The 54,171-nt window shown below is 73.3% G+C and carries 55 protein-coding genes and 1 pseudogene (2 of these 56 running past the window's edge); 33 read left to right on the top strand and 23 right to left on the bottom strand.

Going from position 1 to position 54,171, the window contains the following annotated elements; translation table 11 throughout:
* The 3 genes from ACTMSW_RS28170 to ACTMSW_RS28160 all read left to right on the top strand — a co-directional run.
* On the top strand, positions 1–27 hold the end of the coding sequence (locus tag ACTMSW_RS28170) for an SRPBCC family protein (protein ID WP_441183747.1). It extends 411 nt beyond the left edge of the window; only the last 27 of its 438 coding nucleotides appear in the window; its start codon lies off the left edge, out of view; its stop codon occupies positions 25–27.
* On the top strand, positions 24–1,025 hold the full coding sequence (locus ACTMSW_RS28165) for an SDR family oxidoreductase (protein ID WP_441183746.1): 1,002 nt from the start codon (positions 24–26) through the stop codon (positions 1,023–1,025). The genes ACTMSW_RS28170 and ACTMSW_RS28165 overlap by 4 nt, the downstream gene beginning before the upstream one ends.
* A 138-nt stretch (positions 1,026–1,163) precedes the next feature.
* Positions 1,164–1,931, top strand: a complete 768-nt coding sequence (locus tag ACTMSW_RS28160) for a polyprenol monophosphomannose synthase (RefSeq protein ID WP_441183745.1) — start codon at positions 1,164–1,166, stop codon at positions 1,929–1,931.
* Positions 1,932–1,961: 30 nt separating this feature from the next.
* On the opposite strand, the gene ACTMSW_RS28155 is transcribed toward ACTMSW_RS28160, so the two are convergent.
* Positions 1,962–3,569, bottom strand: a complete 1,608-nt coding sequence (locus ACTMSW_RS28155) for a phytoene desaturase family protein (protein ID WP_441183744.1) — start codon at positions 3,567–3,569, stop codon at positions 1,962–1,964.
* A 98-nt stretch (positions 3,570–3,667) separates the two neighbouring features.
* Between ACTMSW_RS28155 and ACTMSW_RS28150 the strand changes: the two genes are divergently transcribed.
* A complete protein-coding gene (locus ACTMSW_RS28150) occupies positions 3,668–5,101 on the top strand; it encodes an aldehyde dehydrogenase family protein (RefSeq protein ID WP_441183743.1) in 1,434 nt (477 codons plus the stop codon).
* Between the two features lie 57 nt (positions 5,102–5,158).
* On the opposite strand, the gene ACTMSW_RS28145 is transcribed toward ACTMSW_RS28150, so the two are convergent.
* Positions 5,159–5,566, bottom strand: a complete 408-nt coding sequence (locus tag ACTMSW_RS28145; RefSeq protein WP_441183741.1) for a ChaB family protein — start codon at positions 5,564–5,566, stop codon at positions 5,159–5,161.
* Positions 5,567–5,744: 178 nt separating this feature from the next.
* Between ACTMSW_RS28145 and ACTMSW_RS28140 the strand changes: the two genes are divergently transcribed.
* The 4 genes from ACTMSW_RS28140 (at position 5,745) to ACTMSW_RS28125 (ending at position 8,073) form a co-directional block, all read left to right on the top strand.
* Positions 5,745–6,725: a YihY/virulence factor BrkB family protein gene (locus tag ACTMSW_RS28140; RefSeq protein ID WP_441183740.1), complete on the top strand. Its 981-nt coding sequence runs from the start codon at positions 5,745–5,747 to the stop codon at positions 6,723–6,725.
* Positions 6,726–6,771: 46 nt separating this feature from the next.
* On the top strand, positions 6,772–7,188 hold the full coding sequence (locus tag ACTMSW_RS28135; RefSeq protein WP_441183739.1) for a DUF2795 domain-containing protein: 417 nt from the start codon (positions 6,772–6,774) through the stop codon (positions 7,186–7,188).
* A 52-nt stretch (positions 7,189–7,240) separates the two neighbouring features.
* Complete coding sequence (locus ACTMSW_RS28130) at positions 7,241–7,702, top strand: SRPBCC family protein (RefSeq protein WP_441183738.1); 462 nt, start codon at positions 7,241–7,243, stop codon at positions 7,700–7,702.
* 110 nt (positions 7,703–7,812) lie between these two features.
* Positions 7,813–8,073 (top strand): hypothetical protein, encoded by a 261-nt coding sequence (locus tag ACTMSW_RS28125; protein ID WP_441183737.1) that lies wholly within the window; start codon positions 7,813–7,815, stop codon positions 8,071–8,073.
* Positions 8,074–8,134: 61 nt separating this feature from the next.
* On the opposite strand, the gene ACTMSW_RS28120 is transcribed toward ACTMSW_RS28125, so the two are convergent.
* Positions 8,135–9,376: an MFS transporter gene (locus ACTMSW_RS28120; protein ID WP_441183736.1), complete on the bottom strand. Its 1,242-nt coding sequence runs from the start codon at positions 9,374–9,376 to the stop codon at positions 8,135–8,137.
* Positions 9,377–9,518: 142 nt separating this feature from the next.
* Here ACTMSW_RS28120 and ACTMSW_RS28115 point away from each other — a divergent pair, with 142 nt between their 5' ends.
* Complete coding sequence (locus ACTMSW_RS28115; RefSeq protein ID WP_441183735.1) at positions 9,519–9,731, top strand: hypothetical protein; 213 nt, start codon at positions 9,519–9,521, stop codon at positions 9,729–9,731.
* Here the strand turns inward: ACTMSW_RS28115 and ACTMSW_RS28110 are convergent.
* Entirely contained in the window at positions 9,728–10,183 is a 456-nt protein-coding gene (locus ACTMSW_RS28110) for a hypothetical protein (RefSeq protein ID WP_441183734.1), read from the bottom strand. The two genes, ACTMSW_RS28115 and ACTMSW_RS28110, sit on opposite strands and share 4 nt — an antisense overlap.
* A 162-nt stretch (positions 10,184–10,345) precedes the next feature.
* Between ACTMSW_RS28110 and ACTMSW_RS28105 the strand changes: the two genes are divergently transcribed.
* The gene (locus ACTMSW_RS28105; RefSeq protein ID WP_441183733.1) at positions 10,346–10,717 is read left to right on the top strand and encodes a DUF6401 family natural product biosynthesis protein; all 372 of its coding nucleotides are present in this window, start codon (positions 10,346–10,348) and stop codon (positions 10,715–10,717) included.
* 72 nt (positions 10,718–10,789) lie between these two features.
* On the opposite strand, the gene ACTMSW_RS28100 is transcribed toward ACTMSW_RS28105, so the two are convergent.
* Positions 10,790–11,644 carry a mechanosensitive ion channel family protein gene (locus ACTMSW_RS28100; RefSeq protein ID WP_441183731.1) on the bottom strand — a complete coding sequence of 285 codons (855 nt, stop codon included), beginning with the start codon at positions 11,642–11,644 and terminating at the stop codon, positions 10,790–10,792.
* A gap of 177 nt (positions 11,645–11,821) precedes the next feature.
* Between ACTMSW_RS28100 and ACTMSW_RS28095 the strand changes: the two genes are divergently transcribed.
* The 3 genes from ACTMSW_RS28095 (at position 11,822) to ACTMSW_RS28085 (ending at position 16,063) form a co-directional block, all read left to right on the top strand.
* Positions 11,822–13,939 carry an ATP-binding SpoIIE family protein phosphatase gene (locus ACTMSW_RS28095; protein ID WP_441183730.1) on the top strand — a complete coding sequence of 706 codons (2,118 nt, stop codon included), beginning with the start codon at positions 11,822–11,824 and terminating at the stop codon, positions 13,937–13,939.
* A 60-nt stretch (positions 13,940–13,999) separates the two neighbouring features.
* Entirely contained in the window at positions 14,000–14,677 is a 678-nt protein-coding gene (locus ACTMSW_RS28090; protein WP_441183729.1) for an HAD family hydrolase, read from the top strand.
* Between the two features lie 105 nt (positions 14,678–14,782).
* Positions 14,783–16,063 carry a cation:proton antiporter gene (locus ACTMSW_RS28085; protein ID WP_441183728.1) on the top strand — a complete coding sequence of 427 codons (1,281 nt, stop codon included), beginning with the start codon at positions 14,783–14,785 and terminating at the stop codon, positions 16,061–16,063.
* A gap of 161 nt (positions 16,064–16,224) precedes the next feature.
* On the opposite strand, the gene ACTMSW_RS28080 is transcribed toward ACTMSW_RS28085, so the two are convergent.
* Positions 16,225–17,160: an NAD(P)/FAD-dependent oxidoreductase gene (locus ACTMSW_RS28080; RefSeq protein WP_441183752.1), complete on the bottom strand. Its 936-nt coding sequence runs from the start codon at positions 17,158–17,160 to the stop codon at positions 16,225–16,227.
* Positions 17,161–17,289: 129 nt separating this feature from the next.
* Here ACTMSW_RS28080 and ACTMSW_RS28075 point away from each other — a divergent pair, with 129 nt between their 5' ends.
* Positions 17,290–17,508, top strand: coding sequence for a DUF3072 domain-containing protein (locus ACTMSW_RS28075; protein WP_357031717.1), 219 nt, complete (start codon positions 17,290–17,292; stop codon positions 17,506–17,508).
* Between the two features lie 73 nt (positions 17,509–17,581).
* Here the strand turns inward: ACTMSW_RS28075 and ACTMSW_RS28070 are convergent, their stop codons facing one another.
* Positions 17,582–18,082, bottom strand: a complete 501-nt coding sequence (locus tag ACTMSW_RS28070; protein WP_441183727.1) for a metallophosphoesterase family protein — start codon at positions 18,080–18,082, stop codon at positions 17,582–17,584.
* A 120-nt stretch (positions 18,083–18,202) separates the two neighbouring features.
* Positions 18,203–21,124 carry a ricin-type beta-trefoil lectin domain protein gene (locus ACTMSW_RS28065; protein WP_441183726.1) on the bottom strand — a complete coding sequence of 974 codons (2,922 nt, stop codon included), beginning with the start codon at positions 21,122–21,124 and terminating at the stop codon, positions 18,203–18,205.
* A gap of 276 nt (positions 21,125–21,400) precedes the next feature.
* Here ACTMSW_RS28065 and ACTMSW_RS28060 point away from each other — a divergent pair, with 276 nt between their 5' ends.
* Positions 21,401–22,774 (top strand): glycoside hydrolase family 6 protein, encoded by a 1,374-nt coding sequence (locus ACTMSW_RS28060; protein WP_441183725.1) that lies wholly within the window; start codon positions 21,401–21,403, stop codon positions 22,772–22,774.
* 61 nt (positions 22,775–22,835) lie between these two features.
* On the opposite strand, the gene ACTMSW_RS28055 is transcribed toward ACTMSW_RS28060, so the two are convergent.
* Positions 22,836–23,615, bottom strand: coding sequence for a glucose 1-dehydrogenase (locus ACTMSW_RS28055; protein ID WP_441183724.1), 780 nt, complete (start codon positions 23,613–23,615; stop codon positions 22,836–22,838).
* Complete coding sequence (locus ACTMSW_RS28050) at positions 23,612–25,462, bottom strand: glycoside hydrolase family 15 protein (protein WP_441183723.1); 1,851 nt, start codon at positions 25,460–25,462, stop codon at positions 23,612–23,614. The genes ACTMSW_RS28055 and ACTMSW_RS28050 overlap by 4 nt, the downstream gene beginning before the upstream one ends.
* A gap of 108 nt (positions 25,463–25,570) precedes the next feature.
* On the opposite strand from ACTMSW_RS28050, the gene ACTMSW_RS28045 reads away from it, so the two are divergent.
* Entirely contained in the window at positions 25,571–26,158 is a 588-nt protein-coding gene (locus tag ACTMSW_RS28045) for a general stress protein (protein WP_441183722.1), read from the top strand.
* Between the two features lie 46 nt (positions 26,159–26,204).
* Here the strand turns inward: ACTMSW_RS28045 and ACTMSW_RS28040 are convergent, their stop codons facing one another.
* Complete coding sequence (locus ACTMSW_RS28040) at positions 26,205–26,792, bottom strand: DUF1684 domain-containing protein (RefSeq protein ID WP_441183720.1); 588 nt, start codon at positions 26,790–26,792, stop codon at positions 26,205–26,207.
* Positions 26,793–26,939: 147 nt separating this feature from the next.
* Between ACTMSW_RS28040 and ACTMSW_RS28035 the strand changes: the two genes are divergently transcribed.
* Positions 26,940–27,431, top strand: a complete 492-nt coding sequence (locus ACTMSW_RS28035) for a MarR family winged helix-turn-helix transcriptional regulator (RefSeq protein WP_441183718.1) — start codon at positions 26,940–26,942, stop codon at positions 27,429–27,431.
* 1 nt (position 27,432) lies between these two features.
* Positions 27,433–28,419 (top strand): pirin family protein, encoded by a 987-nt coding sequence (locus ACTMSW_RS28030; RefSeq protein ID WP_441183717.1) that lies wholly within the window; start codon positions 27,433–27,435, stop codon positions 28,417–28,419.
* 122 nt (positions 28,420–28,541) lie between these two features.
* On the opposite strand, the gene ACTMSW_RS28025 is transcribed toward ACTMSW_RS28030, so the two are convergent.
* Complete coding sequence (locus ACTMSW_RS28025; protein ID WP_357031685.1) at positions 28,542–28,670, bottom strand: hypothetical protein; 129 nt, start codon at positions 28,668–28,670, stop codon at positions 28,542–28,544.
* Positions 28,671–28,816: 146 nt separating this feature from the next.
* Here ACTMSW_RS28025 and ACTMSW_RS28020 point away from each other — a divergent pair, with 146 nt between their 5' ends.
* Positions 28,817–30,406 (top strand): phospholipase D family protein, encoded by a 1,590-nt coding sequence (locus ACTMSW_RS28020; protein ID WP_441183716.1) that lies wholly within the window; start codon positions 28,817–28,819, stop codon positions 30,404–30,406.
* Here ACTMSW_RS28020 and ACTMSW_RS28015 read toward each other — a convergent pair.
* Positions 30,355–31,110, bottom strand: a complete 756-nt coding sequence (locus tag ACTMSW_RS28015; protein ID WP_441183715.1) for a hypothetical protein — start codon at positions 31,108–31,110, stop codon at positions 30,355–30,357. The genes ACTMSW_RS28020 and ACTMSW_RS28015 overlap by 52 nt on opposite strands.
* A 364-nt stretch (positions 31,111–31,474) precedes the next feature.
* Between ACTMSW_RS28015 and ACTMSW_RS28010 the strand changes: the two genes are divergently transcribed.
* Positions 31,475–32,305: a SigB/SigF/SigG family RNA polymerase sigma factor gene (locus tag ACTMSW_RS28010; RefSeq protein ID WP_441183714.1), complete on the top strand. Its 831-nt coding sequence runs from the start codon at positions 31,475–31,477 to the stop codon at positions 32,303–32,305.
* Between the two features lie 125 nt (positions 32,306–32,430).
* Complete coding sequence (gene hrpB / locus ACTMSW_RS28005; RefSeq protein WP_441183751.1) at positions 32,431–34,974, top strand: ATP-dependent helicase HrpB; 2,544 nt, start codon at positions 32,431–32,433, stop codon at positions 34,972–34,974.
* A gap of 12 nt (positions 34,975–34,986) precedes the next feature.
* Here the strand turns inward: hrpB and ACTMSW_RS28000 are convergent, their stop codons facing one another.
* Entirely contained in the window at positions 34,987–35,985 is a 999-nt protein-coding gene (locus ACTMSW_RS28000) for an aldo/keto reductase (RefSeq protein WP_441183713.1), read from the bottom strand.
* A gap of 126 nt (positions 35,986–36,111) precedes the next feature.
* On the opposite strand from ACTMSW_RS28000, the gene ACTMSW_RS27995 reads away from it, so the two are divergent.
* On the top strand, positions 36,112–36,963 hold the full coding sequence (locus tag ACTMSW_RS27995) for a helix-turn-helix domain-containing protein (RefSeq protein WP_441183712.1): 852 nt from the start codon (positions 36,112–36,114) through the stop codon (positions 36,961–36,963).
* A gap of 118 nt (positions 36,964–37,081) precedes the next feature.
* Here the strand turns inward: ACTMSW_RS27995 and ACTMSW_RS27990 are convergent, their stop codons facing one another.
* Positions 37,082–37,807 (bottom strand): PP2C family protein-serine/threonine phosphatase, encoded by a 726-nt coding sequence (locus ACTMSW_RS27990; protein WP_441183711.1) that lies wholly within the window; start codon positions 37,805–37,807, stop codon positions 37,082–37,084.
* 231 nt (positions 37,808–38,038) lie between these two features.
* Between ACTMSW_RS27990 and ACTMSW_RS27985 the strand changes: the two genes are divergently transcribed.
* From ACTMSW_RS27985 to ACTMSW_RS27965, 5 genes are all read left to right on the top strand, one after another.
* Positions 38,039–40,642, top strand: a complete 2,604-nt coding sequence (locus ACTMSW_RS27985; RefSeq protein ID WP_441183710.1) for a glycoside hydrolase family 9 protein — start codon at positions 38,039–38,041, stop codon at positions 40,640–40,642.
* Between the two features lie 325 nt (positions 40,643–40,967).
* Entirely contained in the window at positions 40,968–42,215 is a 1,248-nt protein-coding gene (locus ACTMSW_RS27980; protein WP_441183709.1) for an MFS transporter, read from the top strand.
* Positions 42,212–42,739 carry an N-acetyltransferase family protein gene (locus ACTMSW_RS27975; RefSeq protein ID WP_441183708.1) on the top strand — a complete coding sequence of 176 codons (528 nt, stop codon included), beginning with the start codon at positions 42,212–42,214 and terminating at the stop codon, positions 42,737–42,739. The genes ACTMSW_RS27980 and ACTMSW_RS27975 overlap by 4 nt, the downstream gene beginning before the upstream one ends.
* 143 nt (positions 42,740–42,882) lie before the next feature.
* Positions 42,883–43,329 (top strand): VOC family protein, encoded by a 447-nt coding sequence (locus ACTMSW_RS27970; RefSeq protein WP_441183706.1) that lies wholly within the window; start codon positions 42,883–42,885, stop codon positions 43,327–43,329.
* Positions 43,330–43,362: 33 nt separating this feature from the next.
* Positions 43,363–43,548, top strand: coding sequence for a hypothetical protein (locus ACTMSW_RS27965; protein WP_441183705.1), 186 nt, complete (start codon positions 43,363–43,365; stop codon positions 43,546–43,548).
* A 34-nt stretch (positions 43,549–43,582) separates the two neighbouring features.
* Here the strand turns inward: ACTMSW_RS27965 and ACTMSW_RS27960 are convergent, their stop codons facing one another.
* The 3 genes from ACTMSW_RS27960 to ACTMSW_RS27950 are packed head-to-tail and all read right to left on the bottom strand — an operon-like array spanning position 43,583 to position 46,278.
* A complete protein-coding gene (locus ACTMSW_RS27960; RefSeq protein WP_441183704.1) occupies positions 43,583–44,548 on the bottom strand; it encodes a TIGR03885 family FMN-dependent LLM class oxidoreductase in 966 nt (321 codons plus the stop codon).
* 41 nt (positions 44,549–44,589) lie between these two features.
* Positions 44,590–46,002: an NADP-dependent succinic semialdehyde dehydrogenase gene (locus ACTMSW_RS27955; protein WP_441183703.1), complete on the bottom strand. Its 1,413-nt coding sequence runs from the start codon at positions 46,000–46,002 to the stop codon at positions 44,590–44,592.
* 12 nt (positions 46,003–46,014) lie between these two features.
* Complete coding sequence (locus ACTMSW_RS27950; RefSeq protein ID WP_441183702.1) at positions 46,015–46,278, bottom strand: DUF6343 family protein; 264 nt, start codon at positions 46,276–46,278, stop codon at positions 46,015–46,017.
* A 151-nt stretch (positions 46,279–46,429) separates the two neighbouring features.
* Between ACTMSW_RS27950 and ACTMSW_RS27945 the strand changes: the two genes are divergently transcribed.
* Both ACTMSW_RS27945 and ACTMSW_RS27940 read left to right on the top strand, forming a co-directional pair.
* Positions 46,430–47,032, top strand: coding sequence for an antibiotic biosynthesis monooxygenase (locus tag ACTMSW_RS27945; RefSeq protein ID WP_441183701.1), 603 nt, complete (start codon positions 46,430–46,432; stop codon positions 47,030–47,032).
* Positions 47,033–47,150: 118 nt separating this feature from the next.
* Positions 47,151–48,002, top strand: coding sequence for a GDSL-type esterase/lipase family protein (locus tag ACTMSW_RS27940; protein WP_441183750.1), 852 nt, complete (start codon positions 47,151–47,153; stop codon positions 48,000–48,002).
* Between the two features lie 24 nt (positions 48,003–48,026).
* On the opposite strand, the gene ACTMSW_RS27935 is transcribed toward ACTMSW_RS27940, so the two are convergent.
* The 3 genes from ACTMSW_RS27935 to ACTMSW_RS27925 form a co-directional block, all read right to left on the bottom strand.
* A complete protein-coding gene (locus ACTMSW_RS27935; protein ID WP_441183700.1) occupies positions 48,027–48,782 on the bottom strand; it encodes an EcsC family protein in 756 nt (251 codons plus the stop codon).
* Positions 48,783–48,829: 47 nt separating this feature from the next.
* Positions 48,830–48,973, bottom strand: coding sequence for a hypothetical protein (locus tag ACTMSW_RS27930; RefSeq protein ID WP_441183699.1), 144 nt, complete (start codon positions 48,971–48,973; stop codon positions 48,830–48,832).
* Between the two features lie 104 nt (positions 48,974–49,077).
* Positions 49,078–49,920, bottom strand: a complete 843-nt coding sequence (locus ACTMSW_RS27925; protein ID WP_441183698.1) for a peptidase M23 — start codon at positions 49,918–49,920, stop codon at positions 49,078–49,080.
* A 408-nt stretch (positions 49,921–50,328) separates the two neighbouring features.
* On the opposite strand from ACTMSW_RS27925, the gene ACTMSW_RS27920 reads away from it, so the two are divergent.
* The 3 genes and pseudogenes from ACTMSW_RS27920 to ACTMSW_RS27910 all read left to right on the top strand — a co-directional run bounded on the left by ACTMSW_RS27920 (position 50,329) and on the right by ACTMSW_RS27910 (position 52,565).
* Positions 50,329–51,249, top strand: coding sequence for a proteasome assembly chaperone family protein (locus ACTMSW_RS27920; protein WP_441183697.1), 921 nt, complete (start codon positions 50,329–50,331; stop codon positions 51,247–51,249).
* 36 nt (positions 51,250–51,285) lie between these two features.
* On the top strand, positions 51,286–52,083 hold the full coding sequence (locus ACTMSW_RS27915) for an exodeoxyribonuclease III (RefSeq protein WP_441183696.1): 798 nt from the start codon (positions 51,286–51,288) through the stop codon (positions 52,081–52,083).
* Between the two features lie 161 nt (positions 52,084–52,244).
* A pseudogene (locus tag ACTMSW_RS27910) lies at positions 52,245–52,565 on the top strand (antibiotic biosynthesis monooxygenase family protein).
* 109 nt (positions 52,566–52,674) lie between these two features.
* On the opposite strand, the gene ACTMSW_RS27905 reads toward ACTMSW_RS27910, so the two are convergent.
* Both ACTMSW_RS27905 and ACTMSW_RS27900 read right to left on the bottom strand, forming a co-directional pair.
* Positions 52,675–53,343 carry a class F sortase gene (locus tag ACTMSW_RS27905; RefSeq protein ID WP_441183695.1) on the bottom strand — a complete coding sequence of 223 codons (669 nt, stop codon included), beginning with the start codon at positions 53,341–53,343 and terminating at the stop codon, positions 52,675–52,677.
* A 5-nt stretch (positions 53,344–53,348) separates the two neighbouring features.
* A complete protein-coding gene (locus ACTMSW_RS27900) occupies positions 53,349–53,882 on the bottom strand; it encodes a hypothetical protein (protein WP_441183694.1) in 534 nt (177 codons plus the stop codon).
* 114 nt (positions 53,883–53,996) lie between these two features.
* On the opposite strand from ACTMSW_RS27900, the gene trmB reads away from it, so the two are divergent.
* On the top strand, positions 53,997–54,171 hold the 5' portion of the coding sequence (trmB, locus tag ACTMSW_RS27895) for a tRNA (guanosine(46)-N7)-methyltransferase TrmB (RefSeq protein WP_441183693.1). The gene runs 539 nt beyond the window's last position; the window shows 175 of its 714 coding nt (coding positions 1–175); it begins with the start codon at positions 53,997–53,999; its stop codon lies beyond the right edge, outside the window.

Below are 54,171 nucleotides of genomic sequence, written 5' to 3'. Positions count from 1 at the left end.
GCCCGGCGACAGAAGAGCCCGGAATGACGCCGACCGTGGTGGTGACCGGGGCGAGCGCCGGCGTGGGACGAGCGGTCGCCCGCGCGTACGCCGAACGGGGTGCCCGGCTGGCGCTGCTCGCGCGTGGCGCGGCCGGTCTGGCGGCGGCGGAGCGGGACTGCCGCGAGCGCGGCGCGACGGACGTGCGGACCTACCAGGTCGACGTGGCCGACGCGGGCGCGGTGCAGCAGGCCGCCGACGACGTCGTGCACCGGTACGGCGGCATCGACGTGTGGGTCAACAACGCGATGGTGTCGGTGTTCGCGCCCGCCTGGGAGGTGACCGCGCCGGAGTTCCGCCGGGTCACCGAGGTCAACTACCTGGGCACCGTCCACGGCACGCTGGCCGCGCTGCGGCACATGCGGGTCCACGGGCGGGGCGCGATCGTGCAGGTCGGCTCGGCGCTGGCCTACCGGGGCATCCCCCTCCAGTCGGCGTACTGCGCGAGCAAGCACGCGATCCAGGGCTTCAACGACTCACTGCGGTCGGAGTTGCTGCACGAGTACCCCGGCGTGAAGCTGTCGATGGTCCAACTGCCGGCGATCAACACGCCGCAGTTCTCCTGGGTGCGGACGCGGCTGCCCCGTCACCCGCAGCCGGTGCCGCCGATCTTCGCGCCGGAGGTGGCCGCCCGGGCCATCGTCTGGGCCGCCGACCACGGCCCCCGGGAACTCAACGTGGGCGGACCGACCTGGAAGGCCCGGCTGGGCGATGTCCTGGCGCCCGGCCTGCTGGACCGGAAGCTGGCCCGCGACGGGTACGACAGCCAGCAGACCGGGACCGAGATCGATCCGGCCACCTGGCGGGACAACCTCGACCGGCCCGGCGACGACGACGCGGACCGGGGCGCCGAGGGCGTCTTCACCGACCGCGCCCGGCGCACCTCCGCCGCACTGTGGGTGGGGACGCACAAGCCGGCCGTCTCCGGCGTCGCGTTGACCGTGCTGGCCCTGGCCCTGACCGCTCTCGGCCGGCGTCGGCGCTGAGCGACCGGCCCCCGGGCGAGCCGTCGGACGTGCGCGGAACGCGGCGCGCCGGGCCGGTATCGGAGGCGCACGTCAGCACGGACGGAGCAGGTGGCTACCCTCTCAGGGAGCCCTGTCCGCAGACCGAGGATGTCCGAGATGATTGAAGCCGTGCAGCTGCCCTCGCCGTGGCGGGACGTGCGCGTGACCGTCGTTGTGCCGACCTACAACGAGGCGGGCAACCTTCCGGTCCTCGTCGAGCGGCTCCTTGCCCTGCCCCTGCCGGGCCTGAAGATCCTGGTCGCCGACGACAACTCGCCGGACGGCACCGGTGAGGTGGCCGACAAGCTGGCCATCGAGCACCCGGACCGGATCGAGGTCGTGCACCGCCCCGGCAAGGAGGGGCTCGGGCGCGCGTACGTGGACGGCATCGGGCGTGCCCTCGACGGCGGCGCGGAGTACGTGGCGCAGATGGACGCGGACCTCTCGCACCCGCCGGAGGCGCTGCCGGGCATGCTCGGCGCCCTGCTCTCCACCCGCGCGGGCGTGGTGATCGGCTCCCGGTACGTGCCCGGCGGCGAGCTGGACGAGAACTGGCCGCTGTACCGGCGGGCCCTCAGCGGCTGGGCGAACCTCTACGTGCACACGCTGCTGCGGGTGCGGATCCGCGACCTGACCGCCGGGTTCAAGATCTGGCGGGCGGACGCGCTGCACGACATCGGCCTGGAGCGCGTGCAGTCCAACGGCTACAGCTTCCAGGTGGAGATGCACTACCTGGCCACCAAGCTGGGGCACACGATCCTGGAGGTGCCGATCCGCTTCGAGGAGCGGCGGGACGGCGCGTCGAAGATGACCACCGCCACCAAGATCGAGAGCGCGCTGATGCCGTTCAAGCTGCGCAGCAAGCACCGTCACGTCACCCGCTGACGCCCCGCGTCGTCGCCGGAGCCGGCGACGTCAGGGGCGGTAGACGGTCCGGTGCGCGGCGCCGATCGTCGCCGCGTACAGACCGCCGGTGACGGCCCGGTCGCGGGCCAGGGCGGCGCGGGCGGCGTTCGCGCCGGGCGCGCCGTGCACCCCGCCACCGGGGTGTGCGGAGGCGCTGGCCAGGAACAACCGGTCCACCGGGGTGTCCGCGCGCCCGAGGCCGGGGATCGGCCGCAGGAAGAGCTGCTGGTACGCGGCGGCGGTGCCGCCACCCAGCGCCCCGCCGACCAGGCTCGGGTCGCCGGCCTCCAGGTCGGCCGGCCCGGCGACGTGCCGTCCCACGATGAGGCCGCGGAAGCCGGGCGCGGCCTCCTCCATCACCTGTTCCATCCGCTCGACGTGCGCGGCGATCTCCTCCGCCCGCCAGTTCCGCCGGAACGGCAGGTGGGTGTACGACCACAGCGACTCGGTGCCCGGCGGCGAGTGGCTCGGGTCGGCCACCGTCATCTGCCCGACCAGCAGGAACGGGTCGCGGGGCATCTCGTTCCGGGCCAGTTCGGCGGCGTACGTGGTCAGGCCGTCGACATCGGACCCGAGGTGCACGGTGCCGGCGGGGGCCACGGCGCGGTTGGTCCACGGGACCGGTGCGGAAAGAGCCCAGTCGACCTTCACCGTCGAGCCGTCCCACCGGAAGTGGGCCAGGTCCTCGACCAGGCGGGGCGGCAGCGCTCCCGCGCCCACCAGGTCCAGGTAGAGGGCCGGCGCCGGGACGTCCGCGAGGACCGCCCGCCGGGCACGCCACAGCGCGCCGCCCACGGTGCGTACGCCCATCGCCCGTCCCCGGGCGGTCAGCACCCGGTCGACCCGGGCGCCGTAGAGGATCCGACCACCGCGTTCGGTCAGCCGGGCCACCAGCGCGTCGGTGATCTTCTGCGCCCCGCCGTCCGGCACCGGCCAGCCGACCTGCTGACCCAGCATCGCGAGCAGCCAGCCGTACACGCCGGAGCCGGCCTCGTCCGGGGACAGGTCGGTGTGCAGGGCACAACCGGCCAGCAGGGCCGGGCCGCCCGGCCCGTCGAAGAGTTCGTCGCCGAGCTTGCGCACCGGCACGACGAGGCGCCGGGCCAGCCGCAGCGCCCCGGACACCCGCAGCCGGCGCAGCAGGGCCACGCCGTCCTTTACGGGTGGGAAGGGCCGGGTGATGGCGCCCAGCATCGGCTCGGCGACCTGGCACCAGTCGTCGTACGCGTTGAGCCACCGTTTGCCGTCGCCCGGCGCGAACGCCTCCAGCGACGCCGCGGTCGCCTCCGGGTCGCGATTGAGCACCGCCGCCCGGCCGTCGGGCAGCAGGTGGGCCAGCACGTCCGGCGCGTGCCGCCAGCGCAGCCCGTAGCGGTCCAGCCCGAGGCCGTTCATCACCGGGGAGGCGTAGCCGAGGGGGTAGAAGGAGCTGTACAGGTCACTCAGGTAGCCGGGGGCGGTCACCTCGGCGGAACGGACCGCACCGCCGGCAACGGCGGTGGCCTCCAGCACCACGACGTCCCAGCCCGCGTCGGCCAACAGGTTGGCGGCGACGAGACCGTTGTGGCCGGCCCCGACGACGACGGCATCCGCGCTCTCCGCGCCGGTCGAAGTCATCCGCTGTCCCTACCGCTCCGAGTCATCCGATCCGCCTACCCTGCCTCCAACCGGGCGAAACGCGTTTGCCCTGTGCGGACCGGGGCATCCACTGCCGCATGTACACGGTTGCACAGCTCATTGGTGGAGTGTGGGGTGCCGGGGGCGAGGGCGGCGAACTGGTCGTCCACGATCCGGCGGACGGTTCTCCGGTCAGCTCGGTGCCGGTGGCGACGGCGGACGAGGTCGGCAAGGCGGTGGAGGCGGCGCGCGGCGTCGTGGCGGAGTGGGCGGCGACCGCACCGGCGGAGCGGGCCGCGGCCCTGCACCGGGCGGCGGACGCGGTCGCGGCGGTCGCCGACGAGCTGGCCCGGGCCACGACGGCCGAGATGGGCAAGCCGCTGGACGACGCCCGGGGCGGCGTCGAGGCGGGCATCGGCACGCTGCGCCAGTACGCGGAGCTGGCGCCGGTGCGCGGCGGCCGGACCCTGCTGGGCGGTGCCGACGCGATCGACTTCATGACCCCGCAGCCACGCGGCGTGGTGGCCGCGATCACCCCGTGGAACGACCCGGTGGCCGTCTCGTGCGGGCTGCTCGGCGCCGCCCTGGTCACCGGCAACGTGGTGCTCTACAAGCCGAGCGAGCGGACGCCCGCGACCGGCTGGCTGCTGGCCCGGGCCCTGGACTCGGCGCTGCCGCCGGGGGTGCTGTCGCTGCTGACCGGCGGCCCGGAGGTCGGTGCCGCGCTGTCCGCCCAGGAGGTGGACGTGGTGGCCCACGTGGGGTCCACCGCCACCGGGCGGACCATCGCCGCGGCGGCGGCCCGCACCGGCGCGAAGGTGCTGCTGGAGAACGGCGGCAGTGACCCGTTGATCGTCGACGCCGACGTCGACCCGGTCTGGGCGGCCGGGCAGGCGGCGATCGGCGCGTTCGCCAACGCCGGGCAGATCTGCGTGGCCGTGGAACGGATCTACGTGCACCGGGACGTGGCCGAGGACTTCGTCGAGGCGCTGGCGGAGCGGGCGGCGGCGCTGCGGACCGGTCCGGGCACCGACTCCGGCACCGAGCTGGGGCCGCTGGTGGACCGGCGGCACCGCGACCACGTGCACGGACAGGTGGTCGCGGCGGCGGCGCAGGGGGCGCGTATCCGCGTCGGCGGCACGGTGCCGGACGGGCCGGGGGCCTTCTACCCGGCCACCGTGGTCACCGACTGCCGGCACGACATGCCGCTGGTCCGCGAGGAGACCTTCGGCCCGGTCGCGCCGATCGTGGTAGTGGACTCGTTCTCCGAGGCGCTGCGCTGCGCCGCCGACTCGCCGTACGGACTGGCCGCGACGGTGCTCACCGGCTCGATGAGCCACGCGCAGCGCGCCTGGCGGGAGCTACCGGTGGGCACCGTGAAGATCAACGCGGTCTTCGGCGGCGCGCCGGGCGGTGCCGCGCATCCGCGCCGGGGCAGCGGCCAGGGCTTCGGGTACGGCCCGGAACTGCTGGACGAGTTCAGCGCGACCAAGGCGGTGCACCTCGAGGCGCCGGGCGGCGGGCACTGGTGAGCCGGTGACGCGAAAGGGGCCGTTCCGATCCGGAACGGCCCCGTCGTCGCGTACGCCTCAGCGCTTCTTCTCGCGGGCCTTGGCGGTCTGGCGGTTGTTCGCCTTCTCGATCGCCGTGACCAGCTCCGGCTTGGTCATGCTGGACCGGCCGGGGACGTCGAGCTTGCGCGCGACCTCCATGAGGTGGTCCTTGGTCGCGTTGGCGTCCACACCGCCGGCCGTCGCCGCGCGCCGCTGCGGCCCGCCGCCGGCGGCCTGGCGGTCGCTCGGGCCCTTGCGGCCCTTCGGCTCCCAGTGGTCGCCGACCTTCTCGAACTGGTGCTTGACCGCGGCGAACGCGGTGCGGTGGGACCGCTCGCCCTCGCCGTAGGTCTCCACCGCCGAGTCGTGGGTCTTCTCCCACGTGCGCTGCGCCTTCTCCGGGGAGCGCCGCAGGGTGCTGGGCATGTCCTCGCGCCCGGGCATCTCGTCCTCCTCCGCGTCGATGGGTCTGACTTGTCCGTTCCCCGTGGGTGCGGAGGCAAACGCCACGGTCGCCGCGACGGGCAGCCGGGTTTGTCGATTTCCGGCGCCGGGTACCGGCGGAGCCAGGCGAATCCGGGTGTACCCCGACATCCGGTGGCCCCGGCACAGGGAGCGGGCCATGACGACGACGGAGCCCGGGACGGCGCTCGACGAGGCACAGCGGTCACACCTCCCCCGCCGGGTACGCCAGCTCAGCTGGTCGACCTGGCGCGGGGTGCTGGTGCGCAGCGTGCAGAGCTTCCTCAAGGACAACTGCGCGGACTGGGCGGCGGCGCTGACCTACTACGGCGTGCTGGCGCTGTTCCCCTCCACGATCGTGGTGGTCGCCCTGGTCGGGCTGGTCTCCAACGGCGAGGAGACCGTGGACACGGTGCTGGACCTGGCGCGCGACGTGGGCGCCGGAGCGGTGGTGGGCAACGAGGGCTTCGTGAACGTCGTCCGGGGCGTGGTGGAGCAACAGAACGGCTCGGGTGTGCTGCTCAGCTTCGGTCTGCTCGGCGCCCTGTGGTCGGCCTCGGGCTTCATCGGCGCGTTCACCCGTGCGTCCAACGCCATCTACGGCGTCGAGGAGGGGCGGCCGGTGTGGAAGCTGCGCCCGATGCAGATCGGCCTGGCGGCGGTCTCGATGGTGCTGCTGGCGGTCGTCGCGGTGGGCCTGATCGTCAGCGGGCCGGTGACCGACGCGGTCGGGAACCTGATCAACGCGGGCGGTCTGGCCCGCACCGTGTGGAGCATCGTGAAGTGGCCGGTGCTCGCCATGATCATGATGGTGCTGCTCAGCCTGCTGTTCTGGATCGCCCCGAACGTCAAGCAGCCCCGCTTCCGCTGGCTCACCCCGGGGGGCGCGGTCGCCCTGGTGTCCTGGGTCCTGGCCTCCTTCGGGTTCGGCCTGTACGTCGCGAACTTCGGCTCGTACGACGCCACGTACGGCAGCCTCGGCGCCGTCATCGCCTTCCTCGTCTGGCTCTACCTGTCGAACTCGGCGCTCATGCTCGGCGTGCAGATCAACGCCGAGTTGCAGCGCGGACGGGTGCTCCAGGCCGGCGTCCCGGACGCGGACGAGCCGGTCCTGGAACCCAAGAGCCCGGCCGGTACGTGACCGTGTGCCGGGTTTATCCGTGCGGCCACCGGGTAGCGCACAAGGCATGGAACGTGGCAGCAGCAAGCACGGACCGAGGCTCGACGAGCAGATGAGCCAGGAGGTCAGCGGCCTCCTGCAGGGGCCGGGGACCGGCGGCTCACGCGTCGACGAGGCCCGCGTGCCGGAGCCGGCGGGCGAGGACCAGCCGGAGGTGACGACGGCGCCGGCCGGCGAGACGCGTACCGGCGCACCGAAGGGCATGAGCTCGGAGGACGTCGAAGAGCGCAGCCGGCTCGGGCGGTTCATCACGATGAGCGCCCTGCCCGGCGACCGCGAGGGTCTGATCGCCAACGCGCGGGACAACGACGCCCCGGACGACATCGTCGCCGAGCTGGAGCGACTGCCCGAGGGGACCCGGTACCAGACGGTCTCCGAGGTGTGGGCGGCGCTCGGCCACAAGAACGAGACGACCCGCTGGTGATCGGATCGCACGATCCGGGCACGTCATCGGCGGACATAGGGAGGAAGTCCTGATGAGTGGCGTAATCGAACACGTGGACGTCTCCGTCCCGGTGCGCACCGCGTACGACCAGTGGACCCAGTTCGAGGAGTTCCCGCACTTCATGGAGGGTGTGCAGGAGGTTCGGCAGCTCTCCGACACGATGACCCACTGGACCGTCGAGATCGCCGGGGTGAAGCGCGAGTTCGACGCCGAGATCACCGAGCAGCTCCCCGACGAGCGCGTCGCGTGGCGGTCCACCGGCGGCACCCAGCACGCCGGTGTGGTCACCTTCCACCGCCTCGACGAGAGCACCAGCCGGGTCACCCTGCAGCTGGAGTTCGAGCCGCACGGCGTGGTGGAGAAGGCCGGCGACAAGCTCGGCATCGTCGACCGCCGCGCCAAGGGCGACCTGGAGCGGTTCAAGCAGTTCATCGAACGGCGTGGCCAGGAGACCGGCGCGTGGCGCGGCCACGTGGACCGTCCGACGCCGTGACCTGACACCCCCGCTACACGACTCCCGATGGCCGCCGGTCCCCCGGCGGCCATCGGCGTACCCGGGGCGTGTGCTGTTTGGCGGTGGGCCGGTCGGGTACCGCGAGGGGTATGACGGACGACAACAGGGTGTGGCGCGACGAGGAGAAGACTCCGCTGCGGGAGTTGGAACGGGCGGTCGCCCGGTCGACCCTGGACGGCCAGACCGACGACGTGACCGGCAACGACGCCGGTGAGGAGGCCGCGTTCGGGCACGGCCCGGAGGCGGTGGACCGCGGTGGCGACGCCGCCGGCGCCGGGCGGGAGCCGACCGATCCGGAGCGGGCGTACCGTCCCTCGACCACCGGCCGCACCGGCCCTGACACCATCTGATCGGGTACGCCCGGTTCCGCCGCCTCCCGGCGGGGCCGGGCGTCCTCGTGTCCTCATCGGGTCAGGCCGCCGGCCGAGGGCGGCGGGTTCCGGTGGCGTGGACGGTCAGCAGGACCACGGCGAGCACCAGCAGCGTCGGCCCGAGCACCTCGACCGAGGTCCGGCTGATCAGCACCCCGATCCCGGCCGGGACCAGCGCCGCACCCAGCCCGGCCGCCCCGATCTGCAACCCGATGACCCGATCGGCGTGCGCCGCGCCGACCCGCTCGGCGGTGGTGAGGGTGAGCAGCGGGAACACCGGCGCCGCGGCGAAGCCGACCACGACGAGCCCGGCCACGGCGAGCCAGGCCGGCCCGGGTACGGCCACCAGGCCCGCCCCGACCGCCATCCCCAGCAGGCTGCCCCGCAGGATCCTGGCCGTTCCCAGCCGCTCGGCCACCACGCCCTGCACCACCCGCCCGACGAACAGGCTCCCCCAGTACGCCGAGACGGCACCACCGGCCACCGCCGCGCTCATCCCTCGCCCCTCGGTGAGCAGCAGGAACGCCCAGAGTCCGGCGGCCACCTCGATCGCGACGTACACCGCGAAGGCCAGCGCGCCGAGCCACGCCGCCGGCAGGCGGAGGGTGTCGCGTACGCGTACCGGCGCCAGGGTCGGCGCCACGGCGGGTGCCGGCGCGGCCGTGTCCAGCTCCCCTCCCGCCGGGTCGGGTGCGGACCCCGCGGCCGGTCCCCGGTCCCGCCAGGCGCGGACGGTGAGGGCGAACGCGAGGGCGAGGGCGAGTTGCGCGGCGGCGACGCTGCCGTAGCCCCAGCGCCAGGCCAGCCCCGCGCTCAGCACACCGGTCATGATGAGCGGCCCGATGGCCACGCCGAGGCCGAAGAAGGCGTGCATCCAGTTCATGTGCCGGGGTCCGAAGGCTCCCGCCGCGTACGCGTTCAGTCCGCTGTCGATCGCGCCGGAGCCGAGACCGAGCACCAGCGCGCATCCGATCAGCAGCGTGAGGTGGGGCGCGGACGCGTAGCCGGTGAGCGCCAGGCTGGCCAGCAGCGTGCTGACGGCCAGCAGCCGGCCCACGCCGAGCCGGGCCAGGGTGAAGCCGGCGAGGACGCTGGAGGTGAGGTAGCCGGCGGTGCCGGCGAAGAGGAGCAGGCCGACGGCCTCGGTCGGTACGCCCAGGTCCGTCCGCATCGACGGCCAGGCGACCCCGATCAGTCCGTCGGGAAGGCCGAGGCTGACGAACGCGAGGTAGGCGAGCAGGAGCAGGGAGGCGCGGGGCCGGGTGGCGGGCACGGAGGCCATCCTGCCCGCAGGGTTTCCCGCAGACCCAGCCTCCCCCGCCAAGACAAAAAGCACGGTCCGTGCGGTCGTGAAAGCGGACAGCTCATCCAGAATCGGCCGTTCGGCTGACGGCAAGCACCGCCTCGCGCGTAAGACTTTCGGAATGCATCAGGGCAAGGGCATCCTCACGACCCGTCAGCGTCGCCTCGCATGGCTCGGCTTCCTGCTCGCCGCCATCCAGGCGCCCGTCTCCGCGAAGCTGGTCTCCGACAGCTCCTGGCTGTTCAGCCTCTGCGTCGCGCTGATGGTGGCGACCGTGATCATCGCCGACGACGCGGCCCGTCGCCAGCCGGCCGAGGCCCGCTCCCGGGACTAGTCCGAGGTGCCGACCCCGGGCCGCGCCTCGTGTCCGGGGCGACCGCGGGTCCGGCGCTGTTCCTTCATCTCCGCCTCGTACAGGTGGCGGCGCCCCGCGACCAGCTCCTCACGGGCCTCCCGGTCGAGCTCCCGGAACAGCGCGTAGTAGCCGTCGTCGAAGTCCTCGACGATCTGGAACGTCCAGCGCCCGGCGATCACGTTCCGGCCGAGCAGGTCGGTGTCGATCCGATCGGCGATGTGCCCGTGTCCGGCCTTCCGGAACATCTCCACCGCCTCGTCGAGCATCAGGTCGGCGTGCCCGACGAGCTGGTGCAGCGAGTAGAGGTGACCGCGCACCCGTTCCACGCACTCCAGCGCCTCGCTCAGCTTGCCGAGTGCCGCGACCGTCTCGTCGCTGACGCCGGCGGGACGCCGGTGCCGCTCGTCCGGTCCGTCCTGGTGTGCCGTCATTCGGTCCTCCGTGGTCTCGACGCACCCTCACCGGGCGGTTCTCCTCTGCCCGATCCCCGCCGACTCAATCCCTCGGACGTCGCCCGACCGCCCGGTGGAGGACCCGGTACCCGCCGTGCGGCCGAGGTCGAACCCCCGATCCACCGGATAGCCTCAGTCCCCATGCGCGTGCCGTCGAACCAGGTCAGCTCCCGTGCCGTCGTCGACGCGGCGCGGTCCACCCTGGCCGCCCTGGAAGAGTCCGTGGCCGACGGGACGGCGGCCGCCGCCGCCCGGCCCGGCCTGCTCGCCCTGATCGACCAGCACGCCGCCGCGGTGCGCGAGAGCCTGGACGGCGACCGCCGGCCGCTGAGCGCCGCCGCGCTCGCCGGCTACGCCGAAGGGGTACGCGAGGCCGCGCTCCAGCACGACTGGCGTCCCCCGGCCGGCCCGGTCGACTGGTCGGCGCCGGACTGGCCGCTCGCCCGGCTGCTCGCGGTGTGCGCGCTGGCCCGCACGCTGGGCGTGAAGCCCGCCCCGCTCCCCCGGCTCTGACCCGTCCCGGACATGCGGGAAGGGCGCCCGCGTGGTCGCGGACACCCTTCCCCTCCAGCCCTGACGTGTGCGTCAGCGGCGGCGGAACTGCTGCGTCTCGTCGCTCACCGTGCCGGGGCCGGCCGCCACGCCGGACTCCTGCCCCCGCGCGATGACCTGGGTCCGCTCGGCACCGGTCCGGTCGGCCATCTGGCGCTCCGTGTCGCCCCGACCCGCCGCCTGTGCGCGCCGGTGCTCCTGCACCGCCCGCGACTCCTCGGCCATCCGGTTCAGCCAGCCGTCCCAGCGGCTCTGCATCGGCTTCACCAGACCACCGCCGACGCCGACGATCAGGATGCCGGCGACCGTGGCCAGCACCGTGATCAGCACCGGGGTCGTCACCGACGTGGCGATACCCACCTGGTTCAGCGCCGCGATCACACCGAGCGCGAGGATGAAGACGGCCACCAGGTCGGCCAGGATCTTCCCGTACGCGAGCCCGCCCAGCGCCCCGGTCACCAGATCGCGGACGGCGTTGGCGATCGCGGCGGCCACGACCACGATGATGATCGCGACGAACGCGCGCGGCAGCCAGGCCACCACACCGCTGATCAGGTCACTGATCGCGTTGGGCCCCCAGACGCCGAAGGCGAACTGCAGGGTGAACAGCAGAACGGTGTAGTACGCCAGTTTCGCCAGGATGTCGCTGGCGTCGTACTTCGTCCGTTCCAGTGCGCGCTTGATGCCGCCCCGCTCGACGGCCCGGTCGAAGTTGACCCGTTCCAGTGCCGCGTCCACGATCTTGAGGACGGCTCTCGCGATGAGCCATCCGACCACGAGGATCGCGATGAACGCGATGGCCCTCGGTATGAACAACAGCACCGATCTCCACATGTCGGCCACGGCGTCACCGATGTCGACCTGCCTGACCGCCAGGGTTTCCGGCATGATGTCCCTCCTGTCGCATGGACTGCGCCGCGCGCTTACCCCGTCGCGGCAAAGGCACGCCCGCACCGGTCCCCCCGTTTTGGCCGAGAGGGCTCTGACCGGCCCGGACGGCCGTTCCCGCGAGGTCCGCAGGCCCATGATCGGAGACGTCGCGGACGGTCGGACTAGGCTGCGGGCATGCCAGGAACGGTCGGACGGGTCCCGATGCCCCCAGCCCCGGTCTCCGGTCAGCCCGCCGCCACGGACCTCGTGCTCCACCACGACTGGTCCCGTACCCCGCTCGGCCCCCGCGCGGACTGGGACCATCCGGTACGCGTGGCGGCCGAGCTGATCCTCGCCTCGCCGGTGCCCATGGCCCTCGCCCTCGGCGACGACCTCCTCCTGCTCTACAACGACGCGTACGCCGAGCTGATCGGCGACAAGCACCCGGCCGCGGTGGGCCGACCCGCCGCGGAGGTGTTCCCGGAGATCTGGCACCTGCCCGGCGTGGGTGAGGTCGTCGAGCACACCTACCGCACGGGCGAGCCCTTCCTGGAGAAGGAGACCACCCTCCCGCTGCTGCGGCGCGGCTCCGGCGTGATGGAGCAGGCCGTCTTCACCCGCGGCTACTCGGCGGTGCGGGACAGCACCGGCGCGGTCGTCGGCGTGCTGACCGTGGCGGCGGAGACCACCCAGGTCGCACAGCAGTTGCAGAGCCTCAGCGACCTCGCCGCCGCGCTGGCCGGCACGCTCACCCTCGACGACGTCGCCCGGGTGGCGCTGCGCTGGGCGATCAGCTCGTTCGACGCCGACCGGGTCGCCTTCGCCGTGGACGAGGGCGGCGGCTGGCGCTCGGTCCGGCGGCTGCGCGGCGAGCTGATGGACGAGGCCGACGAGCGGCTGCCCCCGCTGTGGCGCCGCACCCCGACCGAGTGGGGCGCCCCGGTGACCGTCGCCGCCCGCAGCGGGACACCCATGTTCGTCGAGGACGACCAACCGCTCGCCCGGACCGCGGTGGACCGGCACGACCAGAAGATCCGCTCGCTGGCCACGGTGCCGCTGCGCGCCTCGGTGGTGCGGGGCGCTCTCACCGTCGGATACCAGCGACCGCACGGTTGGTCGGCGGCCGAGCGGGCGTTGCTGGCCGCCTCGGCGGAGCTGGTCGGTCAGGCCGCCGAACGGGCCCGCCGGTTCGAGACCCAGCACGGCACCGCGCAGCTCCTCCAGCGCAGCATGCTCCCGGAGCACCTGCCCGACCTGCCCCTGCTGCGGATCGCCGCCCGGTACGACCCGGGCGTCGACGGCAACGCCGCCGGCGGCGACTTCTACGACGCCTTCCTGCTGCCCGGCGGTGGGCTGGGCATCGTGCTCGGCGACGTGGCGGGCCACGACGTCCAGGCCGCCGCGCGGATGGGTCAGGTGCGCGCCGCGCTGCGCGCGCTGGCGCTGAGCGACCCACGCCCGGACGCCGTGCTCGCCGGCCTCGACCGGCTGGTCACCAGCCTCGGCGCCGAGGGCGGTACGCACGAACTGTTCGTCACGGTGGTGTTCGGTGTCGTCGACGCCGACCGGCACCGGCTGACCCTGGCCAGCGCCGGCCACCCCGCCCCGCTGATCCGCCGGTGCGCGCCGGACGGCGAGCCGACCGCCGAGTACCTCGACGTGCCCACCGGCGCTCCGCTGGGCCTCGGCTGCCGACCGGCCACCACCACCGTCCGTTTCGTCCCCGGCGACACGCTGCTGCTGTTCAGCGACGGCGTGGTGGAGCGGCGACGGCAGGGCCTGACGGTCGGCCTGGACGCCTTGGCCGAGGCGGTGGCCACCGCGGGTAGCGGAGACCCGCGGGCGCTCTGCGCGGTCGCCACCGCCGCCGTCGGCGGCACCACCGAGGACGACGTGGCGGTGCTCGCGGTGGAGCACGCGCTGCGACCGAGCCGGTCCGCGGGCATGGAGGTCCCGGCCGAGCCGACCGCGCCGAGCCGGGTCCGGCACTGGATGACCGGCCAGCTCACCGACTGGCGGGTACCGGAGTCGGTGATCGGCGCGGCGGTGCTGTGCACCAGCGAACTGACCACCAACGCGCTCCTGCACGCCGGCACCGCCGCCCGAGTGGAGATCGACCTCAGCCCGGAGCGACTGCTGGTCTCGGTGGCCGACTCGGGCACCCGGGGCACCGTCACCCGGGCGCAGACCGACACGTTGAGCAGCCGGGGCCGCGGGCTGGGCCTGATCGAGGAGCTGAGCGACGCGTGGGGGACCGACCCGACCGTCCGCGGTTCGACGGTCTGGTTCGAGATCCTCATCCCGGCGGAGTGATCGTGTCCGGCGGTCCCGCCGGTGGCATCGCCGCCGCATGAACGGGGTAGGAGGACGGCCATGGCTCACGAGACTCCCGCCGGCGTGCTCTTCGACGTGGACGGCACCCTGGTCGATACCACCTACCTGCACACGGTGAGCTGGTGGGAGGCGCTCCGCCAGTCCGAACAGCCGGTGCCGATGGCGACGATCCACCGCTCCATCGGGATGGGCTCGGACAAGCTGCTCGACCACCTTCTCGGCCCGGAACGCGACCGCGACGGCGACCAGAAGCTGCTCGATGCCCACTCCACCCTCTACGGGGAGTACTGGGAGCGGCTGGAGCCACTGCCTCGCGCGGCCGACCTGCTGCGGGCCTGCGCCGAGCGGGGCCTGCGGGTGGTGCTGGCCACCTCGGCGGCCGAACACGAGGTGGGCGCGCTGCGCCGCGCGCTCGCCGCCGACGACGTCATCGACACGGTCACCTCCTCGGCGGACGCAAAGGAGAGCAAACCGGCGCCGGACATCCTGGAGGCGGCGCTGGAGCAGTCCGGGCTGGACGCCGCCCGGGTGGTCTTCGTCGGCGACTCGGTGTGGGACGTCGCGGCCGCCGGCAAGCTGCACATCCCCTGTGTGGGGCTTACCTGCGGCGGCACCAGCCGGGGCGAACTGGCCGGTGCGGGCGCGGTGGCCGTGTACGACGATCCCGCCGCGCTGCTCGCCGCCCTCGCCGACTCCCCGATCGCCACCCGGAGGTGAGGGTCACGCCGATCCGGCGATTCGGACAGGCATACGGAAAGGCTTCCATGGGCATGATCTGAGACCACCTGCCCGTACGCGACGGGCGGCAGGAGAGGTGGTTTCGTGGAGCCGGTAGACGTCGCGTTGGCGGTGTTCGGTGTCGGTGCGTTGTTGGCAGGGATCCTGCCGCGGTTGTTGGATCGTCGGCCACTGTCCATGCCGATAGCGTTCCTCGGCCTGGGCATGCTGATCTTCCTGCTCCCGACCGGTCTGCCGATGCCCGATCCACTCGTGCACAAGGAGATCGCCACCCATCTCACCGAGATCGGGGTGATCGTGGCGCTGATGGGCGCCGGCCTCAAGATCGACCGTCCGTTGAGCTGGAAGCGCTGGTCGTCGACCTGGCGGTTGCTGGCGATCGCGATGCCGCTCTGCATCGCCGCGACGGCGCTGCTCGGCTGGTGGTGGGCAGGCCTCGTGCCGGCCGCCGCGCTGCTGCTCGCCGCGGCCCTCGCCCCCACCGACCCGGTGCTCGCCGCCGACGTGCAGGTCGGCGAGCCGAACGCCGACGAGGACGCCGAGGACGAGGTGCGCTTCGCGCTCACCTCCGAGGCGGGTCTCAACGACGGCCTGGCCTTCCCGTTCGTGTACGCCGCCATCGCGATCGCCACGACCAGCCTGGCGCCGTCGGACTGGCTGGTCGGCTGGCTCACCGTGGACGTGCTCTGGAAGGTCGCCGCCGGCGTCGCGGGCGGCTGGCTCATCGGCTGGCTGCTCGGCAAGCTGTTCTTCCAGGCACCGAGCGAGCTTCGCCTGGCCCGGCACGCCGAGGGCTTCCTCGCGCTGGCCGCGACGTTCCTGGCGTACGGGCTGGTTGAGCTGATCAGCGGGTACGGCTTCCTGGCGGTGTTCGTGGCCGCGCGGGCGATCCGGGCCGCCGAACGCACCTCCGAGTTCCACGGCGTGCTGCACGACTTCGCCGAGCAGGTCGAGCGCCTGCTCACCGTGATGCTGCTGCTGCTCTTCGGCGGTGCCGTGGTCGGCGGTCTGCTGGCCCCGCTCACCTGGCAGGCGGCGGCGGTCGGCCTGGCGCTGATCTTCGTGGTCCGGCCGCTCTTCGGCTGGCTGTCGCTGCGGGGAGCGCCCGGCCGCCCGGCCGAGCACTGGGTGATCGCGCTGTTCGGCATCCGGGGCGTCGGCTCGTTCTACTACCTGGCGTACGCCACGACGAAGACCGACTTCCCGCAGGCGGACCTGATCTGGGCCACCGTCGGCCTGGTGGTCATCGTGTCCGTGGTGGTGCACGGCATCGCGGCCACCCCGGTCATGCAACTGCTCGACCGCGAGGGCGAACGCACCCCTCCCGACGCCGCCCAACGCTCCCCCGAACCCGCCCGAGCCTGACCCCAACCCCGCCCCACGCCCCACCCCCTACCCCTTGCCTCCCGCGATCTTGCACTTTCTGCCCCGGCACAAGCCGCGAAAGCCCCATCTCGGCGACCGAAAGTGCAAGATCGCGGGACCGGGACCGGGACCGGGCGGGGCGGGGCGGGGCGGGGCGGGGGTCAGGAGAGGCGGGTGGTGAGGGCTCGGGCCAGGTCGTGGCCGGAGCGCCAGGCGCTCTGCACCCGGGGCTTGCCGAAGGCGTCCCCGGCGAGCCCCACACCGTCCGCGTCCAGGTGGTACGTCCCGCCCGGGCCGGCCGTCGGCTTCGCGTACGTCCAGCGGTGCACGTGCACGTCGGCCGCCGGTTCCGGGAGCGCGAGCAGGTCCCGCACGGCCTGTTCGATCGCCGGGCCGGCGTCGCTGGCCCGAGCCAAGTAGTCGGCGGCGAACTCCGGCGTCGTGTGTGCGACGAGGACCGGGGCCGCGTCCCCGCGCCGGTCACCGTCGTCACAGACGAGGTTCAGGACCGGGTGGTCGTTGACGAAGGCGCCCCGGAAGTCGGGCCAGCCACGGGCCGGAAAACGCAGCACCGCGGCCAGCGACGGCGACCATTCCTGCGCCTGCGCGGCCCGGGTCGCCTCAGCCAACCCCGGGTCGAGCAGCAGCGCCGCCTGCGGACCGGGCATGGCGAGCACCACGGCCTCGCAGGGCTGCCCGTCCACCCGCGGCCCCGGCTCGACGGTGTGCACCAGCCGGTCCACCGTCACCGGCAGGTCGCGGGCCAGGTCCTCGACCAGTGAACGCAGTCCACGCGGCGCGGACCAGCGGGTCGGGCCGGGCACGTCCCGCCGGCCGTCCGGCCCGTACGCGACGAAGGTGTCGGTCCACTCCCGGGCCAGCCCGGCGGCCCGCCACCGCTCCACCACCTCGGCGAAGTCGGGGTCGCTGACCGTGAAGTACGCCGCCCCGGTGTCGGCGGGCCGGCCGTCGAAGCGCTTGCTGGCCATCCGCCCACCGGTCACCCGTCCGCGTTCCCGCACCGCCACGGGTATGCCGGCACGGGCCAGCTCGACGGCACACGCCACACCGGCGATCCCGGCACCGACCACCACCACGCCCGCCCGCTCCGCAGCCACCCGGTGATCGTATGCGTCAGCCGCGTTCCGGGGGCGAGAGATCCGCCGCCGCCGGCATGGATCGCGACCACCGCGGGTATTGGCACGTCCGTTCGAAGGAAGGTGGAGATGATGACGGACCGCGACAGCAGCCGCGCCAACCCGCAGGGCGCGATCAAGGACCCGGACGAGTGGGTCACCGGCGACGAGCCGCCCACCGCCGCGCAGGAGTCGTATCTGGCGACGCTCGCCCGGGAGGCGGGCGAGGACCTGCCGGAGGACATGACCAAGGCGGAGGCCTCCAAGCGGATCGACGAGCTCCAGGAGGAGACCGGCCGGGGTCAGTGACCGGTTCCGCCGCGCCGCGCCGGGTCGGGCGGCGCGGCGGACCGCGACGGTACGACGGCGGGCGCCGTCGGGCTCAGCGCGGCGGGAGCCGATGCAGCTCCACGTCGTCGAGCCGGCCGTCGACCACCCGTGCGGTGAGGTACGTGGCGTACGGCTGGGACCGCCGGTCGGTCGGCGAGCCGGGGTTGAGCAGGCGTAGGCCGCCCGGGGCGACGGTGTCCCAAGGGATGTGCGAATGACCGAATACCAGCACGTCGACGTCGGGGAACCGCGCGGCGCAGCGCTCCTCCCGCCGCGTCTTCTGCCCGGTCTCGTGGACGACCGCCATCCGCAGCCCGTCCAGCTCCACGCGGGCGATCTCCGGCAGCCGGGCGCGCAGCGCCGGTCCGTCGTTGTTGCCGTACACCCCGACCAGCCGGCCGGCGCGCGCCTCCAGCAGGTCCAGCAGCGACTCGTCCACCCAGTCACCCGCGTGGACGACCACGTCGGCGGCGTCGACCGCCGCCCAGAGCGGCGCGGGCAGGTCCCTGGCCCGCTTCGGCACGTGGGTGTCCGCCGTGATCACCAGACGCATCCCCCCATTGTCGACGGCATCCCCGGCGACCGCCGGCCAGGACGCGCACCGACGACGCTGGGTGTTAAGAAGGGCCCCTTCCTCTGCACTAGGCGTTAAGAAAGGGCCCTTCCTTTCATCTCAGGGGAGCGTCCAGGTTTGCGCTGCGGTGCCGTTGCAGTCGTAGATCTGCAACTGGCGGCCGTCGGTGGTGACCGAGCCGGGGATGTCCAGGCACCGACCGGACTGCGGGTTGCGCAGACTGCCGTTGGGCTGGACGGTCCACTGCTGAGCCCCGGTGCCGTTGCAGTCGTACAGCTGGACCAGGCTGCCGTTGGCGGTGCCGCTGCTCTTGACGTCCAGGCACTTGTTCAGGCCCCGGATCGTGCCGTCACCGGGCAGCGTCCACTGCTGCGCCCCGGTGCCGTTGCAGGTCCAGATCTGCACCTTCGTGCCGTTGGCGGTCTGGCTGGAGGCGATGTCCACGCACTTGCCGAGGGCCTTGATCTCCCCGGTGCGGGACCCGCCGGTGCCGGTGCCGACGCCGGGCCCGGTGAACGTGTAGCTGTCCACGTCGAGGAGCGCCCCGCTGCCGCCGGTGAAGACCAGGTACAGGTCGTGGGTGCCGTCGTCGGGCTTCGTCACCGTGGCGCTGACCTCGGTGTAGGAGTCCCATCCGCCGGTGTTCGGCACGGTCAGCCGGGCGACCTCGGGGCCGGTCGGCGAGTCGTACCGGAAGGAGACCGTGCCGCCGGCACCGCCGGAGGACACCCGCGCCTTGACCCCGGTGATGCCCTTGAGGCTGACCGCGTGGTGGCGGACGTTCTCCCCGTTCTGGATGTCACCGAGCCGCTTGCCGCCCTCGGCGGCGGACTGGTCGATCACCCTCGGGCCGTTGAGCGCCACGTAGTGCTCGGCCTGCCACTGCTTCGGGTAGAGGCTGATCTCCTTCTCGCCGGTCAGCGCCACCGACCCGGTCGCGCCGGAGTCGGTGTAACTGCCGCGCAGCACGAAGAAGAGCACCGAGTCCGGACCGGCGTGCACCGGGCCGGTGTTGAAGGTGGCGCCGCAGCCGGTGCCCTGCCCCTCCTCGTGGGCGTGCTCCTGGTGCCCGAGCGCCGCCCGGACCACCACGGCGGAGCAGGCCGGGGTGCCGTCCTGCGGGTCGCTGGCCGAGGCGGAGACGGTCAGGTCCTGCCCCCAGTCGAAGAGGCCACCCGCCGGCAGCCCGCTCAGGGTCACCGTCGGCCGGTTGTTGCCGACGACGATCGGCACCGTGGTGGTGCCGCTGCGTCCGGTGCCGTCGCTGACGGTCAGCCGGGCGTTGAAGCTGCCGTTCGAGGTGTACGTGAACGACGGGTTGGCCGCCGTAGAGTCGACGCTGCCGTTGTCGGTGAAGTCCCAGGCGTACGAGAGCGGGTCGCTGTCGGGGTCGGAGCTGCCGGCGCTGGAGAAGGTCACCGCGAGTGGCGCCAGGCCGTTGTCCTTGTTCACCGAGGCCTTGGCCACCGGCGACCGGCCACCCTGCACGTAGTTGATTTTGTAGAGTCCGGCGTCGGTGGCGCCGGAGAACCAGCCGCTGCCGTACTCCAGCAGGTAGAGCGAGCCGTCCGGGCCGAACTCCGCGTCGATCGGGTGCACGAAGGACATCCCCGACAGCACCGGCTCGATCACGGTCGGGGCGCCGGTGGCGGGGTTGCCGCTGTCGAACTGGACCTCCTTGATCCAGTTACGGCAGTACTCCGAGATCAGCAACTTGTTGTCGTAGTAGGCGGGCCACTTGACGTCGGAGTTCAGGTTCGCGTCGTAGTGGTAGACCTCGGTGTGGGCCGGCGAGCCGCAGCCGCCCGGGTTGTCCAACGCCGGCCAGTCCTCGCTGCCACCGTGCTGCTCCCACACCAGGGCGGGCTTGGTCGGCGGGAGCTGGTTGAGGCCGGTGTTGCGGGGCGAGTCGTTGACCGGGCCGGTCGACCCGCCGCAGGGGAACCAGCCGCGCGGCGCGTTGGCGGCGAAGTCCCAGTCGTTGTACGCGACGTTCGGCCCGCCGCAGTACGGCCAGCCGTAGTTGCCGGGGCCGGTGGCCCGGTTGAACTCGTCGTACGCGGCCGGCCCCCGGTTGGCGACGTCGGCGCCCGCGTCCGGCCCGACCTCGCCCCAGTAGAGGGTGTTGCCGGCCTTGCGGTCGACCCAGATCCGGTACGGGTTGCGCACCCCCATCACGTAGATCTCCGGGCGGGTCTTCGCGGTGCCCACCGCGAAGAGGTTGCCCGACGGGATGGTGTAGCTGCCGTCGCTCTCCGGGTGGATCCGGTTGATCTTCCCGCGCAGGTCGTTGGTGTTGCCGGAGGTGCGCTGCGCGTCGTACTGCGGGTTGCGGGTGGTCCGCTCGTCGATCGGCGCCATGCCGGCGGAGTCGCCGCCGGAGTTGGTGTTGTCGCCGACGGCGAAGTAGAGGTTGCCGGCGGAGTCCCAGCTCATCGAGCCGGCGGAGTGGCAGCACAGGTCGCGCTCGGTGGGCCACTCGATGAGCATGTCCTCGCTGGCCGGGTCGATCAGCAGCGTCGAGGGGTTGAAGGTGAACCGGGAGATCCGGTTGACCAGCGGGGTCACCTTGGGCGAGTAGAAGAGGTACACCCAGCGGTTGGTGGCGAAGTTCGGGTGCAGGGTGATGCCGATCAGCCCGTCCTCGTAGCGCGCGTCGAGGGCCAGGGTGAGCGCCACGGTGGTGGTCTTCGTCGCCGGGTTGTAGAGGCGGACCTGTCCGCCGCCGTTGGTGGTGCCCCGGTTGATGTAGAAGACCTTGCCGTCGGGGGCGACGGCCAGCTCGATCGGCTCGCCCATGGTGAGCCCGCCGTCGAGGGCGACCTTTTCGAAGCCGCTGGTGGCCGGTGGTGCGAGCGCCACGACGGCGGCCTCCGCGGTGGTACGCGCGGGTGCCTCGGCGGGTGCGGGGTGGCCGCCGGCGTGGCCGGGGTGGGCGGCGGCGGGCGGTGCCCCGACCGGGGCGAGGGCGGTGAGCAGGACGGTGGCGACGACCAGCAGTCGACGCGGGACAGGGGACACGAGACCTCCAGGGGTGGCGATCTCGGTGCCGCTCCCGCCGACTGGAGGAGCACCGGGTGGTGGTGCCCAGACATTAACGCCTTTCACTTGTCACGGACAGAACTTCGCACCGAAAAATCGAAAGTTGTCCACGCGATACGGGAAAGCTCGTCCGGCTCGGGTGGTTTGTCGCCACCGCGGCCGGGAGGTCTTCACAACACCGCGACCGCCCCGTAGTTTGGCCACGGTAATGGGAGCGCTTCCAGCGGCATCCCTCGATGATGGGAAGTGACTGACATGAGACGCAGACCGGCCCTCGCCGCGGCCGCCGCCACGTCGGCGTTGACCGCCGCCACCGCCCTCGCCCTGGTTCACGCGCCGGCGGCCGTCGCGGCCGACTCCACCTTCTACGTCGACCCGGCCACCGCCGCGGCCGGCTGGGTCGCCGCCAACCCCGGTGACCCCCGCGCCGCCGTGATCCGGGACCGGATCGCCACCGTGCCGCAGGGTCGCTGGTTCACCCGCACCAACACCTCGACCGTACGCGCCGAGGTGGACGCCCTGGTCGGAGCGGCCGCCGCGGCCGGGAAGGTGCCGATCCTGGTCGTCTACAACATCCCCAACCGGGACTGCAGCGGCGCGAGCACCGGCGGGGCCCCGGACCACGCCACCTACCGGCAGTGGGTCGACCAGGTGGCAGCCGGCCTGAACGGGCGTCCGGCGACCATCGTGCTGGAGCCGGACGTGCTGCCCCTGATGACCACCTGCCAGAACGCCGCCCAGCAGGCCGAGACGAAGGCCTCCATGGCGTACGCAGGCAAGAAGCTCAAGGCCGCCTCGTCGCAGGCCCGCGTCTACTTCGACGCCGGGCACTCGGCGTGGCTGTCGCCGAGCGAGGCGGCGTCCCGGCTGCTCGGCGCCGACATCGCCAACAGCGCGGACGGCATCTCCTTGAACGTCTCCAACTACCGGCGCACCGCCGACGAGGTCGCGTACGCCAAGGCGATCATCGCGGCGACCGGCGTGTCCCGGCTGAAGGCGGTCGTCGACACCAGCCGCAACGGCAACGGACCGGCCGGCTCGGAATGGTGCGACCCGACCGGCCGGGCCATCGGCACGCCCAGCACCACCGCCACCGGCGATGCCGCCATCGATGCGTTCCTCTGGGTCAAGCTGCCCGGCGAGTCCGACGGCTGCATCGCGCCGGCCGGCCAGTTCGTCCCCCAGCGGGCATACGACCTCGCGATCGCGGCCGGACCGGTGCCGACGACGAGCGCCCCGACGACCGCACCGCCCACCACCGCACCGCCGACGACCGCACCGCCCACCACCGCACCGCCGACCACTCCCCCGCCGGCCGGCGGCTGCGCGGTCCGGTACACCCCGAACGCCTGGACCGGCGGCTTCACCGCCGAACTGCGGGTGACCAACAACGGCGCCGCGCTCAACGGCTGGACGTTGACCTTCGCGCCCGGGGCCGGCGTCCGGCTGACCAACGGGTGGAACGGCGACTGGACCCAGTCCGGTGATCGGATCACCGTCCGCAACGCCACCTGGAACGGCAGCCTGGCCAGCGGCGCCACCACCAGCGTCGGCTTCCAGGGCACCTTCACCGGGAGCACCCTGCCCGCCTTCGGCGGGTGGACGCTCAACGGCACCGCCTGCTCCTGACCGCCAGCAAACCGCCGGGCCCGTCGTCGGACGACGACGGGCCCGGCGCGTCACGACGCGGTCAGGCGCCCTGCCCCTGGTTCTGCATCAGGCCACCGTCCATGAAGTACGTCGAGCCGGTCACGTAGTCGGCGTCGTCGCTGGCCAGGAAGACCGCCAGCTTGGCGATCTCGCCGGGCTCCGCGGCACGCTTCCACGGGATGCTCTGCACCTGCTCCTCCAGGTACTCCGGATTGTCGATCGCCTCCTGGTTGAACGGGGTCAGCACCATCCCCGGCCCGATGTTGTTGACGTTCATGCGCATCGGGGCGACCTCCAACGCGAGGCTCTTGGCCAGCTCCAGCATGCCGCCCTTGCTGGAGTCGTAGTCCGAGCCGCCGGCCCGAGCCACCTCCTGGTGAACGGAGGTGATGTTGATGATCTTCCCCTGGCCGCCCTCGTCGCGGCGGTGCCGCACGAACCGCCGACAGCAGAAGAACATCCCGTACAGGTTGGTGCGGATGCACCGGTCCCAGGTCTCGGTGTCCAGATCGGCCACCGGGATGCCCGAGGCGTCCACGCCGGCGTTGTTCATGAGGATGTCCAGCCGGCCGAACGCGGTCAGCGCCTCGTCGAACATCGCCTCGACCTGGTGCTCGACGCTGATGTCACCCTGCACCACGACGGCCCGCTGGCCGGTCTTCTCGATCTCGGCCTTCGTGTGGTTCGCCCCGGCGTGGTCGTGCAGGTAGTGCACCACCACGTCGGCGCCCTCCCGGCCGAACTCGATGGCCGTGGCCTGTCCGATACCCGAGTCCGAGCCGGTGATCAGGGCGGTCATCCCGGTCAGGCGTCCGGTCATGAGCGTGCTCCTTCCGTCCGTCCCGTACCGGCCGGCACGGGTTGCCGCGGTCGCCCCGCGGCGCGGTGCCGCTCCACGGCCTCGGTGAGGAGGCCGGCGGCGTTGATCAGGCCGATGTGGGAGAACGCCTGCGGGAAGTTCCCCAGGTGCTCCCCGGTGACCTGGTCGATCTGTTCGGCGTACAGGCCCAGGTCGTTGACCCGGCCGGCGAGCTGCGCGAACAGGTCGCCGGCCCGGTCCACCTCACCGGCCAGGGCAAGGCACCCGACCAGCCAGAACGAGCAGATGACGAAACCCGCCGGATCGTCGTCCCAGCGGCGCAGCAGGCCGCCACGGGACAGGCGGCGTTCCACGACGTCCATCGTCGAGCGCATCCGCTCGTCGTCGGCGGGCAGGAAACCCACCAGCGGCATCATCAGGACCGACGCGTCCAGCCTGTCGGATTCGAACGCCCCGGCGTACGCGCCGAGCCGCTCGTTCCAGCCCCGGTCGAGCACCGCCTCCCGGACCTCGTCGCGGGCCGCCGCCCAGCGGGCCACGTCGGACGGCTCACCGAGCCGGGGACCGAAGCGCACCGCCCGGTCCAGCGCCGTCCAGCACTGCACCTTCGACGAGACGTAGTGGCGTTCGGCGTCCCGGGCCTCCCACATGCCGGCGTCCGGCAGCCGCCAGGTGACGGTCGCCTGGTCAGCCAGCGAGCGCAGCAGGTGCCGCACGTCGGGCATCATCGGGTCGAGGTAGTGCCGCATGAGCCAGGCCGCGTCGAGGACCTCGCCCAGCACGTCGCTCTGCCGCTGCTTCCAGGCGTCGTTGCCGACGAAGACCGGCCGGCTGTCGGCGTACCCGGGGAGATGGTCGAGGGTGTGCTCGGTGAGGTCCCGCTCGCCCTGGACGCCGTACATGATGGGCACCGGCTCGTCACCGATCCGGCCCATCGCCCGCCCCACCCAGGAGAACTGCCGATCGGCCTCGTCCGGGCAGGCCGCGCGCCACAGCGCCTGGAGGGTGAGGCTGAAGTCCCGCACCCAGACGAAGCGGTAGTCGTAGTTGCGGTCGCCGCCCAGCTCCTCGGGCAGCGAGGTGGTCGCCGCCGCGACGATTCCACCGCTGGGCCCGTAGGTCATCCCCTGCACGACGAGGGCGCTGCGCCGGACCTCGTCGCGGAACAGCCCACGGTAATGGTCCCGGTGCAGGTCCGCCCAGGAGCGCCAGCCGGCGACCGCGTCGGCGACCACCCGGTCGGCATCGGGAAGGTGTGGCGGCGCCGCGTCGTAGGTCGGCGCGTACCCCAGGGTGAACCGGTACGTCTCACCGGCCCGCACCGTGAACGTCGCCGAGGCGTCCCCTTCGCCGAGGGTCAGCGGCACGTCGCCGCGCAGGCTCAGGTGGCAGGCGCCGGCGGTCGCGCCGATCACCCCGTCGGTCTCCACCAGGTACGCCATGACCCGTCCGTACTCGAACCGGGGCCGGTAGTCCAGCCGCACCGGCACCTCTCCGGACAGGCCCTCCACCATCCGCCCCAGCACGCGCGGTGAGCGCAGGCCGATGTCGTGGCCCCGCGCACCGGGTTCCAGCGCGAGCGCGTCGGTGACCGCCACCGTTCCCTGCCCGGTGGTGAAGACGGTCCGCAGCACGAGCGTGCCGTCCAGGTAGGACCGGTCGGTGGTGAAGGATCCCACCGGCTGGATCGACCAGTGCCCCGCGTCGTCGCCGAGCAGCCGGCCGAAGACCGACGGCCCGTCGAACCGTTCCGGACACCACCAGTTGACCGACCCGGCCCGGTCCACCAGGACGGCGCTGCGTCCGTCGGCCAGGAAGCCGTGCTCGCTGATCCTCCCGCTGTCCACGGCGGTGCCTACCCGGGCCGCAGGGGCGACATTCCCGCAATGACCGGTGACCGGGCGTTACCGCCCGACGAGCGGGGGAACATCCGTGGTCGACGAAGGGGGATGCTCATGACCACACCGTCGAGTCCGACCTCGGCCTGGCGGCCCGGCATGTCGGGCGGCGACACCCTCCCGTCCGGTCCCGCGGGACGCCCGGCCGCGCCGCGCGGCGACGGGCACGGCCCGGAGACCGGTCCACCCACCGTGACCATCGGGTCGTACCCGGACTATCCGTCCGCGCAGCGGGTGGTCGACCACCTCGCCGACAACCGGTTCCCGGTGGAGCACACGGCGATCGTCGGCACGAACCTCACCCTGGTGGAGACCGTCCTCGGCCGGATGACCACGGCTCGCGCGGCCCTCGTGGGTGCCGGCAGCGGCGCCTGGTTCGGTCTCTTCATCGGGCTGCTGTTCGGCATCTTCACCGTCGGCAACTGGATCGCGGTGATCCTGGTCGGCCTGGTCATCGGTGCCATCTGGGGCGCGGTCTTCGGGGCGGTCGCGCACGCGATGACCGGTGGCCGGCGGGACTTCACCTCGGCCAGTTCCCTGCGCGCCGGCCAGTACGCCGTCACGGTGGACGCCCAGTTCGCCGAGCAGGCCCGGCAGTTGCTGGGCCGACTGCACCTGGGCGCCGGCCAGGCGAGCGGCCGCTGACCCGCGCAGCTCACGGCCGCTCCGGCAGCACGCCGGGGCGGCCGTCTCACGCGTGGTACGCCTGCTCCCCCGCCCGCAGGGCGACGTCCACCCGGTTCTCCGGCGGGGCCAGCGGGCAGGCCCAGCGGGAGTCGTACGCGCAGGACGGGTTGTACAGGTAGTTGGCGTCCAGCCGCACCCGGTCGCCGGACAGCACGGTCAGCCCCCGACCGAAGGTGCCCTTGACCGTGTCGGTCAGGTACCGGCCGCCCCCGTACGTGCCGTCGCCGCAGGTCGCGTCGCGTAGGGGCACGAACAGCCCGCCCCCGTACGCCTCGATCCACCACAGGGTCAGCGGACCCCACGGCGTCTCCGCGACCGCGACCCGGCGGTACCGGACGACCCCGTCCGGACCGCCGGTGTCGATGCTCCCGGTGCCCGACGCCGGACGTAGCGGCGCCTCGACCACCGCCTCCGGGTCCGGCGGGTAGTAGGGCAGGCCGGTGAACCCGACCCGCTCGCCGGCCGGCAACGGGCTCTGCGGGTGGGAGCGGAACAACTCGTCCCGGGCCGCCCGGAATCCGGTCAGGTCCGCGTCGGAGAGGTACAGCCGGGCGACCCGCTCCCGCCAGTCGAGCAGTTGGAGATCGTCCACCTGTCGACCCTATCGCCGGCTGCGGTCCGCGCGTCGACGGACATGTACTTCAAAGTCGAAAGTCCGACTTACGCGGTGCGTGGCGCGTGCCGAGCGGCCCACTCGACGGCACTTGTTAAATTTTGAAAGAGTGCTACTCTTGGGCACGTGACCGAGAGCCTGGACCCGGACCGACTGACCGCCTGGCGGGCCTACATCGAGGCCAGCCAGCGACTGTTCACCCAGTTGGAGGAGGACCTGCGCGTCGCGAGCGAGCTGAGCTTCGCCGACTACCACGTGCTGGTGCTGCTCTCCGAGGCGCCGGGCCAGCGGCTGCGGATGGGCGAGCTGGCCAGCCGCCTGGTGTTCTCGCCGAGCCGGCTGACGTACCAGATCTCGTCCATGCAGAAGCGGGGCCTGGTCGCCAAGGAGTCCTGTCCGGCGGACCGCCGGGGCAGCGAGGCGGTGCTGACCGCCACCGGGCTGCTCACCCTGCGCGAGACCGCGCCGCACCACCTCGCGTCGGTCCGTACCCACCTGATGGACGACCTCGACGACACCGAGGTCGCCTACCTCACCCGGATCTTCGAACGGCTCGGCCGGCGCCTGCGCGCCGAGCGGGACGCGTCGACCCTCACCAGCGACAGCCAAGGAGCCTGAGATGCCCGCGATCACCGTCGACAACGTCCTCGTCCTGCCCCGCCTGCCCCGGCTCGACGAGTCCACCACCTTCCGGCCGGTTCGCCGGCTGACCACGGCCCCGAGCGGCTACGAGGGCGAGGGCTTCCCGGTCCGCAAGGCCTTCGCCGGGGTGCCGATGAGCGAACTCGACCCGTTCGTCATGCTCGACCAGATGGGCGAGGTGGACTACGCGCCGGGCGAGCCCAAGGGCACCCCCTGGCACCCGCACCGCGGCTTCGAGACCGTGACCTACATCATCGACGGCATCTTCGACCACCAGGACACCCACGGTGGCGGCGGCACCATCACCGACGGCGACACGCAGTGGATGACGGCCGGCAGCGGCCTCCTGCACATCGAGGCGCCGCCGGAGCACCTGGTGATGAGCGGCGGGCTCTTCCACGGCACGCAGCTCTGGGTCAACCTGCCCCGGGTCGCCAAGATGACCGCCCCGAAGTACCAGGACATCCGCGGCCGGGAGTCGACGCTGCTGACCACCCCGGACGGCGGTGCGCTGATCCGCGTGATCGCGGGTGAGATCGCCGGGCACCAGGGTCCGGGCTCGACCCACACCCCGATCAGCATCACGCACGTCACGGTGCAGCCCGGCGCCCAGGTCGACCTGCCGTGGAACCCGGACTTCAACGCCCTGGTGTACGTCCTGGGCGGTCGGGGCACGGTGGGCACCGAGCGCCGGCCCTTCCACACCGGCCAGCTCGCGGTGCACGGCCCGGGTGACGCGCTGCGGTTCGCCGCCGACGCCCACCAGGACAGCAACACCCCGGCGTTGGACCTCTACATCATGGGTGGACAGCCGATCCGGGAGCCCGTGGCGCACTACGGCCCGTTCGTGATGAACACCCGCGACGAGCTGGTCCAGGCGTTCGAGGACTTCCAGGCCGGCAAGCTCGGCGTCATCCCCGCCGAGCGCCTGCCGCACACCGACGGGCAGGGCTCCCGCCCCTGACCGTGCGAGGCCGAGCAACGGTGGGCGCCCCGATCCGTCGGGGCGCCCACTGACGCGTTAAGAAGGGGCCCTTCCTCTACCGCAGGCGTTAACGGGGGGCCCTTCCTTACCGGCGGGCCCGGTTAGGAGACGGCGAATATGCCGGCCACGCCGAGGATCACCATCACCAGGACGGCTACCACCGCACCCCGCTCCCCCTCCACCGCCTGCTCGCGGTACTCGGTCACGGAGTTCGTCGTCTCGCCGGGCATGGTGTGGCCTCCTCGCGTTTGCGCGTCGTCGTCGGATGGGTATCGCCGGGGGGCAGCCGTCCAGGTCACCGTGGTGCCGACGGCGCACGAACCCTCGGCGAGGGTCGTACCGTGAGGACGTCGTAGACCTCAGGAGGGCTGGACCGTTGGCGCTGCAGGAGTGGTTCCTCTCTGCGGGCGAACGCGCCAACCCACGGTCCGAGTTACCCGTCTGGACCAGCGGAAACCTTGCCGAGCCGTTAATTCACGGTGCCGCGTACTTCGACCGGCTGGTGGACGAGGTGCAGGCGTTGGAGGCCGGCGACCACCTCTTCTTCACCGACTGGCGGGGTGACCCGGACCAGCGGATGCGACCCGACGGGCCCACCGTCGCCCAACTGTTCGCCCAGGCCGCGCAGCGCGGTGTGGTGGTCAAGGGGCTCGTCTGGCGGTCCCACCTCGACGTTCTCGCGTACAGCGAGGATGAGAACCGGAACCTGAGCGAGACGATCTCCGCCGCCGGCGGCGAGGTGCTGCTCGACCAGCGGGTGCGCCGGGGCGGCTCGCACCACCAGAAGCTGGTGGTGCTGCGCCACCCGCGCGCGCCGGAGCGGGATGTCGCCTTCGCCGGCGGTATCGACCTGTGCCACAGCCGCCGCGACGACGCCGACCACGCCGGTGACCCGCAGGCCGTGGTGATGTCCGCCCGGTACGGCGACCACCCGCCCTGGCACGACGTACAGCTCATGGTGCGCGGCCCGGCGGTCGGGGCCCTGGACACCAGCTTCCGGGAGCGGTGGACCGACCCGATGCCGCTGGACTCGGAGAACCCGCTGGCGTACGTGCGGGACCGCCTGCGCGGCGCGGACCTGCGCCCGGACCCGCTGCCCGACCAGCCACCGGCTCCGCCGCCCTGCGGCCCGCACCACATCCAGGTGCTGCGCACCTACCCGGCCGTCCGGCCCCGGTACTCGTTCGCGCCCGACGGCGAGCGGACGGTGGCCCGGGGTTACACCAAGGCGGTCCACCGGGCCCGCCGGCTGATCTACCTGGAGGACCAGTACCTCTGGTCGACCGAGGTGGCGGACCTCTTCGCGCAGTCCCTGCGGGACAACCCGGACCTGCACCTCGTCGCGGTGGTCCCCCGTTACCCGGACGTGGACGGCCGGCTCGCGCTGCCCCCGAACACGGTCGGCCGCGAGCAGGCGCTGTCCCTGTGCGAGAAGGCCGCCCCGGACCGGGTGCACGTCTTCGACGTGGAGAACCCGGCCGGCCAGCCGGTGTACGTGCACGCCAAGGTCTGCGTGGTCGACGACGTCTGGGCGAGCGTGGGCAGTGACAACTTCAACCGCCGGTCCTGGACCCACGACAGCGAGCTGTCCTGTGCGGTGCTCGACGACACCCGTGACGAGCGGGCACCCCTCGACCCGGCCGGGCAGGGCGACGGCGCGCGGGTCTTCGCCCGCGACCTGCGTCTGCGCCTGCTGCGTGAGCACCTGGACCGTGACCCGGCCGGCAGCCAGGACGACGACCTGCTCGACCCGGCCGACGCGGTCGCGGCGGTGGTCGGGGCGGCCGACGAGCTGCAACGGTGGTACGACTCCGGGCAGCGGGGTCCCCGACCACCGGGCCGGCTGCGGCCACACCGGCCGGAGCGGTTGCCCTGGTACACCCGGGCGTGGGCGTTGCCGGTGTACCGGCTGGTCTACGACCCGGACGGCAGGCCGCTGCGGGCCCGGCGCGCCGGCACCTGGTGAGCGGCCGGGCCGACCTGCGCCGGCACCGTCGCGCTCCGGTGCACGCCGAGACCGCCCGGGTAGGCGAACGAGGCCCGTGGGGAGTAGAAGCCGTACGGGATGGTCAGCGGGTTCTCCGGCCGCAGGGCGTAGACGGGGTGCGTCGGGTCGAGGAACTCCACCGACTCGATCACGAACGGGTCGACCGGCTCCGCGACGTACGGGTAGACCGCGCTGAGCAGTTCGCCGTCGCGGGCGGTGAAGTACCGGTGGTGGCCGCTGCTGATCGTCCGGCCGGCCTCGCCGACCTGGCAGCGGGCCCGGATCAGCGGAACGCCGCCGATCTCGGTCTGGGAGACCAGGAATCCCCGCTCCGTCTCGATGGTGGTATGCCCCAGCACGGCCGGGGCGCCACGGGCCGCCGCGTACGCCCGCACCCGCTCGCTGGAGGTCACGTACGTCGTCCACCAGCCTCCGGGGCTGTCCCCGCCGGGAGCGTCCACTCCACTCAACGAGACCCCGATGTACGTCAGGGAGTACGCCCCGAAGCCGGAGGTCTGCGACTCGTCGTCGACGACGTACTGGTTGAGGAAGACCTGGCGGTCCGCTCGGGGAGTCAGCCCCGCCGGCACCAGCGCCGCGACCGCGTCGTGGTCCGCCGGCAGCCAGCTGAAGAAGAGCGTGCGGCTGTTGACGACCAGCTGGGGCAGGGCGGGGTCGAGCACGGGGCCTCCGAATGAGTGGTACCCGCGACGCTACGGCTGGTCCCGTCCACGGGACAACGACGGAAAGTCGACACCCGCGACCTCTTATCCGAGGCCACGGGGGCCACCCGGCCGAGCGTCACCGACCAACCGGAGGGGTCCATCCGTTGTCCGGACGACGCGGGGAAGCCGTTAGCGGGGTCACAATCGAGGGGTAGTTTGTCCTTTTCACGTTCTTGCTGGCCGAAAATCACTTAAGTACATCGTACTTTCGGCTAGATTTTGGCGAGACGATCAGGCTAAGGTGACTCCCGAACGGACATCTGAAGCTAAACCAAAGCGTCACGTCTTTTTATCCGCGGACGAGGTGCAGGGAGGACCACCCATGACCGCGCCAACGATCAGCGAGCAGGCGAGCAAGGCCGTGCAGAGCACCACCACCGAGAAGCTGGACCCGCGCGCGCTCACCGACAGCGCCGCCGACCTGCTGAACGCGATGGCGGCGCTGCCGACCAACCACCCGTCCCGCGCCGCCCTGCGGGACAAGGCGATCGAGGCCTGGCTGCCGCTCGCCAACCACCTGGCCCACCGCTACAGCGGTCGTGGCGAGCCCACGGACGACCTCGCCCAGACCGCCGCCGTCGGCCTCATCAAGGCCATCGACAAGTTCGACCCGTCGCGCGGCGTCGACTTCGCCGGCTACGCGATCCCGACCATCATCGGGGAGCTCAAGCGCCACTTCCGGGACCGCACCTGGGACATCCGGGTGCCGCGCCGCCTGCAGGAGCTGCGGCTGGCCATCTCGGACGCGAACAGCTCGCTGCTGCAGACGCTGGGCCGCTCCCCGACGGTCGCCGACATCGCCGCCCACCTCAAGCTGACCGAGGAAGAGGTCCTGGAGGGCCTGGAGGGCGCCCGCGCCTACAACGCGGTGTCGCTGTCCACCCCGACCGGCGACGGCGACCGGGCCACCGAGCTGGGCGACATGCTCGGCGGCGAGGACGGCGAGTTCGAGCTGGCCGAGCTGCGCGTCGCCCTCGGCCCGGCGCTGGCCACCCTCGACGAGCGTGAGCAGAAGATCCTCACCCTCCGCTTCTACGGCAACCTGACCCAGTCGCAGATCGCCGAGCAGATCGGCGTCTCGCAGATGCACGTCTCCCGGCTGCTGGCCCGTGCGCTGACCAAGCTGCGGGGGCAGCTGGACGGCACGTACTAAGGCTGGACCGCGCGTACCAGGGGTGGTGGAACGATGGCCGGGCCGGCGGGCCCGGCCATCGTCGCGTCCGCGCCCGTGCGGAAGGGGCACCCCGCCGGCGGGTCGGTGCGGTGCGAGACTGGGCCGTGCTCTCCGACGTGTCCCTCGACCTGCCCGTACGGCCCGTGCTGCCGGCGCTGGTCGCGGCGCTGCGGTCGGCCGGCGCCGGGGTCCTGGTGGCACCGCCGGGCACCGGCAAGACCACCCTCGCTCCCCTGGCGGTCGCCGACGAGGTGACCGGTCGGGTGCTGGTCGCCCAACCACGCCGGATCGCCGCCCGCGCCGCCGCGCACCGGATGGCCGCCCTGCTGGGCGAGCGGGTCGGCGAACGGGTCGGGTACGCGGTCCGGGGTGAACGGCGGTCCGGCCCCCGGACCCGAGTCGAGGTGGTCACCACCGGTCTGCTGGTCCGACGGCTGCACCACGACCCGGAGCTGACCGGCACCGGGGCGGTGCTGCTCGACGAGGTCCACGAACGCCAGCTCGACGCCGATCTCGCGCTCGCCTTCGCCGTGGAGGCACGGTCCGCGCTGCGCCCGGACCTGTGGCTGCTGGCGATGTCGGCGACCCCGGAGGCGGACCGGTTCGCCGCCCTGCTCGGCGGGGACGGCCCGCCGGCTCCGGTCGTGCGGGCGTCCTCGGCGCTGCACCCGGTGACCCGCATCTGGGCACCGCCGCCCCGCCCGGTCGCGGCACCGGCCGGCCGGCCGGTCGACCGGGGGCTCCTCGACCACGTCGCGGCCACCGTCCGGCGGGCGCTGCGGGAGCGCGACGGTGACGTCCTGGTCTTCCTGCCCGGCGCCGGGGAGATCGCCGCCGTCGCCGGCCGGCTGGCCGACCTGCGCGCCGAGGTGGCGGTCCTGCCGCTGCACGGCCGTCAGCGCGGCGCCGACCAGGACGCGGCACTGCGCCCGGCCGACCGGCGGCGCGTGGTGCTGGCGACCGCGGTGGCGGAGAGCAGCCTCACCGTGCCGGGTGTGCGGGTGGTGGTCGACGCGGGGCTGTCCCGGGTGGCCCGGATGGACCTGGCCCGGGGCCTGGGCGCGCTGGTCACCGTGCCGGTGTCCCGGGCGGCGGCCACACAGCGTGCCGGCCGGGCCGGCCGGGAGGCGCCCGGGTACGTGTACCGGTGCTGGTCGCCGGCCGTCCACGAGCGGCTGCCCGCCCAGCCGGAACCGGAGATCGCCACCGCCGACCTGACCGGGTTCGCCCTCGAACTGGCCGCCTGGGGCGCACCGGACGGCGCCGGGCTCGCCCTGCCCGACCCGCCGCCTCCGGCGGCGATGACGGTGGCCCGCGAGACGCTGCGCACGATCGGGGCGGTGGACCCCGACGGCCGGATCACCGACCGGGGTCGGGCCGTCGTCGCCGCCGGGGCGCATCCGCGCCTGGCCCGGGCCCTGCTCGACGGTGCCGACCGGGTGGGCCCGGAGCGGGCCGCCGAGGTGGTCGCGCTGCTGGCCGAGGAGGGCGTGACCGGGCCCGGTGACGATCTGACGGCCGCGTGGCGCCGGCTCCGCGCGGGTGTCGACCCGGTGGCCACGGCCCGCTGGCGCGCGGAGGTACGTCGCCTGCGCGCCGCCCTGCCCCCGGCGGCGCACACCTCGCCGCATGGCGCCGGGGGCGCCACCGCCCGGGGTGCCGCCCCGCTGACCGACGACCTGGCGGCCGGGCTGCTGGTCGGTCTGGCGTACCCGGAACGGCTGGCCCGGGTGCGGCGGCCGGGCGGCTCGGCGTACCTGATGAGTGGCGGGACCGCCGCGGAGCTGGCGGCCGGTTCGGGCCTGGCGGGCGCGGACTGGCTGGCCGTCGCGGTGGCGGACCGCTCCCCCGGAGCGCCGACCGCGCGGGTCCGCCTGGCCACGCCGGTGGACGAGGCGACCGCGCGGGAGGCGGGCGGACCACTGCTGCGGGAGGTACGCGAGGTGGCGTGGTCCGGTGCGGACGTGGTGGCCCGGGAGGTGGTCCGGCTCGGCGCGGTCGAGCTGGTCGAGCGCCCCCTGGATCCGGCCCCGGCCGAGGTGTCGGCGGCGCTCCTGGACGGCCTGCGGCGTACCGGCGTGGGGTTGCTCACCTGGACGCCGGCGGCGCGGGCGCTACGGGAGCGGTTGGCCTTCTGCCGGCGCGCCCTCGGCGACGGCTGGCCGGAGGTGGACGACGCGGCGCTCGTCGACGCCGCGCCGGTCTGGCTCGGGCCAGAGCTGGCCACCGCCCGGCGCCGGGCGGACCTGGCCAGGGTCGACGTCGCCGCGGCCCTGCGCCGGCTGCTGCCCTGGTCGGTGGCGGCCCGCCTGGACGAGCTGGCGCCCGAGCGGATCACCGTGCCCAGCGGGTCCCGGGTCCGGGTCGACTACGCCGATCCGGACGCTCCGGTGCTCGCGGTGAAGCTCCAGGAGACCTTCGGCTGGCGCGACGCGCCCCGGGTGGGCGACGGTCGGGTACCGGTGCTGCTGCACCTGCTCTCCCCCGCCGGCCGGCCGGTCGCGGTCACCGCCGACCTGGCGTCGTTCTGGCGCACCGGCTATCCCCAGGTACGCGCGGAGCTGCGCGGTCGCTACCCGCGTCACCCCTGGCCGGAGGACCCGACCGGAGCCACCCCGACCCGGCACGCCACGCCCCGCCGCCGCTAGGTCGCCCCGCCGCTAGTTGCCCACGCCGAGAGTGCGCATCATCGCGCTCGGGTAGCGGTCGCCGCGGGCCGCGCCCGGCGGGACCGCCTTCTCGATCTCCGCGAGATCGTCCGCGGTGAGCGTGAGGTCCACCGCGGGCAGGGCCTCGGCCAGCCGCTCGCGGGTGCGGGCGCCGACCAGCGGGACGATCGCGTCGTCCTGGGCCGCGACCCAGGCGATCGCCAGCTGGGCGACCGAACAGTCCTTCGCGTCCGCCATCCGGCGCAGCGCGTCGACCAGGGCGAGGTTGTGCTCCAGGTTCTCGGCGGAGAAGCGCGGGCTGGAGGCGCGGAAGTCGCCGGGGCCGGGGGCGCGGGAGGCGTTCCAGTGCCCGGAGATCAGGCCGCGGCTCAGGACGCCGTACGCCGTCATGCCGATGCCGAACTCACGCAGGGTCGGCAGGACGTCGTCCTCCACCGCCCGGGAGATCAGCGAGTACTCGATCTGCAGGTCGGCGATCGGGTGCACGGCGTGGGCCCGGCGGACCGTCTCGGCGTCGACCTCGGAGAGGCCGACGTGCCGCACGTACCCGGCGTCGATCATCTCCTTGACGGCACCGACGGTGTCCTCGATCGGCACCGCCGGGTCCAGCCTGGCGGGGCGGTAGATGTCGATGTGGTCGGTGCCCAGCCGGTTCAGCGAGTAGGCCAGGAAGTTCCGGATCGCCTCCGGCCGGGTGTCCACACCGCCGAACGACATGTCCGGCGCCCGCAGGGCGCCGAACTTGACGCTCAGCACGTAGCTGTCCCGGTCGCGGCCGCGCAGTGCCTCGGCGAGCAGCATCTCGTTGTGCCCCATGCCGTAGAAGTCACCCGTGTCGATCAGCGTCACGCCGGCGTCCAGCGCCGCGTGCACGGTGGCGATGCTCTCCGTGCGGTCGGCCGCGCCGTAGACACCGCCCGACATGCCCATCGCGCCGAGGCCCAGCGCCGAGACGGTCGGTCCGGTACGCCCCAGGTTTCGTGTCCGCATCGTGTCTCCATCCTCGTGGCTGTCGACATCCATCCTGTGCCGGCCACGGGAGACGCGGGAGCGGAGCGCTCATCGTGGGAGCGCGGCTCCCTGGTTCGGCATCGCCTTCCGAGGGACCATGACGTCATGCACCGTGCCGACCTCGCCGCTTTTCTGCGCCGCCGCCGGGAGATGGTCCGTCCCGGCGACGTGGGCCTGGCCGACGGCCCGCGCCGGCGCACCACGGGTCTGCGCCGGGAGGAGGTGGCCCTGCTCGCCGGCATGTCGGTGGACTACATCGTTCGCCTGGAGCAGGGCCGAAGCAGTCAGCCGTCCACGCAGTTGCTGGGCGCGCTGGCCCGTGCCCTGCGGCTGTCCGACGACGAGCGCGCCTACCTGTTCCACCTGGCCGGCCATCAGCCGCCGCCCGCCGAGGGCACCGCCCGGCTGGCCCGCGCCGGGCTGCTGCGCATGCTCGACCTGCTCGGGGACACTCCGGCCACCGTCCTGTCCGACCTGGGCGAGACTCTCGCCCAGAACCACAGCTCGATGTTGCTGCTCGGTGATGACACCGGTCACTCCGGCGACCGGCGCTACCACGTGTACCGGTGGTTCACCGACCCCGCGGCCCGCGCCGTCTATCCGCCCGAGGATGCGGAGCACCACGCGCGGGTGATCGTCGCCGACCTGCGCGCCGTCTCCGGACGCCGGCACGGCGACCCCACCGTGGCCCGCCTCTTCCAGCGGTTGCAGGCCGAGAGCGCCGACTTCCGCCGGCTGTGGGCCGAGCACGAGGTGGCGGTCCGACGCGCCGACCGCAAGACCGTCGTGCATCCCCGGGTCGGCCGGGTGCGGGTGGACTGCGAGACGTTGACGACGCCGGACCAGAGGCAGAAGTTGCTGGTCCTGACCCCGACCGACGCCGAGTCCCGCGAACGGCTGGACCTACTGCGGGTCGTCGGCCTGGAGGATTTCCCGGCGGGCACACCCGCTCGGTGAGACCGGGCGGACGCGTCGCGACGGCCCCCGCCACCGGGCCACCGAGGGCCCGGCCGGGATGTCCCCGGCCCGGGCGGACCTGCCACGGGGACGAGGCGGTGCCGACGCCGCGCGGGGACTACTCCTGCACCACGTCGGCGACGACGACGGTGATGTTGTCCGGGCCGCCGGCCCGCAGCGCCAGGTCGATGAGCTTGCGGACGCACTCGCCGGCCTCCGGGTGGGTGGCGAGCACCTCGGTGAGGGTGTCCGGGCGGACGACGTTGGACAGGCCGTCGCTGCACAGCAGCCACCGGTCGCCGGCCCGGGGCACCATCGTGGCGTAGGAGGGGTTGACGTCGTCGCCCTGCAACGCCTGGGTGACCACGGCACGCCGGGGATGGCTGCTCGCCTGGTCGGCGGTGATGACCCCCTGGTCGACGAGCATCTGCACGAACGTGTCGTCGCGGGTGACCTGCTTCAGCACCCCCTCCCGGTACAGGTAGGCCCGGGAGTCCCCGACATGGGCGAGGGCCAGGCAACTGCCGGTGCGGGCGAAGAGCAGGGCGGTCAGCGTGGTGCCCATGCCCTGCCGCTCGGGGTCCTCGGCGACCGCCTGGCGGATGCGCGCGCTGGCCTGGTGGATGGCGCTCTGCAACGCGGCGACGAGAGCGTCCTCGGGGGTCTCCACGTCCAGCGGAGCGATCGTGTCGATCGCGATGGCGCTGGCCAGGTCGCCGGCCGCCATCCCGCCCATGCCGTCGGCGACGGCGACGAGCCAGGCTCCGGCGTGCAGGGCGTCCTGGTTGCCGCTGCGGATCAGCCCACGGTCGCTCGTTCCCACGGAACGCAGCTTCAGGGTCATGGGAGGCAGCCTGCCAGGCGGAGGGTCGAGTTGTCTCTAGGAGATCAGGATCGAGCCCGCCGGGCGCGGCGAATCTCACTGCGGGCCGCCCGCGAATTCATCAGACCTGGTCGATTGACAGGGGCCCCGGGCACTGGGACCATCGGGGCGATACCTGGGAGCGCTCCCAGATATCGCGCCTCCACCGGCAGTGCCACCACCAGCGCTTCACCCGTCCCGGAAGGACTACCCGTGACGTCATCCCGACCCCGCCTCGCGGCGCTCGCCGCGGCGACCGCCGTCGCCCTGACCGGCGCCAGCGCCGGCACGGCGTACGCCGAACCGCCTCCCGACGCCCCCGAGCAGATCGACAACGGCGACTTCAGCGCAGGGGTCGCCCCCTGGTTCTCGTACGGCACCGGCCCACTCGCGGTCACCGACGGGCGGCTCTGCACCACCGTTCCCGGCGGGCTGGCCAACCCGTGGGACGCCGGCATCGGCCAGGACGGCGTGCCGCTGGTCGCCGGCGCCGAGTACACCCTCGGCTTCGACGTCTCCGCCACCCCCGGCACCGCCGTCAAGGCCGTCCTGCAACTGGGCAGCGCGCCCTACACCACCTACGCCAGCGTGGACGCGACCGCCACCGGCACCGCCCAGCGGTTCGCACAGACCTTCACCGTGCCGGCCGACAACCCCAGCGCCCAGCTCATCTTCCAGGTCGGCGGGAACGCCGCCGAGCAGACCCTCTGCCTGGACGACGTGTCCCTGCGCGGCGGCGACCCGCCGGAGCCGTACGTGCCGGACACCGGGCCCCGGGTGCGGGTCAACCAGGTCGGCTACCTGCCCGGCGGACCGAAGAACGCCACGGTCGTCACCGCGGCGACCGAGGCGCTGCCGTGGCAGCTCCGCTCCGCCTCCGGCGACGTGGTGGCCAGCGGCACCAGCACCCCGCGCGGCGAGGACGAGGCCTCCGGACAGACCGTCCACACCATCGACTTCTCGTCGTACCGGACCCCCGGCGCCGGGCTGACTCTGGTCGCCGACGGCGAGACCAGCCACCCGTTCGACATCTCCGGCACCCTCTACGACCAGCTCCGCTCCGACGCCCTGCAGTTCTTCTACGCCCAGCGCAGCGGCATCGCCATCGACGGGGACCTGATCGGCGACGAGTACGCCCGCCCCGCCGGCCACCTCGGCGTGGCCCCCAACCAGGGCGACACGTCGGTGCCCTGCCAGCCCGGCGTCTGCGACTACTCCCTGGACGTGCGCGGCGGCTGGTACGACGCCGGCGACCACGGCAAGTACGTCGTCAACGGCGGCATCGCCACCTACCAGCTGTTGAACACGTTCGAACGCACCAGGACGGCGGCCACCGCGGGCGGCGGCGCCGCGCTGGGTGACAGCACCCTGCGGGTGCCCGAGCGTGGCAACGGCGTGCCCGACATCCTCGACGAGGCGCGCTGGGAACTGGAGTTCCTGCTGCGCATGCAGGTACCCGCCGGCAAGCCGCTCGCCGGGATGGCCCACCACAAGATCCACGACCGGCAGTGGACCGGACTGCCGCTGCAACCCCACGACGACCCGCAGCCGCGCGAGCTGCACCCGCCGTCCACCGCCGCCACCCTCAACCTGGCCGCCGTCGCCGCACAGTGCGCGCGGCTCTTCGCCCCCTACGACGCGACCTTCGCGGGTCGCTGCGCCACGGCGGCGAAGACGGCCTACGCGGCGGCCAAGGCCCACCCCCAGCGGTACGCCAGCCCGACCGACAGCACCGGCGGCGGCGCGTACGACGACACGTTCGTGACCGACGAGTTCTACTGGGCGGCGGTCGAGCTGTACCTGACCACCGGTTCCCGGGCCTACCTGACGGATCTCAGCGCGTCTCCGCACCACACCGGGGACGTGTTCGAGCCGCGTGGCTTCGGCTGGCAGGGCGTCGCGGCGCTGGGCCGCCTCGACCTGGCCACCGTGCCGAACGGACTGCCGGCCGCCGAGCTGGCCCGCGTCCGCGCCTCGGTCACCGCCGCCGCCGACGACCACCTGGCCGAGCTGGCCCGGCAGGCGTACGGGCTGCCGATGCCCGGCGACGCCGCCAGCTACTTCTGGGGCGGCAACAGCAACGTCATCAACAACGCGGTCGTGCTGGCCACCGCGTTCGACCTGACCGGCGACGCGAAGTACCGGGACGGCGCGGTGCAGGCCATGGACTACATCCTCGGCCGCAACGCGCTCAACATCTCGTACGTCACCGGGTGGGGCGAGCACGCGGCGGAGAACCAGCACAGTCGGATCTTCGCCCACCAGCTCGACCCGGCCCTGCCGAAGCCGCCCGCCGGGTCCCTCGCCGGTGGCCCGAACGCGGCCCTCCAGGACCCGTTCGCGCAGCAGCTGCTGGCCGGCTGCGCGCCGATGTTCTGCTACGTCGACGACATCAACTCGTACGCCACGAACGAGGTCGCAATCAACTGGAACTCGGCGCTGGCCTGGATCGCGTCGTTCCTCGCCGACCAGGGCGACTCCGGTGCGGTGCCGGCGCCGACCTGCGCGGTGACGTACACCAACCACGGCAGCTGGCCGGGCGGCTTCACCACCGGCGTGAGCGTCCGCAACACCGGCACCGCCGCGGTCGACGGCTGGACGCTGCGGTTCGCCTTCACCGGCGACCAGAAGGTGACCTCGTCGTGGTCGGCGGCGGTGACCCAGTCCGGCGCGACGGTGTCGGCGACGAACCTGTCGTGGAACGCGAAGATCGCACCCGGTGCCACGGTGACGTTCGGCTTCAACGGAACCACGGGCGGCGGGGCCAACCCCGTGCCGAACCTCGTCACGCTCAACGGCAGGGCCTGCACGTCCTGACCCGACCGGCCGGCCGGTCCCGCGGGCCCGGCCGGCCCTGCGGCCTGATCACGCTCGAACAGGGAAGTAGTGGCCTCGCGCTCGACGGGAGGCCACTACTTCCGCGATCGGGCACGATCATGGTGGCCTGCGCCTCGGAACACCGGGCCGCAGACAGCCAGCGACATCGGTCCGGCGAGCGCCGAAGCGTCCTCCGGCCGGGCCCGCCGCATCTCGGGCATCGCGTCCCTCCACTGTGATCGGCGTCGCCTTCCTCGGGCACCCTACGCCCTGAACTTCACTCCTAGGGTCGACACATGTCCACCGCCGTCGTTCCCGCCCGGGAGTGAGCCGCTGGTCGGCGGTGTCGCCGCTCCCACCGCCCGGCCGGCTGCGCACCCTCGCCCTGGCCACCCTCGCGAACACCGTCGGCTCCGGGTTGTGGATCACCGGCTCGGCGCTCTACCTCACCCGGGTCGTCGGGCTGAGCGCCGCGCAGGTCGGGTTGGCGCTCACCGTCGCCGGGCTGGTCGGGCTCACCGCCAGCGTGCCGTTGGGCCGCCTCGCCGACCGGCACGACCCGCGTACCGTGCGGGCCGTCGTGCAGGTCCTGCAGGCCGGGGTCGCCGCGTCGTACCTGCTGGTGGACTCGTTCCCGGTCCTGGTGGCGGTGGCGATCGCGGACGCGCTGCTGGTGTCGGGCAACCTGGCCGTACGGGCCGCGCTGGTCGCCGCCGTCGGCGGACCGGAGGGGCGGGTGCACGCCTTCGCCACGCTGCGGGCGGTGGCGAACCTGGGCATCGCGGTCGGTGCCGGCCTCGCCGGGATCGCGCTGGCGGTGGACACGCCGACGGCGTACCGGCTGCTGGTCGTCGGGGACGCCGCGACCTATCTGGTGTCGGCGGCGCTGATCCTGCGGCTGCCCGCGTACCGGGCGGGGCGCCCGGCCGGGGACGCGCCGCGACGGGCGGTCCGGCGACCGCTGCGCGACGGGCCGTTCCTCGCGGTGAGCGCGGCCTCGGCGGTGGTGTCCCTGCACCGGGTGGTGCTGACCCTGGTCGTGCCGCTGTGGGTGGTCGACGCCACCGACGCGCCACCGGTCACCGTGTCGGCGGTGCTGCTGGTCAACACGGTGCTCACCGTGCTGCTCGCGGTACGGCTCAGCCGGGGTGCCCGGGACGCCGGGTCGGCGGCGCGGACGATGCGCCGGGCGGGGCTGACCCTGGCCGTCGCGATGCCCCTGTGGGCGGCCACCGCGGGACTGCCCGCCGGGGCGGCGGTGGCGTTGCTGCTGGTCACCACCGTCGGTTACACGCTGGGCGACCTGTGGCACGGCACGGCCGGCGCGGCACTGGCGTACGACCTGGCCGACCCGGCCGCGGTCGGCGCCTACCAGGGCGTCGACGGCCTGCTCGCCGGTCTGGCCCGGGCGGCGGGCCCGGCGGTGCTGACCTGGGCGCTGCTCGGCCTGGGCCCACCCGGCTGGCTGGCGCTGGGTGCGGTCCTCGCGGCCACCGGCCTGGCCGCGCCGGCGCTGGTGAGGTACGCCCTGGCGCACCGGCCGGCGGCGGCTGTAGCAGGATCGGCACCGTGACCGACGAGATGATCGTGCGCCCGGGCGCTCCGGCCGACGCACCGACGATCCTGCGCCTGCTCGACGACGCCGTGGTGTGGCTGGTGGCCCGGGGGCGCACCGGCCAGTGGGGCACCCGGCCCGCGTCGGCGGACCCGCGGCAGGTCGCCCAGGCCGACGAATGGGCGACCGGCGACGGCCTGTGGCTGGCGGTGATCGGCGACCGGCCGGTGGGCGCGCTGGTCGTCGGGTCGGCCAGCGCGTACGTGCCGGCGGCGACCGAGCCCGAGTTGTACGTGAACCTGCTGATCACCGACCGCGCGTACGCGGGACGGCGGATCGGCGGACGGCTGCTCGCGCACGCCGCGGACCTGGCCCGCGCGCAGGGTGTGTCGCTGCTCCGGGTGGACTGCTACGCCGGTGACGACGGGGCGCTGGTCCGCTGGTACGAGCGGCAGGGCTTCACGGCCACCGAGAAGTTCACCGTGGAGCGGCCCGGCCGGGAGCCGTGGCCCGGTCAGGTCCTCGCCCGCCGCCTGACCTGACCGGTCCTCCCGCGAATCTGGTGAATTTGCGGCTTTCGGGGCCTTTCCGGCGGCGGCTGGTCGAGGATAGTCGCAGGGCCGGCCGGGGGCGCCGGCGCCGGAGGCGTTGACAGGTCCCTGCCCTCGCAGGAGGAGCCGCCAGCATGGACATGAAGCTCGAGTTCGTCGTGCTGCCCGTCGCCGACGTGGGCCGGGCCAAGAACTTCTACGCGGCGCTGGGGTGGCGTGAGGACGCCGACATCGGCGAGGGGGACGGCCGGGTGGTGCAGCTGACACCGCCCCGGTCGGGCTGCTCGATCATGTTGGGCCGCAGCCTCACCACGGCCGCGCCCGGCTCGACGCAGGGCCTGTACCTGGTGGTGGACGACGTCGAGGCGGCCCGGGCCGAGCTGGCGGGCCGCGGCGTCGAGGTGAGCGAGGTGTTCCACGACGCCGAGGGTGGGTTGCCCCGCGCGAACGGCGGAGGACGGGTCCCCGGGCTGGCCCCGGAGCGGGCGAGCTACTTCTCGTTCGCCTCGTTCAGCGACCCGGACGGCAACGTCTGGTTCCTGCAGGAGATCACCACACGTCTGCCGGGCCGGCTGTGGTGAGGACCGGACCGACGACGGCGAAGGAGAAGTCACATGCAGGCGTCCTATGACTCGGTGGACGAGCTGGCATCCGCGCTGCGGCGGGCGGAGGCCGCGCACGGCCGCTACGAGGAGGAGACCGGGCGCCCCGACCCGGACTGGCCCGCCTGGTACGCCCGGTACATGGTGGACGAGCAGGCCGAGGGCGCCGCGGCGACCGGGTCGGGTGGGGGCGCCTGATCGGGTGCGCTGACGCGCCGCCGGTGCGGACCGGTCAGCCGGCGGTGCGGAGTTTCGGCAGCACCTCCGCGCCGAACGCGTCGATGAAGGCCCGCTGCTCCTGCCCGACGTGGTGCAGGGCGATCTGGTCGAAGCCCAGCGCCACGTACTCCTCCAGCCATGCGACGTGCCGGCCCAGGTCGGCCGAGACGTTGACGACGTCGGTGACCGTGCTCATGGGGACGTCGGCGGAGACCACGTCGAAGTGCTCGGCCGTCTCCAGGTCCCAGCAGACCGGCGGCGCGAAGACGTTGCTGCGCCACTGGTCGTACGCGACCGCCTCCGCCTCGGCCTGGTCCGGCGCCCAGCTGACGTGCACCTGGAGGTGCAGCGGCCCCCGGCCACCCGCCGACCGGTAGGTGTCGATCATCCGGCGCAGGCGCTCGACCGGGGCGTTGACGGTGATCAGCCCGTCCGCCCACTCGGCGCACCACCGGGCGGTGGCCTCGCTGACGGCCGCGCCGATCAGGGCCGGCGGCTGCTCCGGCCGGGTCCACAGCTTCGCCCGGTCCACCCGGACCAGCCCGTCGTGGCTGACCTCCTCGCCGGCCAGCAGTGCGCGGATCACGTCCACGCACTCGCGCAGCCGGGCGGTGCGGATGTCCTTGCGGGGCCAGCCGTCGCCGGTGATGTGCTCGTTGCTCGCCTCGCCGGTGCCCAGCGCGGCCCAGAACCGGCCCGGGTACATCGCGCCGAGGGTGCCGATGGCCTGGGCGATGATCGCCGGGTGGTAGCGCTGTCCGGGCGCGTTGACCACGCCGAACGGCAGGTTGGTGGCCTGGAGCGCCGCGCCCAGCCACGACCAGGCGAACCCGGACTGGCCCTGCCGCTCGCTCCACGGCGAGAAGTGGTCCGAGGACATGGCCGCCCCGAAGCCGGCCTGTTCGGCGTGGACGACCGCCTCCAGCAGGCGGCTCGGGTGGATCTGCTCGTGGGAGGCGTGGAAGCCGAACACCGTCATGGGCACCCTTCGTACCCACGACGGCGTGCGGCTAAAGCTGCCTACTCGGCGTGCGCACCGGCGCCGGCCGACGCGGCGCCCTCCCCCACCCACACGGTCTTGGTGTTGCAGAACTCGCGCATGCCCACGGCGGACAGCTCCCGGCCGTACCCGGAGTTCTTCACGCCGCCGAACGGCAGCTCCGGGTACGACGTGGTCATCCCGTTGATGAACACGTTGCCGGCGACCAGATCGGTGGCGAACCGCTCCTGCTCCTCCGGGTCCCGCGTCCACGCGTTGGAGCCCAGACCGAAGGCGGTGCCGTTGGCCACCTCGATGGCCTCGTCGTACGACGACACCCGGTAGAGGCCGGCGACCGGCCCGAAGACCTCCTCCGCCCACATCCGCATCTCACGCGTCAGGTCGGTGACCACCGTCGGCGGGTAGTACCAGCCCTGACCGTCCGGCTTCTGGCCCCCGCAGAGCACCGTGGCGCCCTTCTCGACGGCGTCGCGGACCTGGGCGTCGATCTCGTCCCGCCCGCGCTCGCTGGCCAGCGGCCCCACGTCGGTGCCCTCGTCCATCGGATCGCCGACCCGCAGGGCCGCCATGTGCGCCGCGAAGCGCTCGGCGAAGGCGTCGAACACGTCGGTGTGCACGATGAACCGCTTCGCGGCGATGCACGACTGGCCGTTGTTCTGGCAGCGGGCCGTGGTGGCCACCTCGGCGGCCCGGTCCACGTCGGCCGAGGGCATCACCACGAACGGGTCACTGCCGCCGAGTTCCAGCACGGTCTTCTTCAACTCGCGGCCGGCGATCTGCCCGATGGAACGGCCGGCACCCTCGCTGCCGGTCAGCGTCGCCGCCCGCACCCGCGGGTCGGCGAGGATCTTCTCGACGGCCTCGGACCCGACCAGCAGCGTGGTGAAGGCGCCCTCGGGAAAGCCGGCCCGGCGGAACAGGTCCTCCATCAGCAGGGCCGTCTGCGGCACGTTCGAGGCATGCTTGAGCAGCCCGGTGTTGCCCGCCATCAGGGCCGGGGCGGCGAACCGCATCACCTGCCACAGCGGGAAGTTCCACGGCATGACCGCGAGGACGGGGCCGATCGGCTCGTACCGGACGAACGCCCGGGTCGCCTTCACCGCCGTCGCGTCGGCCGGCGAGTCGGCGAGGAACTCCGGCGCCTTCGCCGCGTAGAAGCGGCAGGCCGTGGCGCACTTCGTCACCTCGGCCTTCGCCGACGCGTACGTCTTGCCCATCTCGGTGGTCATGATCCGGGCGATCTCGTCCCGCTCGGCCTCCAGCAGGTCGGCCGCCGCGACGAGCCACGCGCCCCGCTGGGCCACGGTCGTGCCGCGCAACTGCCGGTACGCCAGGTCGGCCCGCCCGATGGCAGCGTCGACCTGCTCGTCCGACATCGCCTCGTACGTCTTGAGCACCGCTGAAGTGGCGGGATTGGTGGTGGCGATGGGCATGGCCTGCTCCTGTCACTCGAACAGTGAGTGCCGCACGCCCGGCTCCTCCCGGCGACGGGCGGCACGACGGCGCTGGATGACGACCAGGTCGACCGCGGCGACCACCGCGAAGAGCGCGCACACGACTCCCAGCCACACCACGTCCGCCGCGAAGGCCAGCACGGCGAAGACCGCCATGGTGACCAGACCGAAGCCGGCGAGCACGAGGCGGAGGTTGAGGGCGCTGTACGCGTGGCCGACCGTGCCACGGGCGCGCCGGGGCTGCGATCTCGTCATCACACCGACCTACCCGTCCTCCGCGCACTTAACCGCGCCGCTCCCGGCCACCGGGCCGGTGTCGGTGTGCGCCGTCACGGCCGTCGTGGGTTGCGTTACACCCGTGCGCCGCGTGCCGTCGATCGCCGTGTCCGACAGGGAGTATGGACGCGTGACCATGACCCACGCGATGCCGGTGACCGTCGCCATCGCCCGGCGCGCCGATCCCGCCCGGACCGACGAGATGGTGGCGTGGATGCGGGCCGGCACCGCCCTGGCCGAGGCGTTCCCCGGTTTCCTCGGCGCCGGGTGGGTCCGCAGCGCCCCCGGCTCGGGCGAGTGGCACATGCTCTACCGGTTCGCCGACGACGAGACGCTGCGCCGGTGGGAGGAGTCGCCGCAGCGGCACTGGTGGCTGACGTCGGCGCAGGGCATCGTCGAGCACACCCGGGTCGAGAAGCGGACCGGCATCGAGGGCTGGTTCGACCCGGTGTCGGCGCCCGTGCCGGAGACGGTGCCGGTCAGCGCCGAGCCCACCGTTCCGCCGCCCTCGCCGCCGCGCTGGAAGCAGGCGGTGACGATCTGGCTGGCCTTCTTCCCGCTCAGCCTCACCGCGACGCTGCTGACCAGTCGTTTCCTCCCGGACGTGCCGCTGGCCCTGCGGGTGCTGATCATGACGCTGACACTGACGCCGCTGATGACGTACCTGGTGCTGCCCCGGATCACCCGGGCCCTGCACTGGTGGCTCCACGGCCAACGGGCCCCCTGGCGCTAACACATCCTCCGCGGCGGGCGGCAGCCTTCTGCCGCAAACCCGACAGCACTTCGCGTCATCCCGGCCACGCGCATAGAGTTACCGCGCTGTCGCTCTCCGCTGCGAGACCGGGGGAATGATGCCTCGACGTTGGGTCGCCGCCCTCGCGTGCCTGGTGGCGCTGGTCGCGCTCGCCTGCGAGGGAGGCGGTGAGGCCGCACCCCGGCCCACCCGCGGGACACCCTCACCCGGCGCCACCGGTGGCATCGCCGCCCTCGGCGACTCCATCAGCACCGGCTTCGGCTCCTGCGTCGTCCTCGCCTCGTGCCAGCGCAACTCCTGGTCGACCGGGGACGGGCTGCGGGTCGACAGCATCTACCGGCGGCTGCTGGACGACGACGCCGCGCTGCGGGGCCGGGCCCACAACCACGCACGTCCGGGCGCGCGGGCCGCGTCGCTGGCCGGTCAGGCCGAGGCGGCCGTACGCGACCGCGCCGACCTCGTCACCGTGCTGATCGGCGCCAACGACGTCTGCCGTGGCGGCATCGAGGCGATGACCCCGGTGACCGATTTCCGCAAGGAGGTCGACCGGGGCCTGCGCGTCCTACGCACCGGCCGGCCCAAAGCCCGGGTGCTGGTGGTGAGCATCCCCGACCTGTACCGGCTCTGGGAGGTCGGGCACACCGACGAACGGGCGGTACGCGTCTGGCGCCGCGGCCTCTGCCCGGCGCTGCTGGCCAACCCCACCTCGGACGACCCACTGGACCAGGCCCGGCGCACCAACGTCCGGGAGCGCATCGACGCGTACAACAAGCAGTTGGCCGCGGCCTGCCGGGCGTACGGGTCCCGGTGCCGCTACGACGGCGGCGCGGTGCACCGGGTGCGGTTCACCCTGGACCTGGTCAACCCGCTGGACTGGTTCCACCCCAACGCCGCCGGCCAGGACCGGCTCGCCGCGGTGACCTGGCGCGCCTGGGGGCTGTCCGGCTGACACCACCCCGGCCGGGGTCGCACCTCAGGGGCGACGCTGCCCCGGAACGGTGCCGCCGTGCTGGCGGTAGAGGGCGCGCGAGCGCTCCGCCAACTCCTTCGTCGCCGACGAGTTGGCCCACGTGCCCAGGATGATCGCCGCGCCCGGCACCACCTTCGCGAAGACCCGCTTGGCGGCCCGCACGCCCGCCATCTGCGCCAGCCGCACACCGAGGCGCACCATCACCTTGCCCAGCGGGTTCTGCCCGCCGGACCCGAAGAGGGCACCGGCGCGTTCCCGGCCGGCGGCCACCCCGAGCGCGAGCCGGGCGCTCTCGGCGACCTTGTGCACCTTCTGCAGCACCAGCAGGTCGGTGGCCCGGTCCGGTTGCGTCGGGTCCACCCCGAACGCGGCGGCGACGTGCAGCACCATCCGCGCCTGGGTCCAGGCCAGCACCCCGACGTCGATCACCGCGCCGGGCAGCCCCGCCGCGCCGGACACCGCGCCGGAGAGGCGGGCGTGGTTGACGAACTTGCGGACCGCCTGGTCGGCGAGGGCCTCCGGCGACGCCGCCGGCTGCTCGGCGCGCACCCGGGCCGCCCACTGCGCCGCCTCGGGTCCGAGCCGGCGCACCGCCTCCAGGGCGAGGTGCTCCGGAGCGTACTGCGGGTCCTCCCGCATCCGGTCCCACAGCCCGGCCGGGGGCGCCTCGGGCACCTCCGGCGGCGAGGTCCGCGCGACCGCGGGCGGCTGCGGCGGCAGGGCTGCGGGCTGGCCGTCGAGGGGCGCGGAATCGGTCACGAGATCTCCCGGAGGGTCACCAGAGGGCGGGGACGGGGCGCGGGGGGTCAGCGGCGCTTCTGGAGCTTGGCCGCCAGGCCCCGCAACTTCTGCTGGTTGGCGGGCTTGGCCATCTCCCGCCGGCCCCGGTCGACCAGCTGCTGGCCCTTGGGCGAGCGTAGGAACGCGGTGAGTCGCTGCATCAGTGACATGTCGTCCTCCTGTCGGTGCTGCCTGCATCATGTGTACATCGCAGCGACAACATCTGTACCCAGGACGCCCGAACCGCAACCGTCCACAATGGTCGGTCGGCAGCCTACCGCCCGGCGTCGAGGACCGCGTCGACGACCTCGGCGGCCCGCCACTCGTGCTGGGCGTAGTGCTCTGGGAATGCCGAGACCTGCACCGCCTGCGCCGCGTCGGTGAGCCGCATCTGCTGCCAGCCGGGCACCTGGTCGAGGGCGGCGAGGAACTGGCGGGTGGCGAACGCGGGGTCCATCAGCTCCCCCACCTCGCCCCAGCCGCTGCTCGGGCGCTGCTGGAACAGCCCCACCGAGTCGTGGTCCCACCCGATCGCCTGATGCGGGTAGTTCTGCGACTCGGGGAGCACCCCGCTGGCGTAGTTGTAGAGGGTGCTCTCCTGCATGGCGGTCGCGACGGCGATCACCAGCGCGCGCCGGGGCATGTCCATCTTCTGGCCGGTCCGCACGATCGCCTGGGCGTTGCGCATCTGGGCACGGTCCAGGCCGGCGACCGGAGCCGCGACGGTCGACCTCGGCCTCGGCTTCGGCCTCGACTTCTTCGTGGGCGCGGGGCGGACGTCCGGGTCGGCAGCGCGCGGCGAGTCCTTCTGGCGAGCCCCGGACCGGTCGTGGTCCCGGGAGGCCGCGCCCGGCTCGGCCCGCTCCAGCGGAGCCGCGACCGTGTCGATCCGGGTCGCTTCGGCGGCGGCCTCGCCGCGGGTCTGGGCGACCGCGGTCAGGCCGAGGCAGCAGACCAGGCCGGCCGCGAGGGCGACCCGGACCCGGCCGGGTCCGCGCAGCAGGTCCCGGGTGTACGCGCTGACGGTGGTCGGCCGAACGGACGAGGGGGTATCGTCCGAACGGTCAGCGGCGTCACCGGGGGTGCGGTGGTCGTCGAGGGAGTGGTTGTCAGGCATCAGCCGAGGCTAGGCAGGCTCCTCCTTCGATCACGCATGGTGACCACGTGGCGCTCGTCACGAAACCACCCCCGGCGGGGGGACGTCCCGGCACGGCGGCGACGCCGAGGGGACGGACCTCGGGATCCCGGCAGACCTCGCCCGCCACCCGGGCCGGCAGCCCCGGGTCCGGAAGGGGACGAACCGGCACCGGCCCCACCGTGATCACCCAGGTCCCCCGTTCGGGGGAGGAGCACGTGGCCGGTCGGCCGGCGGCGGTCTCGTCGCGTCCCGGGCGGTTCGTTTCCGGCCGGGCCGGACCGGCGGATCCGTCGCGGGAGGAATGCAGGAGGATGGCGGGAGCGTTCCCCGAACCGGGCGCCGTCCGCGAACGGTGACCCGTTGGCACATCCAGGGAGGTCCGTACCGGTGCTCGACCCACACGAGCTCTACGAGCTCACCGACGAACTGCCCGACCTCGGGCAGCCGGTCCTGATCCAGGCCCTCACCGGCTTCGTCGACGCCGGCAGCGCCGGCCGGTTGGCCCGCGAGCAGCTGCTCACCTCGCTGGACGCCCGCCCGATCGCCCGGTTCGACCTCGACCAGCTCTACGACTACCGCTCGCGCCGGCCGGTGATGACCTTCGTCGAGGACCACTGGGAGTCGTACGACGAGCCGGCGCTGGAGCTGCACCTGCTCCGGGACGACGACGAGACCCCGTTCCTCCTGCTCAGCGGCCCGGAACCGGACCTGCAGTGGGAGCGTTTCGTGGCCGCCGTCGCCGGGCTCTCCGCCCGACTGGACATCCGGCTCACCGTCGGGCTCAACGCGATCCCGATGGCGGTGCCGCACACCCGGCCCACCGGGGTGACCGCGCACGCCACCCGCCCCGAGCTGATCGCCGGCTACGAGCCGTGGCTGCAGCGGGTCCAGGTGCCCGGCAGCGTCGGCCACCTGCTGGAGTACCGCCTCGGGGAGCAGGGCCGCGACGCGCTCGGCTTCGCCGCGCACGTGCCGCACTACGTCGCCCAGACCGAGTACCCGGCCGCCGCCGAGGTGCTGCTGACCTCGGTGTCCCGCAGCACCGGCCTGCTGCTGCCCGGGGACGGGCTGCGCGCGGCGGCCGAGGTCGTCCGGGTGGAGATCGACCGGCAGGTCGCCCAGACCGAGGACGCCGGCGCGCTGGTCCGGGCCCTCGAGGAGCAGTACGACGCGTTCGCCCGGGGACGAGGCGGAAAGAACCTGCTCGCCCCGGACAGCGGGCCGCTGCCCACCGCCGACGAACTCGGCGCCGAGCTGGAACGGTTCCTGGCCGAGCAGACCCGCCCCAACGACACCCCCGGCACCTGACCGGCGGGACGACCCGGTATGGGGCAGGCTGGAACCATGCGCCTGGCGACGTGGAACGTCAACTCGGTGAAGGCCCGCCTGCCCCGGCTGCTGGACTGGCTGGCCGGGACCGAACCGGACGTGGTGTGCCTCCAGGAGACCAAGTGCCCCGACGGCGCCTTCCCGTCCGACGAGGTCGGCGCGCTGGGCTACACCGTGGCCAGCCACAGCGACGGCCGGTGGAACGGGGTCGCCATCCTGTCCCGGGTCGGCCTCACCGACGTGGTGGTCGGGTTCCCGGACGAACCCGGGTTCCCCGAGCCGGAGGCCCGAGCCATCTCCGCCACCTGCGGCGGGGTCCGGGTCTGGTCGGTGTACGTACCGAACGGCCGCGCGCCGGATGATCCGCACTACGCGTACAAGCTCGCCTGGTTCGCGGCCCTGCGCGACACCCTGGAGACGGAGCTGACCGGGAGTCTGCCGCTCGCGGTCTGCGGCGACTTCAACGTCGCGCCCACCGACGCCGACGTGTGGGACCCGGCGCTGTTCACGCACTCCACCCACGTCACGCCCGCCGAGCGGGCCGCCCTCGCGGCGCTGCGCGACCTGGGCCTGTCCGACGTGGTCCCCACGCCGATGAAGGGCCCGCACCCGTACACGTACTGGGACTACCGCGCCGGGATGTTCCACCAGAACAAGGGCATGCGGATCGACCTCGTGTACGCCTCGGCGCCGTTCGCGCGGGCGGTCCGGTCCGCGTACGTGGACCGGGAGGCCCGCAAGGGCAAGGGACCCTCCGACCACGCCCCGATCGTGGTCGACGCCGACCTCGTCCCCGCCGTCGAATCCTTCTGAACCGCTGGGCTGTCCCACCCGGTCGCGCCCCGGTGGTCCCGCTGCCGCCCAGTGGTTCCGCCCACCACCCGCACCCGTCCTAGGAGGCTAGCTTCGTGTCCCTCGGCCGGCTCGGGTGCGGGCTGGCCGATCCGGGGCGCGATGTCTGGTTAGGGTGGGGTATGGCAGTTGTAAAGATCAACGCGATCGACGTCCCGCCCGGTGCCGGCGAGGAGTTGGAGAAGCGCTTCGCGGCGCGGGCCGGCGCGGTGGAGAACTCCCCCGGCTTCCTCGGCTTCGAACTGCTCCGCCCACTCGCCGGCGAGAACCGCTACTTCGTCTACACCCGCTGGGAGAGCTAGGAGGCGTACCAGGCGTGGGCCGCCGGCCCCTCCCGCGCCGCCCACGCCTCCGCCCCCGGCGAGCAGCAACGCCCCCCCGTCGCCTCCGGCGCCACCCTCCTGGAGTTCGAGGTGGTCCAACAGGTCCCACCCCGCCGCTGACCCCGTGCCCCCTTTGTCGGCCGAAGCGCGCAGTTTCACGGAAACAGTGGCTGTTTCGCGGCGGATGGCCACTGTTTCCGTGAAAGAACGCCCTCTCCGGGGGGTGGGGTCAGGGGTTGCGGGAGCTGATTAGGGAGGCGAAGGCGATCACGTTGTCGGCGTACCCCGTGCGACCGCCGAGCCAGTCGCCACCGCAGGTGATGAGTCGCAGACCGGGTGGGCCCGAGTCACCGTAGATCCGGTCGGCCGGCAGGCGGTCCTTCGGGAAGTGCTCCACCGAGTCGACGCGGAACACCACCACCGAACGGTCCGCGCGGCTCACCTCGATCGTGTCGCCGGGACGCAGCTTGTGCAGGTCGTAGAAGACCGACGGCCCGCGCCGGGTGTCGACGTGCCCGACGATCACCGCCGGTCCCGGCTCGCCCGGGGTGGGGCCGCGGTCGTACCAGCCGGTCTCCTCGGCCCGCTCCAGCGGCGGTACGGCGATGGAGCCGTCCCGCGCCTGGCCGACCGGCTCGACGTCGGCGGTGATGCCGATGGTGGGTACCGAGAGGCGCACCGGACGGCTGGCGGTCAGGCCGGTGCGCTCGCTGCGTGCCGGCTGGTCGTCGGCGGTGGTGGCCCAGTCGAAGGGACCGGCGGTGCGACCGAGGCCGGCGCCGGTGGCGAAGACGCCGACCAGCACCAGCACCACCGCGAGGGGCACCGACCAGGGGCTCCGGCCGGGCCGGCGCCGGGCCGTGGTGGCGGCCCGTGCCGGGGACGAGGGGGTGGTCATGGTGGTCAGCGCCGGGCGACGCCGCGGGGTCGACGGGTGGACACCACCCAGAGGACCAGCCCCACCACGGTGAGGGCGACCCCGCCGGGAAGCAGCAGGCCACCGGTGAAGCCGCCGGCCCCGCCACCGAACCCGGTCGCCGGGCCGCGGCTGGACGGCACCCTCTTCACCACCTGCAGCATGGTCGAGGCGGTCTCGCCGTCGCGGCACTCCAGCTTGACGCGGTAGTTGCCGGGGCGGGTCCGGTCGCGGACCATCGGCGCGGCGGTGAGCAGGCCGCGCTGCGGCTGCACCTGCACGCGGCCGAAAGCGTCGGAGACCACGGTCGCGGGGATCGAGTTGTCCCGGCAGCTCGCCTTGATGCCGACCAGGTAGCCCGGCTCGACCGTGCTCGGGCTGACCTCGACGAAGACGGTCGGACCGGGCTGCGAGGGCTGCGGCTGGGGCTGCGCGGCCCGGACCGGGCCGGCCGCGAGGAGCGGACCGACGAGCGCGGCCATGATCGACAGTGCCAGGCCACCGCGGGTCACCCTCACCACAACCCCCTCCCGGCGTACGCGTCGCACCCGTTTGGTCGTACGGGATGGATCCTCTCATCCCCGGGCGAACATCACATCCGATACGGCGCGGTCGTCGCGTACGCTCGGGTGGTTGTGACCTCCACCGACGCGCACGCCGCCACCGCCCCGCGGAGCATCCGCACCTTCCACCCGCGCCGCGGCCGGATGAGCGGCCGCCAGAAGGCGGCGCTCGAGCGGCTGTGGCCGCTCTACGGCCTGCTCGTGCCGGACGCCTGCGCCACCGGCCTGGATCCCGCCGCCCTGTTCG

Origin of the sequence: Micromonospora sp. BQ11 (assembly GCF_052068135.1) — a bacterium.
In the GTDB taxonomy this organism is placed as follows: domain Bacteria; phylum Actinomycetota; class Actinomycetes; order Mycobacteriales; family Micromonosporaceae; genus Micromonospora.
Note: the sequence above shows the minus strand (reverse complement) of the source record. Positions and strands in the feature narration are given on the sequence as shown.

What these genes read in the sequence shown, in the direction of transcription:
- ACTMSW_RS28165 (WP_441183746.1), top strand. Translation starts at nt 24, where the DNA reads ATGACGCCGACCGTGGTGGTGACCGGGGCGAGCGCCGGCGTGGGACGA.
- ACTMSW_RS28160 (WP_441183745.1), top strand. Translation starts at nt 1,164, where the DNA reads ATGATTGAAGCCGTGCAGCTGCCCTCGCCGTGGCGGGACGTGCGCGTG.
- ACTMSW_RS28155 (WP_441183744.1), bottom strand. Translation starts at nt 3,569, where the DNA reads ATGACTTCGACCGGCGCGGAGAGCGCGGATGCCGTCGTCGTCGGGGCC.
- ACTMSW_RS28150 (WP_441183743.1), top strand. Translation starts at nt 3,668, where the DNA reads ATGTACACGGTTGCACAGCTCATTGGTGGAGTGTGGGGTGCCGGGGGC.
- ACTMSW_RS28145 (WP_441183741.1), bottom strand. Translation starts at nt 5,566, where the DNA reads ATGCCCGGGCGCGAGGACATGCCCAGCACCCTGCGGCGCTCCCCGGAG.
- ACTMSW_RS28140 (WP_441183740.1), top strand. Translation starts at nt 5,745, where the DNA reads ATGACGACGACGGAGCCCGGGACGGCGCTCGACGAGGCACAGCGGTCA.
- ACTMSW_RS28135 (WP_441183739.1), top strand. Translation starts at nt 6,772, where the DNA reads ATGGAACGTGGCAGCAGCAAGCACGGACCGAGGCTCGACGAGCAGATG.
- ACTMSW_RS28130 (WP_441183738.1), top strand. Translation starts at nt 7,241, where the DNA reads ATGAGTGGCGTAATCGAACACGTGGACGTCTCCGTCCCGGTGCGCACC.
- ACTMSW_RS28125 (WP_441183737.1), top strand. Translation starts at nt 7,813, where the DNA reads ATGACGGACGACAACAGGGTGTGGCGCGACGAGGAGAAGACTCCGCTG.
- ACTMSW_RS28120 (WP_441183736.1), bottom strand. Translation starts at nt 9,376, where the DNA reads ATGGCCTCCGTGCCCGCCACCCGGCCCCGCGCCTCCCTGCTCCTGCTC.
- ACTMSW_RS28115 (WP_441183735.1), top strand. Translation starts at nt 9,519, where the DNA reads ATGCATCAGGGCAAGGGCATCCTCACGACCCGTCAGCGTCGCCTCGCA.
- ACTMSW_RS28110 (WP_441183734.1), bottom strand. Translation starts at nt 10,183, where the DNA reads ATGACGGCACACCAGGACGGACCGGACGAGCGGCACCGGCGTCCCGCC.
- ACTMSW_RS28105 (WP_441183733.1), top strand. Translation starts at nt 10,346, where the DNA reads ATGCGCGTGCCGTCGAACCAGGTCAGCTCCCGTGCCGTCGTCGACGCG.
- ACTMSW_RS28100 (WP_441183731.1), bottom strand. Translation starts at nt 11,644, where the DNA reads ATGCCGGAAACCCTGGCGGTCAGGCAGGTCGACATCGGTGACGCCGTG.
- ACTMSW_RS28095 (WP_441183730.1), top strand. Translation starts at nt 11,822, where the DNA reads ATGCCAGGAACGGTCGGACGGGTCCCGATGCCCCCAGCCCCGGTCTCC.
- ACTMSW_RS28090 (WP_441183729.1), top strand. Translation starts at nt 14,000, where the DNA reads ATGGCTCACGAGACTCCCGCCGGCGTGCTCTTCGACGTGGACGGCACC.
- ACTMSW_RS28075 (WP_357031717.1), top strand. Translation starts at nt 17,290, where the DNA reads ATGATGACGGACCGCGACAGCAGCCGCGCCAACCCGCAGGGCGCGATC.
- ACTMSW_RS28070 (WP_441183727.1), bottom strand. Translation starts at nt 18,082, where the DNA reads ATGCGTCTGGTGATCACGGCGGACACCCACGTGCCGAAGCGGGCCAGG.
- ACTMSW_RS28060 (WP_441183725.1), top strand. Translation starts at nt 21,401, where the DNA reads ATGAGACGCAGACCGGCCCTCGCCGCGGCCGCCGCCACGTCGGCGTTG.
- ACTMSW_RS28055 (WP_441183724.1), bottom strand. Translation starts at nt 23,615, where the DNA reads ATGACCGGACGCCTGACCGGGATGACCGCCCTGATCACCGGCTCGGAC.
- ACTMSW_RS28045 (WP_441183722.1), top strand. Translation starts at nt 25,571, where the DNA reads ATGACCACACCGTCGAGTCCGACCTCGGCCTGGCGGCCCGGCATGTCG.
- ACTMSW_RS28030 (WP_441183717.1), top strand. Translation starts at nt 27,433, where the DNA reads ATGCCCGCGATCACCGTCGACAACGTCCTCGTCCTGCCCCGCCTGCCC.
- ACTMSW_RS28025 (WP_357031685.1), bottom strand. Translation starts at nt 28,670, where the DNA reads ATGCCCGGCGAGACGACGAACTCCGTGACCGAGTACCGCGAGCAGGCG.
- ACTMSW_RS28010 (WP_441183714.1), top strand. Translation starts at nt 31,475, where the DNA reads ATGACCGCGCCAACGATCAGCGAGCAGGCGAGCAAGGCCGTGCAGAGC.
- ACTMSW_RS28000 (WP_441183713.1), bottom strand. Translation starts at nt 35,985, where the DNA reads ATGCGGACACGAAACCTGGGGCGTACCGGACCGACCGTCTCGGCGCTG.
- ACTMSW_RS27995 (WP_441183712.1), top strand. Translation starts at nt 36,112, where the DNA reads ATGCACCGTGCCGACCTCGCCGCTTTTCTGCGCCGCCGCCGGGAGATG.
- ACTMSW_RS27990 (WP_441183711.1), bottom strand. Translation starts at nt 37,807, where the DNA reads ATGACCCTGAAGCTGCGTTCCGTGGGAACGAGCGACCGTGGGCTGATC.
- ACTMSW_RS27970 (WP_441183706.1), top strand. Translation starts at nt 42,883, where the DNA reads ATGGACATGAAGCTCGAGTTCGTCGTGCTGCCCGTCGCCGACGTGGGC.
- ACTMSW_RS27965 (WP_441183705.1), top strand. Translation starts at nt 43,363, where the DNA reads ATGCAGGCGTCCTATGACTCGGTGGACGAGCTGGCATCCGCGCTGCGG.
- ACTMSW_RS27960 (WP_441183704.1), bottom strand. Translation starts at nt 44,548, where the DNA reads ATGACGGTGTTCGGCTTCCACGCCTCCCACGAGCAGATCCACCCGAGC.
- ACTMSW_RS27955 (WP_441183703.1), bottom strand. Translation starts at nt 46,002, where the DNA reads ATGCCCATCGCCACCACCAATCCCGCCACTTCAGCGGTGCTCAAGACG.
- ACTMSW_RS27950 (WP_441183702.1), bottom strand. Translation starts at nt 46,278, where the DNA reads ATGACGAGATCGCAGCCCCGGCGCGCCCGTGGCACGGTCGGCCACGCG.
- ACTMSW_RS27940 (WP_441183750.1), top strand. Translation starts at nt 47,151, where the DNA reads ATGCCTCGACGTTGGGTCGCCGCCCTCGCGTGCCTGGTGGCGCTGGTC.
- ACTMSW_RS27930 (WP_441183699.1), bottom strand. Translation starts at nt 48,973, where the DNA reads ATGTCACTGATGCAGCGACTCACCGCGTTCCTACGCTCGCCCAAGGGC.
- ACTMSW_RS27925 (WP_441183698.1), bottom strand. Translation starts at nt 49,920, where the DNA reads ATGCCTGACAACCACTCCCTCGACGACCACCGCACCCCCGGTGACGCC.
- ACTMSW_RS27915 (WP_441183696.1), top strand. Translation starts at nt 51,286, where the DNA reads ATGCGCCTGGCGACGTGGAACGTCAACTCGGTGAAGGCCCGCCTGCCC.
- ACTMSW_RS27905 (WP_441183695.1), bottom strand. Translation starts at nt 53,343, where the DNA reads ATGACCACCCCCTCGTCCCCGGCACGGGCCGCCACCACGGCCCGGCGC.